Here is a 45,592-nt window from a genome sequence, read left to right as displayed (position 1 = left end):
CTTCTCTTCGCGCCATACGAAGAAGTTAACACGCACGACAAAAAGTTAACAGACCCTATTTATGAAATGAGTTCTAGTACAGAAATGTTCTCAACAAGTCGAGAAAAAATGAGTGGATTTCTGCTGCGCGGATTCAAAATCCGAATACGGTCGGCGGGGATAAGCGAAATTTGTTTGGACGCGTCTAGATGTTCCGGATGAAGCTCTTGAGGATTTTCCATATTTCCCTCTTAAAGTGCTATTCGGCGCGCTAAATAGGTAAGCATGGACAGGTCATCATAGCGGTACGCGTCGAACCCATTTTCATTCGTCTCCCCGAGCCGGAGCTTTTGAGAAAAGACGTCTATATGGGGAAGGAGATAATAGTCGCGGATCGCGCATGCGTCCTCGCTCATCCGGACTGCAATAGTGATTTCAGCTCGTACTAAATTGTCGAATCGCAAGATCCATCTGTTGACGCCGTTAGTCAGACTGCGGCAACGACATAGCACAAGGGCTGCACTAAACTCCCTGTTGATCCACAGTAGATCGGATTTCTGGTCCTGTTCTGCCGTTGCTCCAACCGCATGTATCGCGGTAATCGCCGCGGAGACGATTTTTGGATGAGCTTCCCGGAGCTTTTTGTTGATTTCAAGATAGCGATAGTCCCGTCCAGGATCGTAACCAATAAGTGTATATGTTCTAATGAGGCTGCCGAAGCGGCTGGCGAACGCGCTGCTAGACGGGCAGCCATTAGATTCGTCAATGATTATTCCTGAGAGCCGTCCATGTTGATGCAATAATCGTTTCAGCGCATCCAGCATTTCATCGTCAGTAAGCCGATAAGAGCGGGCCAAAATGATTTGACGTGCTGCATTGAAAATGAGGCGGTCTACAAGAGGAGAAAAAGCTCCCTCAGCGCGGGCCCAAGCAGCTGGCGGGTTGTGAACACGCTCCAACTTAAGTTTGAACGATGTACGGTTCCAGACGTTATCTCCTACATACTTCTCATTAATCAAAATTTGATGAACCGTACCACGAGTCCATGACGTCCGGCGATCTGTCAGCTTACCCTGATCGTTAAGCCTGGCAGCAATTTCAGCCTCACTCAAACCGTCTTCGACAAATGCGCTGTAAATCCATCGAACCGTTTCCGTCTCGTCTTCCGGTCCTGGCACTAAGATTACTCTGTCTGTTTGAATGGATTTATGTTCGCCAGCCTGCAGTATTCCTTTGTGGTTCCCCGTATGATCAACCAGCATTCTTCGGAGGCCGTATCCAGCAGCGCCGCCTTGACGAACTCCAAGCTGAATTAGCCGTAGCTGACCTGCATGAACCTTTACACTTAATTCGCGGCTGTACTCCCCAGCCATTGTCCGTTTGACATTCTTGATGATGCTAGAAACCGCGCTACCGTCATTTTCAAATTGTTCTGCACAGTAAAGAACTCGAACACCCGCTTGCTTGCAACGAATCTCGTAGCTAGCACTCTCATCGGGATCCTGAAAACGCCCCCATCTGCTGACGTCGTAGACTAAAATAACTCCGAATTCAGCGACTCCAGACTCTACGTCAATCAAAAGTGACTTCAACTGGTCACGACCTTCTAGTCGTAATCCACTCTTGCCCGCATCCGTGTAGACCTTAGTAATTTCCAGGTTTCGTGACAGAGCGAACGCTGTTATTACCTCGAGCTGATTTTCGGTCGAATATTGCTGGTGCTCAGTGGACATACGTACATACGCAGCAGCACGCTGCTGAGTAGCTTTGTCCTGGGTGCGATTTGCGGGTCTGTTTGAAGACATCGCCTTCACCTCATCTAATGCATCTGCGCTACGACCTAACCTCCTATGTCTGGGATCAATATACTTTCGCTGAGGTGAAATATGTTGCGAGAAGCACGCAAAAAATTGCGGAATCAAGCTCCCAAAAATTTAACATCTCATGAATATGCGATAGCGATTGAGGTCGCGCTCAAGCAAGAGATTGGAACATCTCGGCACGCTGTGAAGACGCTGTGTAAGCTTACGAACGCAAGCGAGAGGACTGTGCAAAACTGGTTGGCCGGCGTCAGGGGGCCGAGTGCTGTGCATCTGATTTTGCTAGCGCAAAATTTTTCTTCCGTCCGATCTACGTTCATGTTTCTCTCCGGGCAAGAAAGCCAGTATGCCGTTGGATCGGAAATAATCGTTGACCTGTTATTTGAGGCCATTGCACTACTGACACAGCGTTAGGAGTTTAGCGAACCGAATTGAGCGGTCGGCGTTGATGCATACGCGAACAGAGGGAAATGAAGAAATAATCGATAATGGTCAGCAAATAGCGGTGACTGTGCTCGAGGAGTATCCCCAATTTCATTATCTGTGACGCATATTCATTTTTTTTCACTTAATCTGATTCTTTGCAGCTCCGGCGCATATTCACGATTGTGAAAAAAGCCTTTGAAATCAGTGCCCTGGATTTTCACTTACTGTGACTCCCTACAAATCGTGTAGGGAGTCACAGTAAGTGAAAAAATCGTCACTCCCGTGAAAACGAATAGTCATAGTAAATGAAAAAAGAGAGCCGATATGGCTCTCTTTTTTTTGTCATGCGATCTTGCGTCTCAAATATAACGCCTTGATGCGAGGTAGCTAGCTGGTTCGGTTTAGCCAAAAGATAGGCTAACGAAAGTCAATTAAGTATTTGATTTTGTTCAGTTTTGTTCCTATTTCCTCATTGTTTTCTCGCGTAAAATCAAGCTTTCTCATATCTCTTGGATTGGCCGTGACACCTATGGGATTGGTCCTAAATGATCTACGCAGAAATCGGCGTATGCACCAAAAACAGTTAGCGAGTTTGCTCAATTTGGATCAGTCACACATCTGATCCGAAGCGCTGAGTCCTCCGCGATCCACGCGATCAGCTAGCTAGTGTTCTGGGGAATTCGCGCCGTTACTTTCCGCATGACTTAACGGAGCCAAGACGATCACATCTCCCAAGTAACGAAGAACCTTGAAACTGATGTCGCTGTTCGTCAGAGGTGCCGATATGACAAGAGTGTGACTGCGTGACTGCCTTGGTGGGCAATTGAGAAGGTCAATTCCCCTAGAGAACCAGCGCTTTAGCAGCAATCGCAGGAATGCTAGATTTAATTTCGTTCAAGTTGAGTTCAACAAAAATCTTGAAACGTATTGTCACTACCAAATATTCCACCTAGACTTCGGTGGCACTTACGCTGGGAAGGGGGGGCGTGCTTGTTGAAATATGACTGGCGTTATAGCCAGATGAATAAATTGGACAAGCCGCGTATGTAAGTATTCCTTCCATAACAAATCAAATAGAAAAGGAGTCACATGAGCGACAGGCTTTTGCAAGCAAGAACAGATGCTCTGGCAGCTGAATATATATATGCAGAAAAGTTACGTGATCTTGGATACGTTTCTACAAGTATTACGATCCTTACGGTGATCGTGCCCATCATCTTTTCCGCTGCGTTGCTTATAACGAAGGGTGGGCCATACGAAGTCCAGTTCAATATCGCCTCAATATTGCTCTCGGCGGTGCTTTTATCCGTTTCTATTCTGTCCTTGATTCTTAAATTGGAACAGAAAAGAGAGAGCTATCTTATCGGCCGTAGATCAAATATTTACGTAAGTAGTGAAGCCTTGAAACTGCTTGGGAAAGATGAGGCCGAGCTGGAGTGGTTTTATACCTACCTTGCGGAAATGGATGCAAAAGATCAAGAAAATATTGGCCAAGTCTCTGATGGATTCAAACAGAAGGCTTACCGTCATTCTTTAAAGAAATTAATGCCAGGTCAAACAGATATTGTTTGTTCAATTTGCTCGGCCTCCCCTTTCACGTTCAAAGCTGGAACCTGTCAACTTTGTGGGAACACACCTAAGTGAGGATGAAAATGTCAGCAAAGGAAATTTTTGACAATTGGTACAAGGGCCTAACGCCAGATGAACAAAGCGACGTCCTGGAACACATTTTGAACGATAAGTGCAAAGTAACCTGCGAAGGATTTTATAGCGGTCCCTCCGGGCGTTTGATAAAGGGTCTGTTCGTTGCTCCGACTGGTATAGCCAAGACAGTCTGTGCTGTTTGCGGCAGGTAAGAGGATTCTCGTGTTACAAGCCGGCTTGGTGTGATACCAAGCCGCATTACATCAGTTGAGATGCGGCACGCAATGTTGTCATATGGGGCGGAAAAGTGGGCGAAGCACATTCAGCCGTCAAGCAAAACTTACTGGATTGAATTTCCGAAATTTGGAGTAGGAAATTGGAGCAAAAAGGAACTTTTTAAAAGTGCGGGTATTTTTAAAAACACTGTGGGCGTTTTTGAAACAAGGCGCAGGACCGAAGACTTGGCTTTTTTCTTTGGCGAAGGAAAACCTTGGTCCAAAAATCGGTGCTGGTATCGCAGTTTATAAACTCGGCGACATCATTCTTACGGGAATGGTAGAGGCCAGCAAATCACCGAGTGCATCGTCTCTTTCCGCGGCAGATATAACGACGCGTCAAGCAGCGAAATTTTTCGATCTGCTCGCTCCCATGGACAGCACATGGTATTTGTATGTAGCGATTAGTTGTATGGTGATTTGGGTGGCAGCACTATTTGTACGAAGCACTTTTAGGTTCAAGAAGATCAGGTCCGTATGGTTTTTTAAGTTCGGACAATATGGATACTTCTTTAATATTGGTGCTCAGTTTTTTATGGGGCTTCTATTGGTCCCAATGGTATTGGCCGGGGCAGTTGTCATACTTGTGCCAGATGCATTTGATCAGGCGACAACCATTCATTTTGGGATCCTTGCTGTCGGGTATGTGATCGTGATAATTGCGATGCATCATTTGGCATTTATTGAGAGGGAGTTGCCAAATTCCATCAACTATAATATCGAGGCAAGCTCTATGGTTGAGCAGAAGATTCCTCAAAAAGTAGTCCGTGTTTTTGAGGACAAACTTACCGAACTTACTTGGGTCGGAGCGCCAGACGCCTGCGCTGTAAGTAAAGATAGAAGATTGATGATCAACATACCGGTTCTTTACGACGCCGCAAATTGGAGCAAGGATGAGTCATCAGAGCTAGGAAGTAAGCTACATCAAGCTGAAAAGGACTTAGCTGAGATGGGATGCACTGTGCTTTCGCGGGTTATTCCTGAGGGTATTCAGCGTCGTCTTCCTCCGAACCTGAAAAAGCTGTATCAGGATGAGACGCCTAAAAGCATGCGTCCAAGCTCTTAAACAGGTAACGAACTAGCCGACGGCACATCAGGAGGTGGTTTGAGCTGAATGCTTGAGCTACTCGGTCGACTGATCCAGCAATATTGATTTATCTGCTTTCACTAACGGTGACGCGAACTAGGATTTTTTCACTAACTAGGACATGATATTTTCGCTGAGAGGCGTCATATCAGTGAAAATCACCTTTTAAATCAATGGTCTGGTTTTTCGCTAACTATGACTTCCCACAAATCGATCGATCCGCCAGAGCACCTTTTTGCTGACATAGAAGGTGACTCGATAAACGACAACGCCAACCGACGGGTTGGCGTTGTCGTTTATCACCAGCCAGGCGTGCAGGAGCATGCGCCAGCACGATTGGCCGAATCGGCAAGCGCAACTGAACTCGCTCGATCCGGCAACGGTGATGCTACTTCTATTGAAGAGTTTCACCCGCGCCGGATTTTGCGAAGCCAGGTATCCCATGACTCGATTCGTATGGACGGATGCGTGTTCCGTTCGAAGTCATGACGCTTCTTGCTCTCCTCGAGGTCGTCTTTTGTCCTTCCTCCGATAACGACATATCTGATATTGATATCCTTATCCGGGTCTACGAGCAGTCGTCCTTCTGGGCCCAACAGTGAGTTAAACGCTGAGCCGCCATTTTCGATTTGCATTCGAAGTTGATGCGCGCTACGTCTGAAGCCTTTGATGTCTTCAATGACATGCCTGAGACGCGCTCTGATCTGGTCAGTTGCTTCTTCAATTTTGCTGGAGAATTTATTGTAGTGACCTTGATTGAGCAGGTGAAAATCAGCGCCCTTTACCTCAATGAAGGTAACGTCCATTCTGGATCTGCCGGAGAAGACTACAAAGTCCACCCGACCCGCATCCAGCGCGAATTCCGAGAAACAGATGTATTCCTCCTTCGGGTCTGCGTAGATTTCACCGAATATCGAAAGATCTTGCTTCAATAATTTCTGCAGCGCTTGCTCAGTTGCGTTGCTTTCCACCAGATCAGCCAACTCCTTCTTGGAAATCATGCCCGCTTCGATTTGATTCCGGCGCCATGTCTTCTCATGATTTTCAGGCCAGGGCGAGTCGATGTGCGGATCAATCTCAAACCGAATGCGATCCGCTGCATTCAACAGCGGCTGACTATCCTCAATTCTTGATTTCAATTCCTCCGCACCACACTGCAGAAGCGATTCTGCTTCTGCTTGGGTAATTGCTTTCCAACCAGGCGAATTGCCCTTGCCTAAAGTGACCAGGTCAAATGTATCGCCTCGAAATGAGTTTTCGGGGTAATGCTCGACGAACCGGCAGTCAGCAGGGACAAGCCCTCCCCTGGTCAATGACAGACAGATGTTCTCTACCGAATTCGTCACTGAAGCTCCGGAGTTCAGATCTCCAATATCAGTCAGCAGCGCGACGACCGAAGAGGAATCTGTCACGAAGACCCTCACTCGGCATATTCCATCCCTCCGCCTTCCAACAAACGTCGGGTAACGGTGTACGAAGTCACTTACTTTCATCTTTATTCACCAATTCAAATATTGAAAGCGAGATCCGGCCATGCTCGGCCCGCTCATTTCTGGTCAACCAATCAACGCGCACTCCGTGCCGCACTCGCTTTGCGCCAGCAAGTTGTCATTCCACTTGCCATCCGCGTACGTCCGCAGATAAGGCATCTTGCCCGCTTCACGCACTACGCCGATGTAGACGCGTTTGCCGGTGCTTTTATCGACGATGTAGAACGCCTCGGTCTTGGACTCGATGCGGGCAATGGCTGCCTCACGGCTGAGACGCCATTTGTTGCCGGTATGCCCGATATGCGTGATGTGTTCGTGCGCACTGTTGCGATTCGGCTTGTTCACACAATTCACTTGGTACTCTTCCATTTGAAACCCCTTTATTTAATGTGCATCAATCGGAATGATGCGATGCAGATCACAATGTAATTGCTTTTCGCAGACCGTGCAAGCAAAATTCGGCATCAATCGGATTTATGCAAATGAACTGTAACTTGAAAACGCTGGCCGATGTCCAGGCGGGGCACCCCTTCCGCGGTAGCGTGCCGCTCGTGGAATCCGGGAACGCGTTTGCGCTGCAAATGCGTGACCTGAGCCCCAATGGTGAAGTGGGATGGGATGGACTCGTCCGCACTGAGGTCGATACCAGCAAAGCTGTTCAATGGCTTGAGCCTGGCGACGTCGTATTCGTTGCCCGGGGCGCGCGAAACTACGCAGTTTGTTTGCGCGAGGTGCCCAAGCCGACGGTGTGTTCCCCCACTTTTTTCTTGATTCGCATCAAGTCGAAAGTGCTGTTGCCTGAATTTCTGGCCTGGCAAATCAACCGGGCTCCGGCCCAGCGCTACTTGGCCAGCAATGCTGAAGGTTCTGATCAGCTCAGCATCCGCCGCCCGGTACTGGAAGCACTGCCGCTGGCTGTACCATCGCTTCAACAGCAACACTTGGTCGTCTCACTGGCCGAAGCAGCCATGCACGAAGAGCGACAGCTCCATGCCTTGATCCGCAACCGCCAGCAGCAGCTCGATGCGCTGGCGCATGCCCTTTTTTCTGACGAATCCCAAGCTAACTGACCCATGAGTGCTACCCCCATCCAGCAAGACGCCATCAACGCCGCCGTCTGGAACGCCTGCGACACCTTCCGCGGTACCGTGGACCCGAGCATCTACAAGGACTACGTCCTGACGATGCTCTTCCTGAAGTACATTTCCGACATCTGGCAAGACCATTACGACCGCTACAAGGCCGAGCACGGGGATCACCCGGCCTTGATTGAAGAGCTGCTGAAAAACGAGCGCTTTGTACTGCCTCGCAGCGCCAACTTCTACGCCTTGCATGAGGCCCGACATCAGCCCGGCAATGGCGAGCGAATCGACAAGGCTTTGCACGCCATCGAAGAGGCCAACCTGACGAAGCTGCGCGATGTTTTCCAGGACATCAGCTTCAACTCAACCAAGCTGGGCGACGAGGCGCAGAAGAACGACATCCTGCGTCACCTCCTGGAAGACTTTGCCAAGCCCGAGCTCGATCTGCGTGAGAGTCGGGTCGGCAGCCTGGACGTGATCGGCAATGCCTATGAATTCCTGATCAAGAACTTTGCCTCGACCAGCGGCAAGAAGGCCGGCGAGTTCTATACGCCGCCCGAAGTGTCCCAGCTCATGGCTCGCCTGATGGTCCCCGAGGAAGGGGATGAAATCTGTGACCCGACCTGCGGGTCAGGTTCCCTGCTGATGAAGTGCGGACAGCTCATTCGCGCCAAGGCGGGTAGCCGCAAATACGCGCTGTTTGGGCAGGAGGCCATCGGCAGCACCTGGGCGCTGGCCAAGATGAACATGTTCCTGCATGCCGAGGACAATCACCGCATCGAATGGGGCGACACCCTGCGCAACCCCAAGCTGCTCGATGGCAAGGGCTTGCTCAAGCACTTTGATATCGTCGTGGCCAACCCGCCGTTTTCGCTGGAGAAGTGGGGACATGAAGCCGCAGCCGATGACCCGTACAAGCGTTTTCGCCGTGGCCTGCCCCCGCGCACCAAGGCTGACTACGCTTTCATCTTGCACATGGTCGAAACCATGAAGCCGGGCACGGGCCGTATGGCCGTGGTGGTGCCGCACGGCGTGCTTTTCCGTGGCGCCGCCGAGGGCAAGATCCGTCAGAAGCTGATCGAAGAAAACCTGCTCGATGTGGTCATCGGCCTGCCCGAGAAGCTGTTCTACGGTACGGGCATTCCGGCCGCCATCCTGATGTTGCGCAAGAAGAAGTCCGACGACAAGGTGCTCTTTATCGACGCCAGTCGTGACTATCAGGATGGTAAAAACCAGAACGTACTGCGCCCGCAAGACCTCGAACGCATCGAGCAAACCGTGCGCGAAAGGAAGAGCGTTGAAAAGTACGCCTACCTCGCCAGCCCGGCCGAGATCGCCGAAAACGAATTCAACCTCAACATCCCGCGCTATGTGGACACCTTCGAAGAGGCTGAGGCCATCGACCTGAAGGCCGTGCGCGAAGAACGCCTGAAGCTCAAAGCCGAGCTGGCGGTGCTGGAGGAAAAAATGGCCGGCTATCTGAAAGAACTGGGCTATGAGTGAACCGAGGCCCCGCGCAGAACTGGTGCTCTATGCTACTGAGGATGGCTCAGCGCAGTTCTTCCTGCGCGCCGAGGATGGCACGGTCTGGCTCAGCCAGGCCGAATTGGCTGAGCTCTTTCAGACCTCCATCCCTAACATCAACATTCACATCAAAAACGTGCTGGATGAGGGAGAGTTGACTGAAGTTCGAACTATTAAAGATGACTTAATAGTTCAAACAGAAGGTAGCCGCCAGGTCCGCCGAACGGTCAAGCTTTACAACCTCGACATGATCCTGGCCATCGGCTACCGGGTCAAGTCGCCGCGCGGCACGCAGTTCCGCCAGTGGGCCACCACCCACCTCAAGCAATACCTGATCAAGGGCTTCGTCATGGATGACGAGCGCTTGAAGGGCGGTGACCGCTGGGATTACTTCGACGAGCTGCTTGAACGCATCCGCGACATACGCTCGTCGGAAAAGCGCTTTTACCAAAAGATGCGCGACCTGTTCGCGCTCTCGGTGGACTACGCGGACGATGGTCAAGCCACCGGCCTCTTCTTCGCTGAAGTACAGAACAAGATGTTCTTCGCAGTCACGGGCCACACCGCCGCAGAGCTGATCGTGCAACGCGCTGACCCCGCTCAACCCAACATGGCGCTCACGTCCTGGAAGGGCGGGCGAGTCCGCAAGGGTGATGTGACCGTGGCCAAGAACTACCTGAACGCCGAAGAACTGGACCAGCTCAATCGCATTGTCAGCCTGTTCCTGGACTTCGCCGAGCTGCGCGCCATGCAGCGCAAAGATTTGCGTATGGCGGATTGGCGAGCCTACGTGGACAGCTTCATGACCTTCAACGAGCAGGCCGTGTTGCAGGGCCCGGGCCGCATGAGTCATCAGGCCATGACGACGATTGCGCACGAACGCTATGAGCAGTTTGATGCGGCTCGGCGGCAGGCCGAGGCGCTAGAGGCTGATCGCGCAGACCTGCAAGAACTGGAGCAGGTGGAGAAGCAGCTGAGCAGTCAGCATAGAAGCCATAAAGGGAGGAAGAACGATGCCTAAGGATTGGCGCACATTTCAGTTGAGTGAGCTGATGACGTTCCGCAATGGCCTCAATTACACAGTTTCAGATGCCGGCGAGGCGATCAAAATTGTGGGCGTCGCAGATTTCCAAGCGCGTGACGTGCTCAACGACACTGCTGCGTTACAGGTTGTTCGAGTAAAGGGCCGAGTCAGCGATACGGACCTATTGAAGTCTGGTGATTTGCTGTTCGTCCGCTCAAACGGAAACAAGGCCCTTATAGGGCGGTGTCTCTACTTCCCCGCAGTAACAGACCGATTGGCTTTCTCAGGCTTTACTATCAGAGGGCGCGCTGATCCCGCAAAACTTGCACCGGATTTCGCAGCTTATTTGTTACGTGCACCACACGTGGCCGCACAAATGCAGCTGGGCGGTGCTGGAACCAACATTAGCAACCTGAGCCAGGAAATCCTCAATAGGGTGCAAATTGAGATACCCGGGCTTGATGAACAAAGCCACATTACCAAATTCATAAAGGTGTGGGATTTAGCTATTAGCGCAAGCGAGAAGCTTCTTACTGCCAGCCGTAGACAGCGAGATGCTTTATCGGATCGTCTACTCGGGGGCGGGCAGCGACTGCTCGGCCATACTCAAAATAAGAAGGGCTATCGCCTTGGCGAATTGTTCGACGAGCGTGTTGAGGCCGACCGCCCGGACCTCCCTTTGCTTTCTATCACCCGAGAGCAGGGCGTCATTCCTCGTGATGATGTCGGCCGTAAAGATACGTCCAATGAAGACAAGTCCAAGTACTTGCGGGTCTGCCCAGGAGACATTGCCTACAACACCATGCGTATGTGGCAGGGTGTCTCAGCACTCTCCGCTCATGAGGGGATCGTCAGTCCGGCTTACACAGTTGTAAGGCCGAAAACGCATTTAATCGATGCGCAATTCGCCGCATATCTTTTCAAATACAGACCGGTCGTCTTCCTTTTCTACCGATACTCGCAGGGCCTGGTGTCAGACACGTGGAATCTCAAGTTCCATCACTTCAGAGAGATTCATGTGGAGATCCCAGCACTGAGCGAGCAGGTTGCGATCGTCAACGTGCTTAAAGCTGCGGACGAAGAGATAGCAGCGCTGGAAAAGCAATTGGATCATCTGCGCGAAGAAAAACGCGCCCTCATGGCCGACCTGCTGACCGGCAAACGTCGCGTTCGTATGCCCGACACGACGGCAGAACCGGAGGCCGCATGAGCGCCCTCCCCCAAACTCGCGAGCAATACAGCGCCCACATCCCGGCACTGCATCTGCTGATCAATCTGGGCTGGCATTTCCTGAGCACGGCCCAGGCGCTGGCCTTGCGCGGCAGCACACGGGAGGTCATCTTAAAGCCGCGCCTCATCGAGGTGCTGCAAACCCGGCGCTTCGACTACAAGGGAGAGTCTTTCCCGCTCTCGCCCAGCGGCATCGACCAGATCCTGCGGCAGGTGCAGGCGGTGAATCTGACCGAGGGCCTGTTGCCGGCCAATGAGCGGGTCTATCAGATGCTCACGCTGGGGGTGACCGTCACCGAGTTCATGCCCGATGGCAAGAAGCACCAGCCGACCATTGCCCTCATCGATTGGCACGACCCGACCGCCAACCGCTGGGACGTGACCGAAGAGTTGGAGGTGTTGTCCACTCACGGCACCCACCATCGTGTACCCGATGTGGTGGCCTATGTGAATGGCTTGCCGTTGGTGGTGATCGAGGCCAAGCGTCCCGATGCCAGCCATATGGGCCAAGCCATGGTCGAGGAAGGCATCAGCCAGCAGTTGCGCAACCAGCGGCCAGACGAGATTGCCCAACTCTTTGCCTATGCCCAGTTGCTGCTGGCCGTGAGCCCCACCGAAGCACGTTATGGCACGACCAGCACCCCCATGAAGTTCTGGGCACGCTGGCGCGAAGAGCAGTTTAGTGATGCGCAATTGCACGAGTGGAAGAACCTGCCACTCAGCACCGACGCTGAAGCCGCATTGTTGGCCGGTAAGCCAAGCAAGCTGCAAAGCTACTTCCGGCAACTATGGACGCAGCCACTGCTCCCGAACGAGCAAGACCGTCTGCTCGCAGCCTTGTTGCACCCGCAGCGTTTGTTGGAATACCTGCGCCTGTTCGTCTTGTTCGATCGCAAGGCAGGCAAGGTAGTGGCCCGCTACCAGCAGTTCTTCGGCATTCGGGCTTTGCTGGAGCGCATCAACCAGCGCAAGCCGGATGGCGGTCGCGAAGGCGGTGTGGTGTGGCACACCACCGGTTCCGGCAAGAGTTTTACGATGGTCTTCCTGACCAAGGCACTGGTGCTGCATCAGAGCACCCAGGCTTGCCGCGTGCTGGTGGTGACCGACCGGCTGGATCTCGAAGACCAGTTGGCGCGCAACTTCATGAACAGCGGTGCCTTCGGCTCCGCCGTGGCCACCAAGAAGGACGGCGAGAAAGCCAAGGTGGGCTCGGGCCGTGAGCTGGCCAAGCGCATTGGCCAAGGGTCAGAGCGCATCATCTTCACTCTGCTGCAGAAGTTCGCTACTGCCTCCAAGCTGCCCGAGTGCTACAACCCATCGGCAGACATGATCGTGCTGGTGGACGAAGGCCACCGCAGCCACGGAGGCGAAACCCACGAGCGCATGCGCAAGGCGCTGCCGCGTGCGGCCTATGTGGCTTTCACCGGCACACCCTTGTTGAAGAAGGACAAGACGGCCAACAAGTTCGGTCCCATCGTGCATGCCTACACCATGCAGCGTGCCGTGGAAGACGGCACGGTGGCGCCGCTGCTGTATGAAGAGCGTGTGCCGGAACTGACCATCAATGAAGAGGCCGTCAACCGCTGGTTTGATCGCATCACGGCGGGGTTGAGCCCCGAGCAGGCCGCCGACCTCAAGCGCAAGTTCGCCAACAAGCAGGCCGTCTATGGGGCCGCCAACCGCATCGAACTCATCGCCTGGGACATCGCCCAACATTTCAACGAGAACATCAAGAAGCTCGGGCAAGGTCTCAAAGGTCAGGTGGCCACCGCCAGCAAGCTGGAAGCCATTCGCTACAAGCAATACCTTGATGACACGGGCCTGGTGAGCAGTGCCGTCATCATTTCCGCACCAGACAGCCGTGAAGGCAATACCGAGGTGGATGAGAGCAAGCTGCCCGAAGTGCAGAAATGGTGGAACAGCCATGTCGGCAAGAATGCCGAAGGCTATGAGCAACAGGTCTTGCAGGACTTTGGCAGCGACGGCGAGCCGGATCTGTTGATCGTGGTGGACCGGCTGTTGACGGGCTTTGACGAGCCGCGCAACACGGTGCTCTACATCGACAAGCCCTTGAAGGAGCACAGCCTGATCCAGGCAGTGGCCCGCGTGAACCGCCTGCACGAAGCCAAGCGCTACGGTGTACTGGTGGATTACCGTGGCATCCTGAAGGAGCTGGACACGGCCGTGCGTGCCTATCAAGACCTGGAGAACCGAACGCAAGGCGGCTACGAGCTGGCCGACATCGAGGGTCTCTATCAGCAGATGAGCACCGAGTACAAGCGCCTGCCGGGGCTGCACGATGAGTTGTGGGCGATCTTCGCCGAGGTGCAGAACAAGCAGGATCTGGAGCAGTACAGGCAATTGCTGATGCCCCGCTACGCCGAGGACGAAGACGGCCAAACTTATGATACGCGGCAGAAGGTTCGCGACGACTTCTACAGCGCATTGACCGCGTTTGGTCTTTGCCTGCAGACGGCATTGTCGTCACGAAGTTTCTTCGAAGACCATAGTTTCTCCGAGGCCGACGTTCATCGATACAAGGAGGACCTGCGTTTCTTCACCAGCCTGCGCACGATCGCTCGCCAGGATGCGTTGGAGACGGTTGACTACAGCGTGTATGAACAGCAGATTCGCCGCTTGGTGGACAAGCAGGTCGTAGGAAGCCAAGTCCGCGAGCCCAAGGGCGTTTACCTGGTTCACCAGTTGGGCGCACCTGAAGAGGTCGAACAATGGAGTGAAGAAAAGACCCGCAATGAGACGGATATGATCCGCACGCGTCTGAAGAAGACGATCGAACAGGATCTGGCCGACGACCCCTATGCGCAAAAGGTGTTTGCTGATCTGCTCAAGCAGGCCATCGCCGAGGCGGAGGCCATGTTCGATCATCCATTGAAGCAGTACGCCTTGCTGAAGAAGTTCGAAGAACAGGTGGATGCGCGAGACGTCGGCGGTCTGCCCGCTGAGCTCAGTGAGAGCAAGCATCTGCGCGCCTATTTTGGTATCTGTCGTCTGGTACTTGGTGAGGATGCGTTTGCAGAAACGGATCAAGCGGCATGGGTTGGGCAAGCCAAAGAAATCGATGCCGTGGTGCGGCAGGCCGTGGCCGAACATTCATTGAATCCCCAGAACATCGAGGCGGCCATCCGCAAGGCATTGCTTCCTGCACTCTTCGGATTGATGGGGCTCGACAAGGCCAAGGAAGCCATCGACCAGGTTATCCAGGTCACCCGAGTTGGCCTGGCTCGTGGTGAGGCGTGACTTGATGCTGCATGCCGTGATCTACGGAGATCAGCAGATACGCTTTTCTCTGAGGTATCTGCCGCGACCGACACGGCGCGTGTCGATCCATGTCAGCCCGGAGGGGGGAGTACAGGTGGATGCGCCTGAGGGGGCGGCACTCCCGGAGGTCAAGCAAGCCGTGCGCAAGCGCGCAGCCTGGATCTGGCAACAATTGGAAGCTGTGAAGCGGCGCAGACTTCACGTACTTCCCAGGGAGTATGTCAGTGGTGAGACGCACTTCTATCTCGGCCGGCGTCACATGCTGAAGGTCTTGCGTGCTGAAGGTCCTGAATCGGGTGTGCGTCTATGGCGCGGCCGATTGGAGATCATGGCCGCGAGGCCAGACGCTTTGGCTGTGCGCAAACTGCTGGAGGACTGGTACCGGCAGCGTGCTGCGGATGTATTTTCCAAGGTGCTCCTTGAGATGGCCCCACGCCTGGGACTGCGCCGAACATTGCCACCGGTGCGCCTGCTGTCCATGCGTACGCAGTGGGGCAGTTGCTCACCGACAGGCGAGATATTGCTCAATCCGTCTCTGGTGAAGGCACCCAGGCCATGTATCGAGTACGTTGTTGCTCACGAATTGAGTCACCTGCGTGAGCACAACCACAGCGATCGTTTCTACAAGCACCTGGCGCGAGCATTGCCGGATTGGGAGGCGCGCAAAGCGGAGCTCGATGAGCTGGCGGAGCTGTTGCTCAACAGGTAAGGCCCTAAATACCTGATGTCGTTCACCTGCATGACGCGCAACGAACAGCCGGTATGGCTCGTCCCTGATACTCCCGGATTCAATCCAAAGAACATCACCCCTGACAGTTCTCAACTTCAGTATTTCGCAATGTAAATAATCTCAATTCCTCATGGCGTCTGTCTTTGTACCCGACTACCTCGCCCATTGCCATCCCGCCACAAAATTCTCACCACCCCACACAAATCCTTGCGGTTCCCCGCTCGCTTGAATAACATCGACTGAACAATTCGAGCTCCCCACCGCCATGAGTAGAGACAAGTCGAGCGCCCGAAGCGTAGCTGCGGTCTTGCTCGTCCTGGCGATGAGTCTGCTCTGCGCCGCCTTTGCCCGCGCCCAATCACCCGCCGCCAATGCGCAAGTCATCGAGATCAAACTCGCCGATCTCAATGACGACAATCCCCTGATCAACTACCGCAAGGCCGTCCTCGAACTGGCCATGCGTGCCAGTGGCCGCCCCTTTTCCATCAAGGGCTGCCAGGTGGCCGATGTGGCGACCTCCGACCAACGCTATGTGGAACTGGTCCAGACCGGACAGTATTGCAATCTGCTGGCGACCTCGGCAGGCAGCGGGATGACGCGCTCGCTGCAAGCCATCCCCTTCCCCATCTACCTCGGTGGCGGCGGCTACCGTGTGCTGCTGGCCAACCGCCACAGCCTGGAGCGTGCCCGCAGCATCCGTAGCCTCGATGACCTGCGCGCCTTCACCATCGGCTCCGGTATCGGCTGGGTCGATACCAGCATCATGCAGTCCAACCAGCTCAAGGTGGTCCAGAGCAACTACCTGAACCTGTTCGAGATGCTCAAGGCCGGCCGTTTCGATTTCTACAACCGCTCCATCTTCGAGGCCGCCAGTGAACTGGAAACCTACGATCCCGCCCACCAGCTGGCCATCGTGCCCGACCTGGTGCTGTACTACCCGGCCGACCTGTTCTTCTACACCACGCCCGGCCGCGACGATATCCGCGACGCCCTGCTTGATGGCCTGCGCAAGATCCATCGCAACGGCGCCCTGCTGGACCTCATCCAGAAACACCGCTCCACGCGCAACGCGCGCCTGGCCATGCTGGGGACACATCCGCGCGTAATCGAACTGAAGAACGATCGCCTCACCCCCATCGAACACCAGGCGATCCAGACCTACAAGATGGACTGGTTCAAATAGTCCATCAAGCCATCTTCCAACCCTGACCCGTACGGCCCGCCATGCTCAAGAAGACAACCAGCCTCGGCCTCTATATCGCCTGCGCGCTGCTGGTGGCCTTGAGCCTGCCGGTGGTGATCGCCCTGACCGTACTCAACGGCACGCGCGAGCAGCAGATCCGTCAGGAAATGACCGACCTGGTCGACGAAAAAAGCCAGACCCTGGCGCACAGCCTGCTGCTGCCGGTATGGAACCTCGATCAGTCCGGCATGATGGCCCTGCTGCAAGGAAGCATGCTCGATACCCAGGTGGTCTCGGTGGAAGTGCGCGACCCCGAGGACAGAATCCTCGTACGCAAGCAAGAACCGCTGCGCAGCATGGGCAATCTGCTCACGCGCACACTGCCCCTGACCATGCAGCAGCCGGAACGCCTGATCACGCTCGGTAGCGTGCAGGTGGTGGTGTCCGATGCTCAGCTGCAGCACAAGCTCGCCGCCGACAAGCGCTTCCAGACACTGGTGCTGCTGGCGCAGGCCGTAGCCGCCCTGCTCATCATCGGACTGCTGGTCTATCGTCGCATTCTCGCGCCCATCCGCAAGCTCACCATCGCCGCAGGACACATCGAGCGCGGGCACTTTGATACCCGCATCGCACTCCCGCAAAAGGATGAGATCGGCCTCCTGGCACACCGCATGGATGCCATGCAGATCAGCCTGAAGACCCTCTTCGACGAACAGGCGGCGATTCTCGGCAATATCCCGGCTGGCGTTCTGTTCGTGCGTGATGGACGGATTGCCTTCGCCAATGAGGCTGCACAGTCCATGCTGGCGCTTAACGGCGCCGCGCTCACCACCTTGTCCAGTGCACAGATCTTCGAGGATGCGCAGTACCAGAGCGTCTACGTCAACCAGACCCTGGTGCGTCCGCGCGGCGCGGCCGGCGAGATCGTTCTGCTCAAGCGCGCCGATGGCCGCAGCTTCCCCGCTGAACTGCATACCTCGCTCATCGATGGTAGCCGCCAGAGTGATCAGATCTGGGTCATCATCGATGTCTCCGAACGACTGGAAGCAGAAAGCCGCATTGACCGCCTGGCCTTCTATGACCCCGTGACCGAATTGCCCAACAAGAAGCTGTTCCTGGATCGCCTGCGGCGTGGCCTGGGGCGGCAGCAGTCACACGGCTTGCCGCTGGTGGTGTTCTACATGGAAGTGCATCGCGCCGACCTGTCGCACGGCCTGCTCAAGACCGATGATGCGGACCGGCTCTTCAAGGAATGTGCGAGACGGCTGGGGACCTGTGTCGCCGCCGACCAGACCCTGGCACGGCTCGATGGCGAGCGCTTTGCACTGGGCTGCGATCTGGCCGTCAGCGAACTGGCTGAAGGCATCCACTTCTGCGAAGCGCTGGCCAACCGCCTCATGGCCGCACTGGCCGAACCGCGCGGGTCCACAGTGAGCTTCCCCTACTCCCTCAACATCGGCATCAACATCCTGCGCGGCGACGTGCAATCGGCCGAGGAAGCCGTGATGCAGGCCAAGCTGGCCATGGTGCAGTCGCTGGCTGCGGGCCGCAATGTCTTCCGCTTCTTCGATCCGGCCATGCAGGCCCTGGCCAGCCAGCGCAGCGCGCTGGAAGTGGAACTGCGCACGGCGGTGGCGCAGCACCAGTTCGTGGTCCATTACCAGCCGCAGGTCACCTTCGATGGTCACGTCGTGGGAGCCGAGGCGCTGGTGCGCTGGCAGCATCCGACCAAGGGGATGGTGTCCCCGGCGTTGTTCATTCCGGTGGCCGAGCAGCTGGGATTGATGGAGGAGATCGGCCACCAGGTGTTGGAAGCCATCTGCCAGGACCTCGAAACCTGGCACCGCGAAGACCTGGGGCAGGAGCTGGTGGTGGCGGTCAATGTCTCGGCGCAGGAATTCAAGGTCGATCATTTCGTGGCACGTTTCCACGAAACTATCCGCCAGCACCGCATCAGCGCCAGGGCAGTGAAGGTGGAGCTCACCGAAAGCATGATGGTCGAGCGCATCGATGAGGTCATCGAAAAAATGAATGACCTCAAATCACATGAGGTCGCCATCTCGCTCGATGATTTCGGGACCGGCTATTCCTCGCTGTCCTATCTCGGCCGCTTTCCCATCGATCAGATCAAGATCGACCAGAGCTTCGTGCGACGGATGCAGGACGATGCGGCTACCGCCAGCATCATCCGCAGCATCATCATGCTGGGCCAGAGCCTGGGGCTGTCCATCATCGCCGAGGGTGTGGAGACCATGGAGCAACGCGACATGCTGCATGCGCAGGGCTGCACGCTGTATCAAGGCTATTGGTACGGTCGCCCCATGTCGGGTGAGCAGTTCGCGACGCTGCTGGAAGGCAGACGGATTGCTTCCTGAGCATTGCCCTGGCGAACAGGAAGACCTGCAGCAAAACCTGCAAAACGCCAAACAAAAACACGTACCAGAAAGTTAAAAAAAGGCGTAACGCGATGAGGTGCACCTGGCGCGCCCGCCCGGCGCATTCAAGTCGAGATGTCGATGCTCAGCGCGAATCCTCACTGGGCAGCGAAAGAAGACTGGTCCGCATGAGGTCAGGCAGTTCCATCTCCAGCGCGAAGGCCAGGGCCTCCATGTTGTCGACGGAAATATTCCTTTCCCCTCGCTCGACTTCGCTCAGGTAGGTGCGACTGATGTCAGCGCGGAAGGCCAGCTCTTCTTGTGACATCTCTTTCAGCCGGCGTACCCTGCGGACGTTTTGTCCGAAGATGACGCGGGCGCTCGGTGGAGTCTCTGAATTTTTCATGAGCGCAAGGATCGGTGCGGCTAGGGGTGACGGTCGATTAGCTACAATTACAAAGGCACAAACTATCGGTGACAATCACTTATACGCCTGAATGTCGTGATGAATAATCGAAATTTATCGAGATTCCTGCCGAACTTTCAGTAGGCATTTTTCGAAAAACTACTAGTGATCTTTCGAAATTCTTCAGAACTTTGTACTTTGTTTTGACTCCCCGTCTCATGCCGCGAGCATCCCGCCGGGCATTTCTCACGCCATGCCATGGATAAACAACAAACCTTGCGCCATACCAAGCGTCTCGCCCTGGCTTGCCTGCTGGGATCGGCGCTGCTGTTCGTGCTCGCCTCGCTGGTGCCACCCTCTGTCTGGAGCGCTCTGCTGCGCGCCATGGCCGAGGCTGCCATGGTCGGGGCGCTGGCCGACTGGTTTGCGGTGAGTGCCCTGTTTCGTCGCATTCCCTTGCCGTTCCTGGCGCGCCACACGGCCATCATCCCGCGCAACAAGGACCGCATCGCCGACAGCCTGGCGGTCTTTGTAGAAGAAAAATTCCTCAGTCCCCAGTCGCTGCTTGGGCTGGTACGCCGCCATGATCCGGCACAGTGGCTCTCTGCGTGGATGGCCGCGCCCGAGAATGCCGCGCGCCTGGGGAGCTACATGGCGCAGGCCGTGGGCGGCGTGCTCACGCTCACCGATGACCGCCGCATCCAGGGCTTCGTGCGCGAGGCCCTGCAGACTGCGCTGGGCAAGCTGGACCTGTCGCATTCACTGGCCAGCATTCTCGATACGCTCACGCTGGAGGGGCGCCATCAGCAATTGCTGGACCGCGCCATCGTGGCGCTGGCCGAGCTGCTCAACCGCGAACAGACACGGGCCTTCATCGCCGAGCGCATGGTGGAATGGTTGCAGCGGGAATATCCCAAGATCGAGAAACTGCTGCCCTCGAACTGGATCGGCGAAAAGTCCGCCGATACCCTCGCCGACATCCTCGACAAGCTGCTCACCGGCATCGCCAATGATCCGCAGCATTCGCTGCGACAGGCCTTCGACCACCAGCTGGCCGGCTTCGTGGCGCGGCTCAAGGACGATCCGGCCCTGCGCGCACGTGCCGAAGAGATCAAGCACGAGATCGTCCAGGGCGAGGCCGTGAACGCCTATGTGGCGAGCCTGTGGGACAGCCTGCGCCAGTGGCTGCGGCAGGACCTGGCGCGTTCCGATTCGGCCCTGCATGCCCGGGCCAGCGCCGCCACCCGCTGGATCGGCCTTGCCTTGCAGGATGATGCCCCGCTGCGCGCCTCGCTCAATACGCATCTGGAACAGGCCATCGCCAGTCTCGGTCCGGAGATGGCCCAACTGCTCACGCGCCATATCAGCGACACCATCAAGCAATGGGATACGGCCGAGCTGTCACGCCAGATCGAACTCAACATCGGCCGCGACCTGCAGGCCATCCGCATCAACGGCACCCTGGTCGGCGGATTGATCGGGGCCCTGCTGTTCGGCTTGTCGTGGCTGATGCAATGGCTGGTGCACGGGGTCTGAGCCCATCGCCTCAGGGGGCCCGCTCTGCGCTTTCCTTGAGCGCCTTGCGCATGATCTTGCCGGTGGCCGTAGTGGGCAGCGCATCGACGAAGGCGATTTCGCGCGGATATTCATGCGCTGCCAGTTGCGAACGCACATGCTCCTGCAGGGCCTTCACCAGGGCGGCTTCTGGAGCATGTCCCTCCTTGAGGACGACAAAAGCCTTCACCACCTCCGTGCGCAGGGCATCCTTGACGCCCACCACCGCCGCAATGCGCACCGCCGGGTGACGCATGAGGCACTCCTCGATGGGCGCCGGGCCGATGCGGTAGCCGGCACTGGTGATGACATCATCGTTGCGGCCCAGGTAGCGGATGTAGCCGTGCGGGTCCATGTTGCCCAGGTCCCCCGTGAGCAGGAAATCGCCTGCGAATTTTTCGCGCGTGGCCTCTTCATTGCGCCAGTAGCGCAGGAACATCACCGGATCCGGCGCGCGAATGGCGATGTTGCCCACTTCGCCGCGCGGCAGGACATGGCCCTCCTCATCCACGATCTGCACGTCATGTCCCGGCACCGCCCGCCCCATGCTGCCGGAGGCACCGGGATAGAGCTGCGCGCAGGACGATACCACCAGATTGCATTCGGTCTGACCGTAGAACTCATTGATGGTCAGGCCCAGTGCTGTCCGACCCCAGGCGATCAGATCGTCGCCCAGCGTCTCGCCGCCACTGGCCACGCTGCGCAGCGCGAAGTCCCATTGCGCGCGCGGATCGGGCGTGCTGCGCAGCATCTTCAGTGCGGTCGGCGGGAAGAACACGTTGCGTACCGCGTGCCGCGCCAGCAAGCCGAATACGGTCGCAGCGTCGAATTTCTCCAGCCGCCGCGCCACCACCGCCACGCCGTGATACAGAGAGGGCAACAGCACATCGAGCAGGCCGCCGATCCAGGCCCAGTCGGCGGGTGTCCAGAAACGGTCGCCCGGCTGCGGGAAACTGTCGTGCGAGACTTCCACGCCCGGCAGGTGCCCCAGCAGCACCCGATGCGCATGCAGCGCACCCTTGGCCTTGCCGGTAGTGCCGGAGGTATAGATGATCATGGCCGGATCATCGGCCAGCGTGATGACCGGCTCGAACACGGTCGGGGCAGCGCGCAGACGGTCCCAGAAGTCGGTGGTCTGCGGCAGCACGATATCGGACTGCTCTACGCAGAACACTACCTTCAGCGCCGGCAGTTCGCCTGCGAGATGGACCTTGTCCATGCCGGAGGCATCGGTAACGAGGGCAGAAGCTTCGCTGTTGTCGAGCCGATAGGCGATGGCTTCCGGCCCGAACAGGTAGAACAGCGGCACCGTCACCGCACCCAGCTTGTAGGCGGCGATGTGGGTGATGACGGTTTCGATGCGCTGGGAGAGATAAATGCCGATGCGGTCGCCGCGTTTGATACCGGCCTCGCTCAGCACGTTGGCGAACTGGTCGCTCAGCCGCTTGAGCTGGTCGAAGCTCCAGGTCGTGACCGTGCCATCGGCGTCCTCGGCGATGATGGCCGGCCGGTCGCTACCATCGGCCCAGCGGTCGCAGGCGGCCAGGCCGATGTTGAAGTACTCGGGGATCTGCCAGTCATAGGCAGCGGGGGCGTCGGCACGATAGTGGGCCGAGGTGATGGCGGGGCGTGGCGCGAGGTCTGGTGGCACGTCTTGTCTCCTATGGGGTTCGATGGGCCCTGCCTGCATGGGGCCGGGCTCCGCATGTGCCGGTCGGGCCGGCACGTCGCCTATCATAGCGCCCCCGCCGAGGATCGGCATGGCACAACAAAACGACATCCGCGCAATGTCCTTCGTCGAACTCTGACGAGTTTGCCGCGCAACCTCTGCCGCTTCTCCCCATGGTGCATCGGGCTCCTCTAGCATGATCCCTCCTCTCGCCATCTCCCGTTCAGCCCGCGCATCGTCCGTGCTCCCGGATGCCGCCCGGACGGATTCTCCAGCAAGGATCTCCGCATGCCTTACCGCACGCTCTCCGAGGCTTTCATCACCTGGACGCAACAGGCCCGCGCCATCCGGCTGCGCTTGCCGCAGTCACACCAGTTCTTGCAGCAGGCGCTGCTGGTACGACAGGTGACAGGCCGCGAATCGGTCTGCGGTACCAGCGAGCATGAGTTGCTGTGCCTGTCGCCGCATGAAGACCTGCCGCTCAAGGACTTCATGGCGCTACCGGCAGAGATCCGGCTGGTCACCGACCAGGGGCGACTGCGCACGGTGTGCGGTTTCATCGCCGAAGCTGATGCGGACCAGATCGATCACGAACTCAGCGGTTACCGCCTGGTGCTGCGCGATGCCTTGAGCCTGCTCGGGCAACGGATCAACACCCGAGTGTTCCTGCACGCCAGCGAGACGGACGTGACCCAGGTGCTCATCAACGAATGGCGCCAGCGCAGCTCGCTCCTGGCCAGCAGTTTCGAGGTCGACTGGTCGCTGCTGGCGGAGCAGTATCCGGCGCGTGAATTCATCATGCAGCACAACGAATCCGACGCCGACTTCCTGCGGCGCCTGTGGAAGCGGCGAGGCATCGGCTGGTTCATCCGTCCGGGCGAGCCGTCCCCGCCCGGCCAGATCGGTAGTCCTCGGCATGTGCTGGTGCTGTTCAACGATCCCCTGCAGCTGCCGCGCAACGCGGCCGGCACCGTCCCTTACCGGCAGGATCACGCGCCCGGTGCGCAGGACGGCATCGTGCGCTGGCGCGCCATGCGTCGCCAGCGCGCGGGCAGTGTCAGCCGCCAGACCTGGGACCATGCCCGGAATGGGCCTCTAAACAGGGAAGTGAACATCTCTGCCGAGCAGGGGGAACTGGGTGACCGTCTCGCCCTGCTGCTGGACGACTATCTCGTCGAGGCACCGCACATCGCCGATGATGGTGAAGATTTTGACCAGATTTCGACGACGCGCATGCAGCGGCTGGCGCAGGAGACCAAGACCTTCCAGGCTGATTCCACCGTGCGGGCCTTGCGGGTGGGCGAATGGATCAGCGTGGAGGATCACCCCGAACTGGACGCACATCAGCCCCACGAGCGCGAATTCGTCATCACCCGGCTGGCCTTCCATGCCGAGAACAATCTTCCGGCTTCGCTGGACCAGCGCCTGCAGCAAGCCACGCAGCATGAGCAAAGCGCGCTGACGGAGCTGGCGTACTTGCGCCAGCTTTGCCGCGAGCAGGGCCGGCGTTATCTGAATCGCTTCAGCTGCGTACGCCGTGGCATACCGTTGGTGCCGCCCTTTGACCCGCGGGTGGATCTGCCCCGGCCCTGTCTGCTGAGTGCCCATGTCGTCGGTCCGGCGGGCGAAGAGCTGTACTGCGATGCGCTGGGTCGCATCAAGCTGCGCTTTCCCGGCACCCGCATGCAGGATCACCAGCATGCCCGTGGTGCCGGCGCCAGCGACAGCGAACGCGATTCCGCCTGGGTGCGCGTGGCCAGTCACTGGGCCGGGCGGCAATGGGGCGCGATCCATCTGCCGCGCGTGGGCGATGAGGTGCTGGTCGACTTCCTCGGCGGCGATCCTGACAAGCCCATCGTCATTGGCCGCCTCTTCAACGGCCAGTCGCTGCCACCGGCCTTCAGCCGTGTGGGCAGCCTGCCGGGCAATCGCTTCCTGGCCGGCATCAGGAGCAAGGAGATCCAGGGCCAGCGCTACAACCAGCTGCGCCTGGACGACACCCGGCACCAGATCAGCGCCCAGCTTGCTTCGCAACATGGGCAAAGCGAACTGAATCTCGGCTGGCTCACCCATCCCCGTAGCGAGGGCTACGGCGAGGCCCGTGGCGAAGGTGCCGAGCTGCGCACGGACCAGGCCCTGGCACTGCGGGGTGGACAGGGTGTGCTCATCAGTGCGGCCGCGCGCGATCAGGCCGCTGGTACGCAACTGGATCGCGCCGAGATGCTGGGACTGCTGCATGTACTGCAGGAGGTGCAGCAGCAACTGGCAGCGCTGGCCGAGACCCATCATGCCGACGGCACCCGCCTGCAAAGCCTGAGCAGCCTGCGCGAGCGCCTCGATGCCTGGGAGGCTGGCAGCAATACGCAGCCAGAGGGCGGCGCTGGCGGCCAGCCTGTCGTAGCCGTGACTGCGCCGGCGGGCGTGGCCGTCACCAGCGAGGAAGGGGTGGCCATTGGCGCGCAGAAGGAGGTCGATCTCATCAGCGTGGGCAACACCCAGCTCTCCGTGGGCAGGAAGTTGCTGGCGCGCGTGGCCGAGGGCATCAGCCTGTTTGTGCAGCGGCTGGGTATTCGGCTGGTGGCCGCCAGCGGCCCGATGCAATTGCAGACCCATGGCGGGGACATCGAAGCGACATCAGCGCGCCGCATCGTCCTGACGGCTGCCGATGAAATCGTCCTGCAAGCCCCCAAGCTGCGCCTGTTGGCGGCAGGGGCGCAGATCGATCTGGGCGGCGGCGTCATCACCCAGCAGAGCCGTGGCGAGCACACCATCCGTTCGGCCGATTTCCATCACCTCAGCGGTGCCGACAGTGCGCCGCCTGGCGTGGAGCTATCGGCCAGCGCGCTACGTACCGACGAGCGCTTCATCCTGGCCCGGCGTGGCAGTGGCCGGCCCCACGTGCGGCAGCGCTATCGCATCGAGCTGGAGGATGGCAGCGTCATTGAAGGTGTCACCGACGAACAGGGCCGTACCGCGCTGAGCAAGGACATGGCCAGTCACCCTTTATTCCATCGTCAACATCGTCTGTGAATCGGAATGGCTGCGAAACGAATTCAAAAAATCATGAATTTCAAAAGCCCGTTCTTCATCAATGGCATCTCGCTGGTCATGTGTACCGTCGCGATGTCCGGAGACCTCTCAATCTATCCCGGATCTTCAACCATGAGCAAATCGCCCAGCCCGATGACGACATTTTGTGCAGGTCGCTTTCTGATCGATGCACCGAAAGGCTCTACTTTGAGTGGAGGAAACTACCTGTATGACTTCACGCGGATCGAGCGACCGCAGGCCATGGAGGCTGATGATTTTTTGGCCCGTCTTGCCGATCGCGAGCGGCTTCTCCAAAGTGAAAAACATGAGAGTGAACCCAGTCTTCTGAGATTGGTAGAAATGCCTGACACCCATTCCAGAATACACGTCTACTGGGAAAGTTCTTTCGTCACCACGGTCGTCGAAATAGATGGGTATCACTGGGCGAATGGTATTCAATTTCATTTCAGGACCGATGCAGGCATGAGTCCTCCTCCCCCAGGAATGAGCAGTCGCCAAGACTATGCCGTTTCTCAAATGAAAAAATTGCTCGCCAACCTGAGAACCCGTCAAGACGACGACATTCCCACGGACCCCGGCTACTGCTTCGAAGGCGGCTTCATCGCCAACCCTGATTGGGAAAACGAAGAAGCCGGCATCGATATCGACATCGCTGGCCACCCCGATGCCTTTGTCTCTGTCTGGTTCTACCCGCTGGCCATGAGCGAGCACGACCGACCGCTGCTGGATCGCATGAGCAGCGGCTTGCAGACACTCGGCCATCTCGCCACCGCGGTACGCACGCTGCGCAAAGGCGAGCGTCAGGTCGGCCCCTACCAGGGACAGGAATTCCTGGTCACCACGCCCAACAGCGGCGGCGGACGCAGTCACAGTTTCATCTGGGAGACTGAGGGCCAGGGCTCGCTCGATACGCCTGCCATCAAGATCGAACTGACGACCGGCCATCACGACAAGAACAGCAATGCGCAACCGACCAGGATGACCGATGGACAAGCCCTGCAGTTATGGGATGAGGTGCTCAACAGCTTCCGCCTGCGCCCGACCCGGGGGCCGCAAGCCTCAAGCCCGTCGCCATGAGGCGCACAAGCCCTCGCCCTCTCCGACCCTTCCCCCTCCACCTCCACCTCCACCTCGAAAGGAATCCGCATGCCCAACATCATCCGTCTCGGCGACGCCACCTCCCATGGCGGCAAGGTCACGCAAGTCAGCGCCAGCCATTTCAAGGTCGGCGGATTGCCCGTGGCGCGGGTGGGCGACGTCTGCAGCTGCCCGCAGAAAGGACACGACAACTGCACCATCACCGAAGGACATCCCCATCACAAGATCGATGGCCTCGCCGTCGCCTACGAAGGCCACATGACCAGCTGCGGTGCCACGCTCATTGCCAGTACCGGCAACTTCAGTGCGCAATAGGGTGGCCCCGGAAGGCCGTCATGCTGCAGCGTCGCGCGATGGGAGGGCATCAGTTGCCCTGGCGGATTGTCAATCCCCCAGATCGATGGTCCCCGCCAGGCGCACTGCCTCGGGCGTCTCATACATGGCCACCACCCAAGCCTGATCGGCATCTGCGGCATGCGCGTTGAGCGTAGCCGCAACGAACTGGATGGAAGCGCGATCCAGGCTGGCATAGGGATCGTCCAGCAGCGTGAGCGTGGCGTGGGCGGCGAAGGCCGCTGCCAGGTAGACCTTGCGCTTGCTGCCGGTGGAGAGCATGAAGAGCTTCTTCTCCAGATGCGGCGTCAAGGACAAGCCTTCGGTCAGCGCCGGCAACTGCGCGTGATCGAAATGCGGATAGCGTTCGGCCAATGCGGCAAACACTTCCGGCGGCGTCATCTGGTCATAAGCCTCGGTGCGCGGATCGATGAAGAACACCTGGCGGCGATAATTCTCAGGCTCGCTGTCCAGCCGCAGGCCGTTCAACTCCAGCACCCCGTCGCGCGCGGGCATCAAGCCGGCCAGCAGGTTGAGCAGCGTGGTCTTGCCGCGGCCATCGCCCCCGCGCACCAGGGTCACGCCGGGCGCAATGCGGGCCGAAAAATCCTGGAACAGATCCAGTCCGGGATAGGAAAAATTCAGGCGCGATACCAGCAGCAGCGCAGCACGGTCGGAAGCTTGGGTCATCGGTGGTGATCGTGGCGATGGGAAAGGGGAAGTCGATTGTGCTCAGGACCGCTGGCGCCGCGCCGCCTGGCGCTTGGCTTGCTCGGCAGCCTGCTTTTCCTTCCTGGCATCGGCCAGCATCGCCAGCGCCAACGCCAGCGGCGGATACAGCAGGATCAGGCCGCTCCAGTCGTGGTCCGACAGAAACATCAGCGCGGCAATACACAGGTCGACCGCCATCAGGACCATCAATGGCCACCCCACGGGCGCACCCAGGAAGGTCTTGTGTCGCTTGTTCTTGAAATACAGTGCCATGCCATTCACCCTGCTTTGTCGTTCGCTGCATGGCTGCCTGGCCGCGCCGCAGGGGCGCATTGACGGGCGGGCAACATGCTGGCGATGGGTTGTCTCCTGCCCGGGATTATAGAAGATGTCGACCGCCAGGAGGACGCCCGGGGCACATCTTCCCATCCGGCAAAAATGGCCCAGCCTGTGGGAAAACAAAAAAAACGGTCCCGGCAACTGCCGGGACCGTCGTCCTTGGTCTTGCTACCGCAAGAAGGCAAATCAACGCGCCCTGGCCGCCCCCGGCCACATGCGCACCACCAGCGCCAGCACGGCAGCCAGCACGGCCAGCGCCACCACCGCGATCCAGCCCCACTGCGCCAGGGCCAGGCTGCCCAGGGCGGCACCGGCGGCCATGCCGATGAACATGCCCACGAACAGCACCGCATTCAAACGGCTGCGGGCGCCCGGTTCGATGCTGTAGACGATGGTCTGATGCGCCACCAGCGTGGCCTGCACGCCCAGGTCAAAGCCGATGGCGGCCAGTGCCAGCAAGACCAGCTGACCCTGCGTCGAGAACCACGGCGACAAGGCCATCGAGGCAAAGGACAGCGCCGCCAGGCTCACGCCCAGACGAGTCACCAGCTCCGGCCCCTTCTTGTCGGAGATGCGGCCCGCAAGAGGCGCCGCCAGCGCACCGGCAGCACCGGCCAGGCCGAAGGCACCGGCAGCGGCGCTACCCAGATGGAAGGGCGCGCCATGCAGCATCACCGCCAGGGTCGACCAGAAGGCCGAGAAACCGACCGACAGCAAGCCCTGGGCCAGCGCGGCACGACGCAGCGCGCCATGCTTCTTCACCAGGGTGCCGAGCGACCCCAGCAGCGCGCCATACGACAGGTGCGTAGTCGGATGGAAACGCGGCAGACCGCGCCAGGCGGCCAGACCGATGAGGGCGATACTGGCCGAGGCGCCGACGAACATGGCGCGCCAGCCGAAGTGTTCGGCCACGAAACCGCTCACCACCCGCGACAACAGGATGCCCAGCAGCAAACCGGTCATGACGGTGCCAACGATGCGACCGCGATGCTGTTCCGGCGCCAGGGTGGCGGCGGCCGGGACGATGTCCTGGGCCAGCGTGGCCGTCAGGCCGATGGCCAGGCTGGCCGCCAGCAGTGCCCCGATGCCCGAGGCCGCACCAGCCAGCAGCAGGGCGACCGTCAGGATGGCCGCCTTGATGAGGATGATGCGACGGCGGTCATAGCGATCGCCCAGCGGCGCCAGCAGCAGGATGCCCAGCGCGTAGCCCAGCTGGGTCGACATCGGCACCATGCCCACGGCGCGCTCGGAGGCGCCGATGTCATCGGCCAGCACGCCCAGCATGGGCTGCGAATAGTAGAGCGAGGCCACGGCCAGGCCGGCACCGGTGGCCAGCAGCCCGATCAGTCCGACCGACGGACCGTGGGCATGGGGATGGGGAGAAGCCGCAGCGGCGGCGCCTGTATGCGTCTTGGGAATGCTGTTCATGATGGAACCTCGATAAGATGGGTCTGGCGGCCGGCCCGGGAAATCCCCCTCCTGCCAGCGTTGGAACGGATTGTCCGCCTCCCGGCTCGCATCTGGTAGTAGCGCCCACGGCAGAATTGTTATACGTTAGCCGTATGACCAAGCCTCTCTCCCCTGCCCCGAGCTTTTCCGCCACCGGCCTGACGGACCGGATCGAACTGATCCAGACCTTTGTACGCATCGTCGAGGCCGGCAGCCTGTCGGCGGCGGCGGCCCAGCTCGCGACCACGCAACCCACCGTCAGCCGCCGTCTGCAGGCGCTGGAACGCTCGCTTGGGGTGCGCCTGCTGCAGCGCTCCACGCATGCCATGAAGATGACCGAGGACGGCGAACGCTGCTACGAGCGTGCCAAGGAACTGCTGGCCGGCTGGGATGAGTTCGAAAGCGAATTGCGCGGGGCCCGCCAGCATGCCGAAGGCACGCTGCGGGTGGTGGTGCCGCACGCCTTCGGTCAGAAGCAGCTGATCGCGCCCTTGTTGCAGTTCATGCAGCGCCATCCGCGCATCACGGTGGAGTGGTTGCTGCATGACCGGGCGGCCGATTTCATCAGCCAGGGCATCGATTGCGCCATCCAGGTCGGGGAGGTCAACGATCCCTCGGTGGTCGCCATCCACCTGGCCGAGGTCCCCCGCATGACGGTGGTAGCACCCTCCGTGCTGCAGGGGCGCGCCCTGCCCCGCCAGCCGGAAGACCTGGCCGGCTTCCCGTGGATCGCCATTCCCGCCTTCTACCGCCGCGAGATCACGCTGACCCACGCCACCAGCGGCGAGCAGCGTCAGGTGGGGTTTCGCCCGCAGCTGGTCACCGACAGCCTGTATGCGCTGCGCAACATCGTCATCGAAGGCATGGGTGTGGCCGTGGGTTCATCCTGGGTGCTGGCCGAAGACGTGGCCGCCGGCCGCCTGGTGCAACTGCTGCCCGAATGGGAGCCGGCGCCGCTGCCGGTGTCGCTGATGTACCCGTATGCACGTTTCTACCCGGCGCGGCTGCGCCACTTCATCGACACCATGAAGGAAGCCATGCCTGCCGTCGTGCACCAGGCCGTGGGACGGGGGGCGCCGGGCGTGGACCCGGGCGGGATATGAAGCTTCAGTCCAGTCGCATGGTCTTGTGGCTGGCGTAGTGCTGATGCCATGTGAAGGCTTCTGCCAAAAGATGGGGCGTATGTCCCCCGGCGCGGCAGGCGCGTTCGAAGTAATCGCGCAACTGCGGCCGGTAGTCCGGATGGCAGCACTGCTCGATCACCTTCACGGCGCGCTCGCGCGGCGCCAGGCCGCGCAGGTCGGCCAGGCCCCATTCGGTGACCAGCACATCGACGTCGTGTTCCGTGTGATCCACATGCGAGACCATGGGCACCACGCTGGAGATCGCCCCGTCCTTGGCCACCGACTTGGAGACGAAGATCGAGAGTTGCCCGTTGCGTGCGAAGTCGCCCGAGCCGCCGATGCCATTCATCATGTGCGTGCCGCCTACGTGGGTGGAATTGACGTTGCCGTAAATGTCGAATTCCAGCGCGGTATTGAGCCCGATGATGCCCAGCCTGCGCACCAGTTCCGGATGATTGCTGATTTCCTGCGGGCGCAATACCAGCTTGTCGCGATAGCGATCGAGATTGGCCAGGAAGTGCGCATACTTGGCCTGCGACAGGGTGATCGAGGAGGCCGAGGCAAAGGCCAGCTGGCCCGAGTCGAGCAGGTCGATGGCGCTGTCCTGCAGCACCTCCGAATACATCACCAGATCGCGGAAGGGGGACTCCACCAGCCCGTGCAGCACCGCATTGGCAATCGTGCCGATGCCGGCCTGCAGCGGCGCCAGCGTGTGCGGCAGGCGTCCGGCTTCCACTTCGCATTCGAGGAAGTGGATCACATGGCGCGCGATGGCGCGGGTCTCGTCGTCCGGCGGCAGCACCGAGGAAGGACTGTCGGGGGTCTCGGTGAGCACGATGGCCACCACCTTCTCGGGATCGAAGGGAATGGTCGGATGGCCGATGCGGTCACCTGCGGCCGTCAGCGGAATCGGCTTGCGCTCGGGGCGCGCGGCGGGCAGGTAGATGTCGTGCAGCCCTTCCAGCGCCAGCGGCATGCTGGTATTGAGCTCGATGACGATATGGCGCGCCTGCTCCACGAAGCTGGCCGAATTGCCCACCGACATGGTCGGCACAATGCCTTCTTCGGTAATGGCGGCGGCCTCGATGACGGCGATGTCGATGCGCGAGGGCGTGCCGCTGCGCAATTGCTCGGCGGTCTCCGAGAGGTGCTGGTCGATGAACATGACCTCGCCTGCATTGATCTTCCTGCGCAGCGTCGGGTCCACCTGGAACGGCAGACGCCGCGCCAGCAGGCCCGCTTCGGCCATCAGTCCGTCGCTGCCATTGCCCAGCGAGGCACCGGTGATGACGGTGAAATGCAGTTCCTCCTGCGCCGCCCGGTCAGCCAGCGCGCGCGGCATGGCCTTGGCGTCACCGGCGCGGGTAAAGCCGCTCAGGCCGATGGTCATGCCGTTGTGGAAGAAGGTGGCCGCCTGGGCGGCAGACATGAGCTTGCCGACCAGGGCGGGCTGGCCAATGCGCTGACTATCCATGAGAGTGTGCTCCTGCTCGGGTTCTTTAAGGGGGGGACAGGGGCATCCTTGACGGACTTCCTGCATCTTGTTTGCTTCAAGTATAGGAGCCCGCAGGTATGCACTGTATGATTAAAATTCCGCCGTTCCAGTCGGAAAATGAATACTCCCCGCTCCCCCAAAATTGACTGCCGAAAGCTGCTGCCATGGATATTCGCGCCCTGCGCTACTTCACCGAGACGGTTCGCCAGGCCAGCTTCAGTCGTGCCGCCGACGCCCTGCACGTGACCCAGTCCACCGTCAGCAAGATGGTGCGGCAGCTGGAGGATGAGGTCGATGCCCCGCTGCTGGTACGCGACGGCCGCCGCCTGCAGCTCACCGATACCGGGCGCGTGGTCTACGAACAGGGCCAGCAGATCCTGGCGTCCATGCAGCGGCTGGACGCCGAGGTACGCGATACCAAGGCACTGCGCTGCGGCCGTCTGGAGATCGGTATCCCGCCCATGATCAACATCCTCTGCACCCCGGTATTGAAGGCTTTCCGCGAACGCCATCCCGAGATTGCCATCGTCCTCAAGGAAGACACCGGCCCGCAGATCGAGGAGCGCGTGGCCCATGGCGAACTGGAGATCGGCATGACCGTACTGCCCGCCGATCCCGAACTGGAGCTCCAGACCCTGCCGGTGGCGCGTTACCCCATGTGGGCGGTGGCGCAGACCGGGCGCTTCCAGAAGCATCGCACCACCCTGCGCTGCGCCCAGCTCGATGGCATGCCGCTGGTGCTGCTCAACAACGAATTCGGCCTCACCCGCAGCCTGCGCGGCATGTTCGGCCAACTGGGCATCGAGCCCGAGATCGTGGCCCAGAGCGCCCAGTGGGACTGGCTGGTCGCCATGGCCCTGGCCGGCATGGGCGCAGCGCTCTTGCCCGAGCCCTTCATCCACCGCCTGGCCACCAACCAGTTGCAGGCAGTCCGACTGGTGGAGCCGGAAGTGCAGTGGCAGGTGGCCTACGTCACGCGCGGCGCTTATCTCTCCTACGCGGCACGCGCCTGGATGGCCTTGAGCGAGGAATTGTTTGCCGGTGGACGCGTGCGCAAGTGAGCCCCCCGCGGGCAGCGCAGTGCAGAGGGACGCACAGCGCGGGCATTCCATTTTGGAATGGAATCGGCGAATTTAAGTCATGCCGTGCATGGTTCGGTTTCCTATACTGGACTTGCCGAACCCTGCCGCCCCTCCTCACCCGTGAAGGCGGAACCGGAATGACGTCGTCACGCCAGTGAGTGCGCAGGGGTCGGCACTCTCCCTGCAGTGCCTGCCCTGCTCCCTCTGCCCGCTCGCCCGCTCCGTCATGCCGCCGCTTCCGTCGTCGCGTTTTTCCGCACGGTTTTTGCCGTACCGCTTTCTCCTGCTGCACTATTGCCGCCGCTGCCGCACCCGCGTGGAGCGCTGGCAGATGCAGTTCCCGCTGCGCCATGCCAACCTGTCCGAGGGCCTGCGTGCGGCCTGTGGCGCGGCGGCCATGCTGCTGCTGGGCGAGTGGCTGGGCAATCCGTTGTTCTCGTGGGCGGCCATCGGCGCCTTCCTCACCAGCCTGGCCGACAGCGCCGGTTCCAACCGGGCGCGCCTGGCCTCGATGGGCGGTTTCGCGCTGGTCTCGACGCTGGGTGGCATGATCGCCGCCAGCGCCGCCGGCTGGAGCGTGGAAGCGGGTTTGCTGACCATCATGGCCTGCGCCGGCGTGGCCGGCTTCTCGCGCATCTATGGTGCCGCTGCGGGCCTGGTCCTGATGCTGGCTGCGGGCGTCTCGGCCATCATGGCCGACGCCCCGGTGCTGCTGTGGCCGCTGGCGCAGAGCCACGTGCTGATTTATCTTGCGGGCTGTCTGTGGGCGCTGCTGCTGGGCCTGACGGTATGGCGCATCCATCCCTTCGCTCCCGCGCGCCAGGCCGTGGCACGCGCCTATGGCACGCTGGCCGAGCTGGCCGCCCTGGCCGCAGCCACGGATCTGGAAGACACCGCCTACGCCGTGCATGCGGCCGAACTGGCGGCCCACACCCGCCGCCATGCGCGCTTCGATCTGGCCGCCGCCCAGCGTACGCTGGATGCGGTGGCCGTCGAGCGCACCGAGTCACGCCGCCTCTACGAAAATCTGCTGGTACGCCTGGCCCGTGCCGACGCACTGCTCGATGGCATCACCGTCCTGGCCGATCTGCAACTGACGCATTACCAACCCCTGCACGCGCGGCGGCGCAGTGCCCGCGTGCTGGGCGCCATCGCCAGCCAGCTGCAGGCCATGCAGCGCGAGATGCAGCGTGGCCAGGCCATTGCCGCCGATGAAGACGCGCGCATCATGCTGCGCCTGCGCCAGCTGGTGGCGCGCCTGCCCAGTGGCACGGGACGGCTGCTGCTGCAGCTCGATACACCGCTGGCGCCGGGTGCCGACGATCCTGCGCGCCTCAAAGAGGCCGCCCGCGCCGGACGTGAGCGGCGCTACGGTGTGGCTGCCCTGCTGCACCGCCTGCGCGCACTGGGCCGCAAGGCGGCGCTGCACGTGCGTGCCGGTTCGGCCGAATGGCATCATGCCTGGCGTTGCGCTGCGGCCGCCGGACTCACCTACCTGATCGTGCATCTGCTGGCATTGCCCTTCGGTTACTGGGCCACCATGGCCACCATGCTGGTCATGCAGCCCAGCATTGCCGAGAGCTGGTCGCGCAGCATGGAGCGCGCCATCGGCAGCGTGGTCGGCGGCGCGCTGGCCGTGGCCGTCTGCCTGGTGGTGCATTCGCCTCTGGGGCTGGCGTTGCTGGTGTTTCCGCTCACGGTGCTGACCATGGCGCTGCGTCCGGTCAGCTATGGCCTCTATGCCACCTTCCTCACGCCCGTGTTCGTGCTGGTGGCCGATGTCGGCGGCGATCCTGCGCATGAGCTGACCAATGCCGCCTTGCGGGCCGGCAACAACGTCATCGGGGCGCTGGTGGCGCTGGCGGCCAGTTATCTGTTCTGGCCGCGTCGCCAGCAGGAAGATCCGCAAGGCCAACTGCGCCAGATGGCCAGCCTCAACCTGAGCTATCTCATCGCCGCCCTGGCGGTGCGCGACCACGTCGCCGACAAGGCCGGCCTGGCCCCCCTGCATGCGCACCGGCGCGCGGCCTGTGTGGCCAATGTGGAGGCCGGGCTGCTGTTGCAGCGCCTGGCGCGCGAACGCGGCTGGCCGCCACGCGACCAGGGACGCGGCCGCATGGCGGTGGCCCTGTCGCGTCGGCTGGCCGCTGCCGCCAGCCACCTGTGGGCGCATCCGCAACCGGTCGAGTCCGCCGTGCCGGACTGGTTGCTTGCCGTGCAGCAAGCCCTGCAAGACCAGGACTTCTCTACCCTGCAGGCCCTGACGCGGCAGCGCCCGGCCCCGCTGCAACTGGCCCAGGCGGCTGCGGTGGAGACCGCCTGCCTGCTGGTCTCGGCGCTGACTGCGGGAGCGGCGGCAGAGGCCGCAGAGACAACGCAAGGAAATTAACGGAAACAAATTCCCTCATCCCTGTTCGAACCGGAAAAAGCGCTGCGCGCGTATCACTTCAACAACACTCTGGATGGAAGGGAACGGATGAACCTGGATCTTGATTTTCTGTACAACATGAACGAGGGGCCGCTGCGCTCCGGGCTGATCGTCCTCGGGGCGGCACTGGTGGCGGTCGTGGTGGCCATTGTCCTGCACCGCATGGGCATTGCGCTGGTGCAACGCCTGGCGCGCGGGCGGCCCTTCACCACGACGGCGACCACCGTCACCTTCAATGCCAGCCGGGCCTGCGTCATCCTCTTCATGCTGCGCCTGGTCCTGGCCGGCGCGCCGGACAACACGCCGGGCCTCACGCGCATCTCCTATCTCACCTCGATTGCATTCATCCTGGCGCTGACCTGGTTCTTCATGCGTTGCGTGAAGTCGGTCAGCCTGACCGTGATCAATCTCAATCCCTATGATGTGGCCGACAACCTCAAGGCGCGCCGCATCCTGACCCAGACCCGCGTGCTCTCGCGCAGCGCCTACTTCATCATCGCCCTCTTCGGCCTGGCTTTCGTCCTGCTGACCTTGCCCGGTGCACGGCAGTTCGGCGCCAGCCTGCTGGCCTCGGCGGGGGTGGCCGGTATCGTCGCCGGTATTGCCGCCAAGCCGGTACTGGGCAACTTCTTTGCGGGTTTGCAGATCGCGTTCTCGCAACCGATCCGCATCGATGACGTGCTGATCGTCAAGGGGGAATGGGGCCGCGTGGAAGAGATCACCGGGACCTTCGTCGTGGTCAGGATCTGGGACGAGCGACGCATGATCGTGCCGCTGCAATGGTTCATCGAGAATCCCTTCGAGAACTGGACCCACACCTCCTCCACCATCCTCGGTACGGTCTTCCTGTGGCTCGATTTCGCGGTGCCGACGGCCGCCATCCGTGCCGAGTTCGAGCGGGTCTGCCAGACCCTGCCGCTATGGGACAAGCGCGTCTGCGTGATGCACGTCACCGATACCAGCGAACGCAACATGCAGGTCCGCCTGCTGGTCTCGGCCAAGGATTCGGGGGCGGCCTTCGACCTGCGCTGCCAGATCCGCGAACACATGCTCGGCTTCATTGCCAACCACTATCCCGAGGCCCTGCCCCGCCTGCGCGCGGAGGTGTCGCCGCGCAACCGGCCGGAGGCGCTCGATACCATCATCGATGGTGCGCCCGGCGAAAAAAGTCCCTGAACGAAATGAAGCGGGCCGCACTTGCGTGCGGCCCGCCTGGAGCCAACTCTGGCGCACCGGCTGGTCCGGAGCGCCTTTTTTTCGGCCGCAAGGCAAGCGCCTTACTGGTTCGAGATGGCCAGTTCGCCATTGGCACGGGCTTGTGCCAGCTCGGCGCGGACTTCGTCACGGGTCCGGCTGGAGGCCACTGCCTTGACGTCCTGGTCGCGATCGCTCACCAGCAGCTGGCCAGCCGCACGGGCTTGCTGCAATTCGGCCACGACATCGGCGCGGGTCTTGGTGGAGACGAAGGTGGTGTCGGCAGGATACGGAGCTTCGGCCTTGGCAGCGCCCATGGCGGTGCTCAGCAGCAGGGTGGCAAACAGGGTGCGGGTGATGTTCTTGGTGTTCATGGTGGTTTCCTTTTTCGTGAGAGAGGATGCGCACGTCAATCCGTTCCGGGGTGGTGGATCAGTCATCGCGTGCTGTCATCTTGGTACCCAGTGTAGAGAGTCACGGCACGGAGAAAAAGACGAAAAACCGGAATTCATTGTTCCGTAAAACACTAACAATTCCGGGGCGGTGCAGGTGGCGCCTGCAAGTCCTCCTTGAGGGAGGAAGAAACGCCTGCATTCCCTCTGGCCGTTCGCAGAGAAAACTTAGAAATGGAAGTTGAGGTTTCTAAAGAAGCCGATCAGTAAAAACTTAGAGAAATGCAAACAGAGCTTGCGCCGAAGCGGCCGGTACAATGAAGGTTGGTGCTTCAGGGATTGCTGATTGGTGGATGATTCAGTCATTGTGTGCCCTCATCTTGGAGTCGAGTGCAGGGATGACGGGTGCGGGGATGAAGATGCGAGATCGGAATTCATCATTCCGGAATGCCGAGCAAGATGCAGATAAAAAACTTATAAACGGCGTCCCATGAAACTTATAAATGTAAAATGCGAAATCTAAGTTTATTGAATCGACAAAATTCGCTGAATATTGCTCTTCTACAGAGGAGAAATGTCTCGCGGCAAGGCGAGGTAGATCGTCCAAAAAACTTAGAAAATGGGAAGGTGAGGACGAGCCAGATTTGACGTTGCAAAATCGGGTCCCTGTGGCGGCGCGCCAGCATGTCGGGCGCAGAAAAGGTCAGGCGGACCTCACTACCGGCGACCGAGGGGAGAGAACGTCGCTTTCATGAGGCCCGCCTGGGGAGAAACTGTCGCACCGGCTTCCCCGGTGCGTTTGCTGCGGCCCCGACCGGACGCGTGTGCCGGTCAGGACGGGGTCTTGCCAGTTACAGCGAAGGCGCCTGGCTGTTGCTGATGGCGCTGCCGTCACGACGGGCCTGTTGCAGCTCCTGTTGCACCTGGGCGCGGGTGAGGGTCGAGTGGAAGGGCTTTTCCACCGGATACTGTTCGCTCACCAGCAGTTCGCCATCGGCGCGGGCCTGCTTCAGTTCGGCGCGCACATCGGCGCGGGTCTTGGTGGAAACGAAAGGCTTTTCCACCGGATACTGGTCGCTGACCAGCGTGTCGCCGTTGGCGCGGGCCTGTTGCAGGTCGGCGATCACTTCGGCGCGGGTCTTGGTCGAGACGATGGGGCTTTCGGGCGGATACGGGGCCTCGGCCATGGCGGCGCCAACGGCGGAGGTGAGCAGCAGACCGGCAAACAGATTCCTGGCAATGTTCTTGGTGTTCATGATCGTTCCTTTGTGGGTGAGAGGATGAGCACTGCAACCTGTGACTACCCTTGTGGTTCAGTCGTTGTGTGCTGTCATCGTGGAACCCAGTTTAAGGATCCAGGCCACCGAGAAAAAGCCGACAAAGCGGAATACATCATTCCAGATACGCGAACAATCAGTTTTTTCGACTCTGTGCTGCTTGTTTTGCACTGCATCTGCACATGGGATTTTGGCAATAAACTACATTTTTTCACTTTCGATATATCGCTCAAGCCATTGATATAAAAGGACTTGTGCGAAATTATCTTCATATCGGTTATTTACCCACCCGGCTTTCTTTTGCGCCGCCGCAAAGATTTTTCTATCCGGCTCATAGAGAATACCAATGACTTGTTCAACTATTTTGAGCAAGTTTTTCAGGCAGTCGCTGTATACGATACGATATAGCGATGCGCGACCCCCGCGTCATTTCCTTCACCTTTCACAGGACCCGCCCGATGAAGACCGTCCTCGCCCTGCGTCATGTCGCCACCGAAGATCTGGGCCAGCTGGCACCGCTTTTGAGGGCCAACGATTATCAGATCCGTTATTTCGATGTCGGGGTCGATGCCTTCGTCGATGTCTCTCCGCTGGATGCAGATCTGGTCATTGTGCTGGGGGGGCCGGTGGCGGTGTATGACAGCCAGTCCTACCCCTGGCTGCGCGCCGAAGTGGCGTGGTTGCGGGCACGGTTGTTGGAGGACCTGCCCACGCTGGGCATCTGCCTGGGGGCGCAGTTGATGGCGGCGGCGCTGCATGCGCGCGTCTACCCCGGCAGCTGCGGCAAGGAGATCGGCTGGTCCAGCCTGCGCGCCGGCGAGCATCTGGCCGACACGCCCTGGCTGCAGGAACTGGTGGAGCAGCAGACCCCGGTGCTGCACTGGCACGGCGACACCTTCGATCTGCCCCCGGGCGCGCGTCATCTGGCCTCTTCGGCGCAGTATCCCAACCAGGCTTTTGCCTGGGGCCGACATGGACTGGCACTGCAGTTTCATCCCGAGGTGGATATGCGCACGGTGGAGCACTGGCTGGTCAGCCATGCCCATGAGATTGCCCATACTCGCAACCTCAGTCTGGCCACCTTGCGCGCTGATGCGCAGCGTCATGGCCGCCAGTTCGAGCGGGCGGTACGACGCTTCTGGCAGGGCTGGCTGGACAGCCTGCCTGCACCGTCCTCGTACCAGGACGGGCGGCGCAGGCGTGCCTGAGCGACAGTTCCCGCTTGTTACGATTGTTTGCATCGCTCACCAACACTTGCACTTTCCGGCGAACCTGTGCGCACGGGCCGCGTTCAGACCTCAGGCATGACGCAAACAAGGAGTGGTCAGAAAACCGCTCATCCATTTGCGGCATCCGGGAGCCCGAGAAAGAGAGCTTGTCCGACATAGCGCAACAGCAGCATTGCCTATAGTGGAGGACACGGATCACCGATCCAGCACCCCGCCATCGCTGCGGGTTGCCGCCATGACTGAAGCCTCGGGCTTTTCGATAAACACAACGCAAGGAGGTAAGCATGAAGACTCGTCACATCCTGATCTCGTCCCTGTTCATGGCCCTGGCCGGTAGCGCCATGGCGCAAAATGCGCCGACCAGCGGCAATGCCATGGGGGCCGCACCGGCCGCGCCCATGAGTGCGGCGTCCGGCACTGCGTCGGCGGTGCCGTCCAATGACCCCTTCGTGCAGAAGCGCCAGGCTGACGCCGACGCCAAGGCCCAGTACAAGGCGCAGAAAAAGGCCGCCAAGGAAGAGTACAAGGCCGACAAGAAGGCTGCCAAGGCCCAGCTGAAGCAGGAAAAGAGGGAGTCCACCGCCCAGCGCAACGAAGCCCTGGCGGCATCGCCTGCGACCAAGACGGACAAGACTCACTAGGGCCTGTTCACATTCAATCTGTGAGATGCGTTGCCCCCAGAAGGCGTGGTGGCAAGGCGCGCGTCAGGGCTGGTGGTGGTGCCACCAGCCCTGACGTGCAACGCGGCCAGCGCGCCTTCTGGGGGCAACCCTCCGGGAGAGGCCGCCAAGCGTCGCCTGCCGTTGTTGCAGCTCCTTGCCGTGGCACCACCACGGCGCGTCGCTGCGCCTAGGCAGACAACGCTTGGCGACCTCTCGCACTCACAGATTGAATGTGAACAGGCCCTAAGCTGACAGCCTGATTCTTGAGGATTATCCCCGGCTGCGGTCGGGGATTTTTTTGTCTGCGCGTGTGAGCGTGTGCCCGGAGAAATTGGCCCGCGTGGTGTTCGCGCAGCGCACTTCAGTTCCGTCCCTGCCGCCACAAGCGCCGCGCCAGCCAGGCCGCCGTCACCACCTGCAGCAACATGAAGGCGGCGACCGCATTCCAGCCGGAGTGCTCCCAGAACCAGCCCCCCGCCGAACCAAGCACGCTGCCGCCCAGGTAGTAGGACAGCAGGTAGAGCGAGGCTGCGTGACCGCGGCCGGTGCTGGCCATGCGTCCGACCCAGCTGCTGGCGGCCGAATGCGTGGTGAAGAAGCCAATGGTCAGCAGGACGATGCCCACAATCACCACGGACAGTGAGGCCGTGCAGGTCAGGAACAGGCCCGCGCAGGAGGTGGCGATGCCGGCTGCCACCAGCGGTGCGCGACCATAGCGGTCGGCCAGTGCGCCGGCCCACGAGGAGGACACGATGCCGAACAGATAGGCACTGAAGATCAGCCCGGTGAGGGTGGCCGAGAGCGAGAACGGTGGGCTCATCAGCCGAAAGCCCGCGTAGTTGTACGAGGTGGCGAAGATGCCCATGTTCAGCGCGGCAATGCCGAAGGTCAGCGGCAATCGCGCATGGCGCAGATGACGTTGCCACAGGGCGACATGATCGCGCAGTCGCATCGACCCATTGCGCACGAAGTTGCGCGAGGCCGGCAGCATCAGTACGAAAGCGAGGGCCAGCGCCAGGTCCAGCGCACCGATGGCGAGCATCGCATGACGCCAGCCGATGTGCTCGGAGAGCATGCTCATCGCCACCCGCCCCGCCATGCCGCCGAAGGCATTGCCACCCACGTAGAGGCCCATCGCATAACCCAGTCCCCCCGCATCGATCTCTTCGGCCAGATAGGCCATGGCCACTGCCGGTACACCGCCCAGCGCAAAGCCTTCGGCCGCACGTGCGGCCAGGATCAGTTCCCAGGTCGGCGCCACCCCGGCCAGCAGATTGCAGCAGGCGGCCGTAGCCAGCGAGGCGAACATGAGCTCCTTGCGGCCATAACGCTCCGAGACCATGCCCGCCAACAGGATCGCCAGCGCCAGAAAACCGGTCGACAGGGACAGCGCCAGCGAGGCGCTGGCCGCGCCGATGCGGAATTCGCGCGCGAAGGCCGGCAGCAGCGGTTGCACGCAATACAGCAGCGAGAAAGTGGCAAAGCCGGAACAGAACAGCGCCAGCACGATGTTGCGATACGCCGCCGAGCCACGCACGGCACCACGCGGCGGGGAAGCGGCAGGCTTGGCGGCGGAACCGGCCGGGCGCACACCGGCAGTGCTGCCGGCGGTGGTGGAATCGGAAAGGGACTGCATGGCATTGCGCGCGCAGGAGGTGGGGCCGGCGCACGGGGTGGGTTGTGGAGTGATGCAGTCTGGAATAAATCGGCTATATTGTCCAATATATGGGATCTACCCTAGCCATCTATCAAACAGATATCACAAGGCTCAGACATGGAACTCCGACACCTCCGCTACTTCCTGGCCGTGGCCGAACAGCGCAGTTTCACCCGCGCTGCCGAGAAGGTCGGCATCGGCCAGCCGCCCTTGTCGATGCAGATCAAGGATCTGGAAGCCGAGATCGGGGGCGCCCTCTTTCTGCGCACTTCGCATGGGGTGGAGCTCTCCGAGGTGGGCCGCGTGTTCCTGCCGCATGCCCAGAAGGCCATGGACGACGCCGAGCAGGCGCTGCGCGCGGCCCGGCAGGCGGCCAGTGGTGAAGCGGGTTTGCTGCGCATGGGTTTCACTTCCTCGGCGGTGTTTCATCCCGTGGTCTCGCACGCGCTGCAGCAGTTCCGTGAGCGCCACCGCAAGCTGGAGATCTCGTTGAGCGAGGGCATCACCGAACAGTTGCTGGCCGATATCGCCGCCTCCCAACTGGATGCGGCCTTCGTGCGCATCGTCACCGCACCGTCGGACGAGCTGGGGGTGGTGGAGCTGCCGGCAGAAAAACTGAAGGTGGCGCTGCCGCGCTCGCATCCGCTGGCGCGGCGCAAGTCGCTGCATCTGCAGGACCTGGCAGGGGAGAACTTCATCATGGTGCCGCGTGGCAAGGGATCGGCGCTCTATGACAACATCTTCAGCGCCTGTCAGGCCGCCGGATTTGATCCCCAGGTGATCCAGCTGGCGCCGCAACTGACCTCGGTCATCAATCTGGTGGCCGCCGGACTGGGCATTTCCATCGTGCCCGAGGCCATTGAACAGGTGCAGCTGGCGCAGGTGCGCTACATCGATATCCGCGCGCCGGCACCGCGCGCGCAACTGTCGCTGGCGTATCACCGCCAGTCGATTGCCGCCTCACGCTTTGCGGCGCACTTGCAGCGTTCGCTCAAGCGCGCAACCCATGACAAATGAAGTGAAGGAAAAGGAACGGCCCTAGTTGGACTTGAAGCGCCCCAGCACCGAGTTGGCCTGTCGCAGGAAGGCGCGCGGATGGACTTCCACCAGCCGTTCCAGCGCGGGCAGCATGCGCTCCAGGGCGATGGTCAGCGCAATGTCGCTGATCTCCTCACCCCACAGCACCTTCTGCACAAAGGCCGCCGGGCCGATCTCGCCGATGAGGCTCATGCTCATCTGGCGCTCCAGGGTGTCGGTGCGCGGGCCGAAGGTTTCATCGAAGATGCGTAGGATGGCCGCTTCCAGTTCCGCCGACTGCGCCTGCCGTTCGGCCTCGGCGTCCTGGTCGGTGACGTGACGGTTCTCCGGGGGGATGGGCGCGGGACGCTGGCTGTTCTCGATGAGCGCGCTGGCTTCCCCTGCCATGCGGCTCAGTTGCTGTACGTGCAGCGTCAGTGCGCTGATTTCGGCCAGCAACGCCCGCAGCGGCATCGGCTGCGGCATGTCGGATCCGGCGGGCCCTGCTGGATGTGGAATCATCGTGTTGTCGTCAGCCAGGCGCTCAGGCCCGGTCCTGTGCATGCTGCTTGAATCAATCGCCCCGGCATGACCACCCCCGCGCGGCCCCGCCGGCTCCCGTTCATCCGGCCTGCGCAGCCGGTATGGCGTTTCTCTGTGGAAACACATGAAAGTATAGTGCGCTGCAAAAATTTACGCATGGAAATTTCAGAGGGACTCGGCGAAGAAGCAACAGGAGCGCCGTAATGATTGTTCAGATGATAATAGAAAATCACAGAGTTGCGTTTTTTCATTGTCTGTCATTTAACACCCCGGTGAGAATTGCACTGCATGGGCTGCGGCATATCGTCGCAGCAAGGTCGCAGGCCCTTGGGACGGGGCTTGCAGGGCGTTGGCGGGTCAGGGGCCGTCAGCCGTTCATCAGGTTCAGGCAATATAATGAGAATCGTTCCTGAAATCCGATCAGAAGAAAAATCATGCGTCTTACTGAACTTGCCAAGGGGGTCGGCGCCGTCGTCGACCAGGTGACTGACCAGCATGCCGCCGATGCGGTGGCCGCGCGCCTGCGCGATCTCGGCTTCGTGCGCGGTGAACCGGTGCGGGTGGTGGCCAGCGCGCCCTTTGGAGGCGACCCCATCGTGGTCCAGATCGGTTCGACGCGCTTCGCCCTGCGCCGTGCTGAAGCCGAACGCGTCACGCTGGCCACGGGAGCGGCGGCATGAGCGGCGGCGCACTCAATATTGCCCTGGTCGGCAATCCCAATTGCGGCAAGACCGCCCTCTTCAACCAGCTGACCGGCGCGCGCCAGAAGGTGGCCAACTATGCCGGCGTGACGGTGGAGCGCAAATCCGGGGTCTTCACGGCGCCATCCGGACGGCAAGTGCGGGTGGTCGACCTGCCGGGCGCCTACAGCCTGCAATCGGTCAGCCCCGACGAACGCGTGACGCAGGCCGTGCTGGCCGGTCGCTACCCCGGTGAGGCGGTGCCTGACCTGATCGTCTGTGTGGCCGATGCCACCAACCTGCGCCTGCACCTGCGCTTCGTGCTGGAAGTGCGACGCCTGGGGCGGCCCATGGTGCTGGCGCTGAACATGATGGACGCCGCCGCGCGGCGTGGCATGCGCATCGACGTGGGCGCGCTGTCGCAGCGACTGGGCATGCCGGTCATCGAGACCATCGCCGTGCAGCGCGGCGGTACCCGCGCGCTGGTCGCGGCCATCGATGCGCGGGCGCCGGTCCCCTCCCCGACCACGCAGCAACCCGATGACCTGCACGTCGAAGTACGCGCCCTGCTGGCCGATACCGTGGTGATGCCGGCCCCGACCGACCGCCGTGATGACGCGATCGATCGCATCGCGCTGCATCCGGTCTTTGGCGTGTTGTTGCTGGCGCTGACCATGTTCCTGGTGTTCCAGGCGGTCTATGCCATCGGCAAGCCCATGACCGACGCCATCGCCGACGGCTTCGGCACGCTGGGTGAGATGGTCGGTGCATGGCTGCCGGAGGGCCCCCTGCGCGGTCTGGTGACCGATGGCCTGCTGGCCGGGCTGGGTACGGTGCTGGGCTTCCTGCCGCAGATCCTGGTGCTGTTCTTCTTCATCCTGCTGCTGGAGGAATCGGGCTACCTGCCACGGGCGGCCTTCGTGCTGGACAAGCTGATGGTCTCGGTGGGGCTGTCGGGACGTTCCTTCATTCCCTTGCTCTCCAGCTTCGCCTGTGCCATTCCCGGCATCATGGGCGCGCGCAGCATCACCGATCCGCGTGACCGGCTTGCCAC

The 45,592-nt window shown here is 60.4% G+C and carries 36 protein-coding genes (1 of these 36 cut by a window edge); 23 read left to right on the top strand and 13 right to left on the bottom strand.

All coding sequences use genetic code 11. The features are described from left to right. Nucleotides 1-230: 230 nt before the first annotated feature. Nucleotides 231-1,784, bottom strand: a complete 1,554-nt coding sequence (locus tag HWE01_RS16950; protein ID WP_241822388.1) for a recombinase family protein — start codon at nucleotides 1,782-1,784, stop codon at nucleotides 231-233. Nucleotides 1,785-3,314: 1,530 nt separating this feature from the next. Between HWE01_RS16950 and HWE01_RS16945 the strand changes: the two genes are divergently transcribed. After that, nucleotides 3,315-3,869, top strand: a complete 555-nt coding sequence (locus tag HWE01_RS16945) for a mobilome CxxCx(11)CxxC protein (RefSeq protein WP_241822387.1) — start codon at nucleotides 3,315-3,317, stop codon at nucleotides 3,867-3,869. A 402-nt stretch (nucleotides 3,870-4,271) separates the two neighbouring features. Further along, nucleotides 4,272-5,210, top strand: coding sequence for a hypothetical protein (locus tag HWE01_RS16940; protein ID WP_241822386.1), 939 nt, complete (start codon nucleotides 4,272-4,274; stop codon nucleotides 5,208-5,210). 428 nt (nucleotides 5,211-5,638) lie between these two features. On the opposite strand, the gene HWE01_RS22940 is transcribed toward HWE01_RS16940, so the two are convergent. Further along, entirely contained in the window at nucleotides 5,639-6,643 is a 1,005-nt protein-coding gene (locus HWE01_RS22940) for a Shedu immune nuclease family protein (RefSeq protein ID WP_241822385.1), read from the bottom strand. Between the two features lie 144 nt (nucleotides 6,644-6,787). Beyond that, nucleotides 6,788-7,090, bottom strand: coding sequence for a DUF3892 domain-containing protein (locus HWE01_RS16930; protein WP_241822384.1), 303 nt, complete (start codon nucleotides 7,088-7,090; stop codon nucleotides 6,788-6,790). A 125-nt stretch (nucleotides 7,091-7,215) separates the two neighbouring features. On the opposite strand from HWE01_RS16930, the gene HWE01_RS16925 reads away from it, so the two are divergent. From HWE01_RS16925 to HWE01_RS16890, 8 genes are all read left to right on the top strand, one after another. After that, entirely contained in the window at nucleotides 7,216-7,791 is a 576-nt protein-coding gene (locus HWE01_RS16925) for a restriction endonuclease subunit S domain-containing protein (protein ID WP_241822383.1), read from the top strand. Between the two features lie 3 nt (nucleotides 7,792-7,794). Beyond that, the gene (locus tag HWE01_RS16920; RefSeq protein WP_241822382.1) at nucleotides 7,795-9,306 is read left to right on the top strand and encodes a type I restriction-modification system subunit M; all 1,512 of its coding nucleotides are present in this window, start codon (nucleotides 7,795-7,797) and stop codon (nucleotides 9,304-9,306) included. Further along, nucleotides 9,299-10,348 (top strand): virulence RhuM family protein, encoded by a 1,050-nt coding sequence (locus HWE01_RS16915; protein WP_241822381.1) that lies wholly within the window; start codon nucleotides 9,299-9,301, stop codon nucleotides 10,346-10,348. Before HWE01_RS16920 ends, HWE01_RS16915 begins: the two co-directional genes overlap by 8 nt. Then, entirely contained in the window at nucleotides 10,341-11,561 is a 1,221-nt protein-coding gene (locus tag HWE01_RS16910) for a restriction endonuclease subunit S (RefSeq protein ID WP_241822380.1), read from the top strand. The genes HWE01_RS16915 and HWE01_RS16910 overlap by 8 nt, the downstream gene beginning before the upstream one ends. Beyond that, nucleotides 11,558-14,839 (top strand): type I restriction endonuclease subunit R, encoded by a 3,282-nt coding sequence (locus HWE01_RS16905; RefSeq protein WP_241822379.1) that lies wholly within the window; start codon nucleotides 11,558-11,560, stop codon nucleotides 14,837-14,839. The genes HWE01_RS16910 and HWE01_RS16905 overlap by 4 nt, the downstream gene beginning before the upstream one ends. Nucleotides 14,840-14,843: 4 nt before the next feature. Then, on the top strand, nucleotides 14,844-15,569 hold the full coding sequence (locus HWE01_RS16900; protein ID WP_241822378.1) for a M48 family metallopeptidase: 726 nt from the start codon (nucleotides 14,844-14,846) through the stop codon (nucleotides 15,567-15,569). Nucleotides 15,570-15,912: 343 nt separating this feature from the next. Then, nucleotides 15,913-16,773, top strand: coding sequence for a transporter substrate-binding domain-containing protein (locus HWE01_RS16895; protein ID WP_241822377.1), 861 nt, complete (start codon nucleotides 15,913-15,915; stop codon nucleotides 16,771-16,773). A 41-nt stretch (nucleotides 16,774-16,814) separates the two neighbouring features. Further along, nucleotides 16,815-19,148, top strand: a complete 2,334-nt coding sequence (locus HWE01_RS16890; RefSeq protein WP_241822376.1) for a putative bifunctional diguanylate cyclase/phosphodiesterase — start codon at nucleotides 16,815-16,817, stop codon at nucleotides 19,146-19,148. Nucleotides 19,149-19,293: 145 nt separating this feature from the next. Here HWE01_RS16890 and HWE01_RS16885 read toward each other — a convergent pair whose 3' ends face one another. Beyond that, nucleotides 19,294-19,554: a helix-turn-helix domain-containing protein gene (locus tag HWE01_RS16885; protein WP_175344541.1), complete on the bottom strand. Its 261-nt coding sequence runs from the start codon at nucleotides 19,552-19,554 to the stop codon at nucleotides 19,294-19,296. 258 nt (nucleotides 19,555-19,812) lie between these two features. Here HWE01_RS16885 and HWE01_RS16880 point away from each other — a divergent pair, with 258 nt between their 5' ends. After that, nucleotides 19,813-21,090 (top strand): DUF445 domain-containing protein, encoded by a 1,278-nt coding sequence (locus HWE01_RS16880; protein WP_241822374.1) that lies wholly within the window; start codon nucleotides 19,813-19,815, stop codon nucleotides 21,088-21,090. 10 nt (nucleotides 21,091-21,100) lie between these two features. On the opposite strand, the gene HWE01_RS16875 is transcribed toward HWE01_RS16880, so the two are convergent. Continuing rightward, entirely contained in the window at nucleotides 21,101-22,759 is a 1,659-nt protein-coding gene (locus HWE01_RS16875) for an acyl-CoA synthetase (RefSeq protein ID WP_502798449.1), read from the bottom strand. A 306-nt stretch (nucleotides 22,760-23,065) separates the two neighbouring features. On the opposite strand from HWE01_RS16875, the gene HWE01_RS16870 reads away from it, so the two are divergent. The 3 genes from HWE01_RS16870 to HWE01_RS16860 all read left to right on the top strand — a co-directional run bounded on the left by HWE01_RS16870 (nucleotide 23,066) and on the right by HWE01_RS16860 (nucleotide 27,241). Then, complete coding sequence (locus HWE01_RS16870; protein WP_241822372.1) at nucleotides 23,066-25,807, top strand: type VI secretion system Vgr family protein; 2,742 nt, start codon at nucleotides 23,066-23,068, stop codon at nucleotides 25,805-25,807. A 33-nt stretch (nucleotides 25,808-25,840) separates the two neighbouring features. Then, on the top strand, nucleotides 25,841-26,905 hold the full coding sequence (locus HWE01_RS16865; RefSeq protein ID WP_241822371.1) for a T6SS immunity protein Tli4 family protein: 1,065 nt from the start codon (nucleotides 25,841-25,843) through the stop codon (nucleotides 26,903-26,905). 69 nt (nucleotides 26,906-26,974) lie between these two features. Beyond that, entirely contained in the window at nucleotides 26,975-27,241 is a 267-nt protein-coding gene (locus HWE01_RS16860) for a PAAR domain-containing protein (RefSeq protein ID WP_008333964.1), read from the top strand. A 69-nt stretch (nucleotides 27,242-27,310) separates the two neighbouring features. Here the strand turns inward: HWE01_RS16860 and HWE01_RS16855 are convergent, their stop codons facing one another. The 3 genes from HWE01_RS16855 to HWE01_RS16845 form a co-directional block, all read right to left on the bottom strand. Continuing rightward, nucleotides 27,311-27,949, bottom strand: coding sequence for an ABC transporter ATP-binding protein (locus HWE01_RS16855; protein ID WP_241822370.1), 639 nt, complete (start codon nucleotides 27,947-27,949; stop codon nucleotides 27,311-27,313). Between the two features lie 42 nt (nucleotides 27,950-27,991). Then, the gene (locus HWE01_RS16850) at nucleotides 27,992-28,243 is read right to left on the bottom strand and encodes a hypothetical protein (protein ID WP_008333969.1); all 252 of its coding nucleotides are present in this window, start codon (nucleotides 28,241-28,243) and stop codon (nucleotides 27,992-27,994) included. Between the two features lie 252 nt (nucleotides 28,244-28,495). Beyond that, nucleotides 28,496-29,737 (bottom strand): MFS transporter, encoded by a 1,242-nt coding sequence (locus tag HWE01_RS16845; RefSeq protein ID WP_008333972.1) that lies wholly within the window; start codon nucleotides 29,735-29,737, stop codon nucleotides 28,496-28,498. Between the two features lie 134 nt (nucleotides 29,738-29,871). Between HWE01_RS16845 and HWE01_RS16840 the strand changes: the two genes are divergently transcribed. Further along, nucleotides 29,872-30,861 carry a LysR family transcriptional regulator gene (locus tag HWE01_RS16840; protein WP_008333978.1) on the top strand — a complete coding sequence of 330 codons (990 nt, stop codon included), beginning with the start codon at nucleotides 29,872-29,874 and terminating at the stop codon, nucleotides 30,859-30,861. 4 nt (nucleotides 30,862-30,865) lie between these two features. Here HWE01_RS16840 and scpC read toward each other — a convergent pair whose 3' ends face one another. After that, complete coding sequence (scpC, locus tag HWE01_RS16835) at nucleotides 30,866-32,356, bottom strand: succinyl-CoA:acetate CoA-transferase ScpC (protein ID WP_008333984.1); 1,491 nt, start codon at nucleotides 32,354-32,356, stop codon at nucleotides 30,866-30,868. Between the two features lie 185 nt (nucleotides 32,357-32,541). On the opposite strand from scpC, the gene HWE01_RS16830 reads away from it, so the two are divergent. The 3 genes from HWE01_RS16830 to HWE01_RS16820 all read left to right on the top strand — a co-directional run bounded on the left by HWE01_RS16830 (nucleotide 32,542) and on the right by HWE01_RS16820 (nucleotide 37,063). Continuing rightward, the gene (locus tag HWE01_RS16830) at nucleotides 32,542-33,438 is read left to right on the top strand and encodes a LysR family transcriptional regulator (RefSeq protein WP_008333985.1); all 897 of its coding nucleotides are present in this window, start codon (nucleotides 32,542-32,544) and stop codon (nucleotides 33,436-33,438) included. A 352-nt stretch (nucleotides 33,439-33,790) separates the two neighbouring features. Then, a complete protein-coding gene (locus HWE01_RS16825; protein ID WP_008333986.1) occupies nucleotides 33,791-35,848 on the top strand; it encodes an FUSC family protein in 2,058 nt (685 codons plus the stop codon). An 87-nt stretch (nucleotides 35,849-35,935) separates the two neighbouring features. Beyond that, on the top strand, nucleotides 35,936-37,063 hold the full coding sequence (locus HWE01_RS16820; protein ID WP_008333987.1) for a mechanosensitive ion channel family protein: 1,128 nt from the start codon (nucleotides 35,936-35,938) through the stop codon (nucleotides 37,061-37,063). Nucleotides 37,064-37,164: 101 nt separating this feature from the next. Here the strand turns inward: HWE01_RS16820 and HWE01_RS16815 are convergent, their stop codons facing one another. Together HWE01_RS16815 and HWE01_RS16810 are read right to left on the bottom strand one after the other, a co-directional pair. Beyond that, nucleotides 37,165-37,455, bottom strand: coding sequence for a DUF4148 domain-containing protein (locus tag HWE01_RS16815; RefSeq protein ID WP_008333988.1), 291 nt, complete (start codon nucleotides 37,453-37,455; stop codon nucleotides 37,165-37,167). An 869-nt stretch (nucleotides 37,456-38,324) separates the two neighbouring features. Next, nucleotides 38,325-38,729, bottom strand: coding sequence for a DUF4148 domain-containing protein (locus HWE01_RS16810; protein WP_008333989.1), 405 nt, complete (start codon nucleotides 38,727-38,729; stop codon nucleotides 38,325-38,327). A gap of 479 nt (nucleotides 38,730-39,208) precedes the next feature. Between HWE01_RS16810 and HWE01_RS16805 the strand changes: the two genes are divergently transcribed. After that, entirely contained in the window at nucleotides 39,209-39,958 is a 750-nt protein-coding gene (locus HWE01_RS16805) for a glutamine amidotransferase (RefSeq protein ID WP_241822369.1), read from the top strand. Between the two features lie 305 nt (nucleotides 39,959-40,263). Beyond that, nucleotides 40,264-40,620, top strand: coding sequence for a hypothetical protein (locus HWE01_RS16800; RefSeq protein ID WP_241822368.1), 357 nt, complete (start codon nucleotides 40,264-40,266; stop codon nucleotides 40,618-40,620). Nucleotides 40,621-41,002: 382 nt separating this feature from the next. On the opposite strand, the gene HWE01_RS16795 is transcribed toward HWE01_RS16800, so the two are convergent. Beyond that, nucleotides 41,003-42,277, bottom strand: a complete 1,275-nt coding sequence (locus HWE01_RS16795; protein WP_241822367.1) for an MFS transporter — start codon at nucleotides 42,275-42,277, stop codon at nucleotides 41,003-41,005. Nucleotides 42,278-42,415: 138 nt separating this feature from the next. Here HWE01_RS16795 and HWE01_RS16790 point away from each other — a divergent pair, with 138 nt between their 5' ends. Then, entirely contained in the window at nucleotides 42,416-43,315 is a 900-nt protein-coding gene (locus HWE01_RS16790; RefSeq protein ID WP_008334000.1) for a LysR family transcriptional regulator, read from the top strand. 21 nt (nucleotides 43,316-43,336) lie between these two features. Here HWE01_RS16790 and HWE01_RS16785 read toward each other — a convergent pair whose 3' ends face one another. Then, complete coding sequence (locus tag HWE01_RS16785; RefSeq protein WP_175344524.1) at nucleotides 43,337-43,801, bottom strand: hypothetical protein; 465 nt, start codon at nucleotides 43,799-43,801, stop codon at nucleotides 43,337-43,339. Nucleotides 43,802-44,292: 491 nt separating this feature from the next. On the opposite strand from HWE01_RS16785, the gene HWE01_RS16780 reads away from it, so the two are divergent. Together HWE01_RS16780 and feoB are read left to right on the top strand one after the other, a co-directional pair. Beyond that, nucleotides 44,293-44,538, top strand: coding sequence for a FeoA family protein (locus HWE01_RS16780; protein ID WP_008334004.1), 246 nt, complete (start codon nucleotides 44,293-44,295; stop codon nucleotides 44,536-44,538). Continuing rightward, nucleotides 44,535-45,592: the 5' portion of a ferrous iron transporter B gene (gene feoB, locus HWE01_RS16775; RefSeq protein ID WP_034351729.1), read on the top strand. It continues 769 nt past the right edge of the window; only the first 1,058 of its 1,827 coding nucleotides appear in the window; it begins with the start codon at nucleotides 44,535-44,537; the stop codon falls past the right edge of the window. The genes HWE01_RS16780 and feoB overlap by 4 nt, the downstream gene beginning before the upstream one ends.

The sequence above is a fragment of the Herbaspirillum sp. C7C8 genome (assembly GCF_022627875.1).
Taxonomy (GTDB): domain Bacteria; phylum Pseudomonadota; class Gammaproteobacteria; order Burkholderiales; family Burkholderiaceae_D; genus Herbaspirillum.
This window is presented reverse-complemented; position numbering and strand designations above follow the sequence as displayed.

Excerpts from the sequence above, each read along its gene's own strand:
- HWE01_RS16780 (WP_008334004.1), top strand. The coding sequence starts at position 44,293 with ATGCGTCTTACTGAACTTGCCAAGGGGGTCGGCGCCGTCGTCGACCAG.
- HWE01_RS16855 (WP_241822370.1), bottom strand. The coding sequence starts at position 27,949 with ATGACCCAAGCTTCCGACCGTGCTGCGCTGCTGCTGGTATCGCGCCTG.
- HWE01_RS16895 (WP_241822377.1), top strand. The coding sequence starts at position 15,913 with ATGAGTCTGCTCTGCGCCGCCTTTGCCCGCGCCCAATCACCCGCCGCC.
- HWE01_RS16930 (WP_241822384.1), bottom strand. The coding sequence starts at position 7,090 with ATGGAAGAGTACCAAGTGAATTGTGTGAACAAGCCGAATCGCAACAGT.
- HWE01_RS16860 (WP_008333964.1), top strand. The coding sequence starts at position 26,975 with ATGCCCAACATCATCCGTCTCGGCGACGCCACCTCCCATGGCGGCAAG.
- HWE01_RS16815 (WP_008333988.1), bottom strand. The coding sequence starts at position 37,455 with ATGAACACCAAGAACATCACCCGCACCCTGTTTGCCACCCTGCTGCTG.
- HWE01_RS16845 (WP_008333972.1), bottom strand. The coding sequence starts at position 29,737 with ATGAACAGCATTCCCAAGACGCATACAGGCGCCGCCGCTGCGGCTTCT.
- HWE01_RS16840 (WP_008333978.1), top strand. The coding sequence starts at position 29,872 with ATGACCAAGCCTCTCTCCCCTGCCCCGAGCTTTTCCGCCACCGGCCTG.
- HWE01_RS16900 (WP_241822378.1), top strand. The coding sequence starts at position 14,844 with ATGCTGCATGCCGTGATCTACGGAGATCAGCAGATACGCTTTTCTCTG.
- HWE01_RS16945 (WP_241822387.1), top strand. The coding sequence starts at position 3,315 with ATGAGCGACAGGCTTTTGCAAGCAAGAACAGATGCTCTGGCAGCTGAA.
- HWE01_RS16880 (WP_241822374.1), top strand. The coding sequence starts at position 19,813 with ATGGATAAACAACAAACCTTGCGCCATACCAAGCGTCTCGCCCTGGCT.
- HWE01_RS16830 (WP_008333985.1), top strand. The coding sequence starts at position 32,542 with ATGGATATTCGCGCCCTGCGCTACTTCACCGAGACGGTTCGCCAGGCC.
- HWE01_RS16785 (WP_175344524.1), bottom strand. The coding sequence starts at position 43,801 with ATGCCGCAGCCGATGCCGCTGCGGGCGTTGCTGGCCGAAATCAGCGCA.
- HWE01_RS16950 (WP_241822388.1), bottom strand. The coding sequence starts at position 1,784 with ATGTCTTCAAACAGACCCGCAAATCGCACCCAGGACAAAGCTACTCAG.
- HWE01_RS16850 (WP_008333969.1), bottom strand. The coding sequence starts at position 28,243 with ATGGCACTGTATTTCAAGAACAAGCGACACAAGACCTTCCTGGGTGCG.
- HWE01_RS16905 (WP_241822379.1), top strand. The coding sequence starts at position 11,558 with ATGAGCGCCCTCCCCCAAACTCGCGAGCAATACAGCGCCCACATCCCG.
- HWE01_RS16790 (WP_008334000.1), top strand. The coding sequence starts at position 42,416 with ATGGAACTCCGACACCTCCGCTACTTCCTGGCCGTGGCCGAACAGCGC.
- HWE01_RS16870 (WP_241822372.1), top strand. The coding sequence starts at position 23,066 with ATGCCTTACCGCACGCTCTCCGAGGCTTTCATCACCTGGACGCAACAG.
- HWE01_RS16910 (WP_241822380.1), top strand. The coding sequence starts at position 10,341 with ATGCCTAAGGATTGGCGCACATTTCAGTTGAGTGAGCTGATGACGTTC.
- HWE01_RS16825 (WP_008333986.1), top strand. The coding sequence starts at position 33,791 with ATGCAGTTCCCGCTGCGCCATGCCAACCTGTCCGAGGGCCTGCGTGCG.
- HWE01_RS16920 (WP_241822382.1), top strand. The coding sequence starts at position 7,795 with ATGAGTGCTACCCCCATCCAGCAAGACGCCATCAACGCCGCCGTCTGG.
- HWE01_RS16810 (WP_008333989.1), bottom strand. The coding sequence starts at position 38,729 with ATGAACACCAAGAACATTGCCAGGAATCTGTTTGCCGGTCTGCTGCTC.
- HWE01_RS16890 (WP_241822376.1), top strand. The coding sequence starts at position 16,815 with ATGCTCAAGAAGACAACCAGCCTCGGCCTCTATATCGCCTGCGCGCTG.
- scpC (WP_008333984.1), bottom strand. The coding sequence starts at position 32,356 with ATGGATAGTCAGCGCATTGGCCAGCCCGCCCTGGTCGGCAAGCTCATG.
- HWE01_RS16805 (WP_241822369.1), top strand. The coding sequence starts at position 39,209 with ATGAAGACCGTCCTCGCCCTGCGTCATGTCGCCACCGAAGATCTGGGC.
- HWE01_RS16795 (WP_241822367.1), bottom strand. The coding sequence starts at position 42,277 with ATGCAGTCCCTTTCCGATTCCACCACCGCCGGCAGCACTGCCGGTGTG.
- HWE01_RS16915 (WP_241822381.1), top strand. The coding sequence starts at position 9,299 with ATGAGTGAACCGAGGCCCCGCGCAGAACTGGTGCTCTATGCTACTGAG.
- HWE01_RS16865 (WP_241822371.1), top strand. The coding sequence starts at position 25,841 with ATGAATTTCAAAAGCCCGTTCTTCATCAATGGCATCTCGCTGGTCATG.
- HWE01_RS16820 (WP_008333987.1), top strand. The coding sequence starts at position 35,936 with ATGAACCTGGATCTTGATTTTCTGTACAACATGAACGAGGGGCCGCTG.
- HWE01_RS16885 (WP_175344541.1), bottom strand. The coding sequence starts at position 19,554 with ATGAAAAATTCAGAGACTCCACCGAGCGCCCGCGTCATCTTCGGACAA.
- HWE01_RS16800 (WP_241822368.1), top strand. The coding sequence starts at position 40,264 with ATGAAGACTCGTCACATCCTGATCTCGTCCCTGTTCATGGCCCTGGCC.